At 54.6% G+C, this 56725-nt stretch carries 54 protein-coding genes and 1 CRISPR repeat array (1 of these 55 cut by a window edge); of the genes, 32 read left to right on the top strand and 22 right to left on the bottom strand.

Features of this window, described 5'->3' with window-relative positions; genetic code table 11:
- Together ODJ80_RS11755 and ODJ80_RS11750 are read left to right on the top strand one after the other, a co-directional pair.
- A protein-coding gene (locus tag ODJ80_RS11755) for an ABC transporter ATP-binding protein (RefSeq protein WP_263042249.1) crosses the window boundary here: on the top strand, positions 1-220 show its final stretch. It extends 509 nt beyond the left edge of the window; the window shows 220 of its 729 coding nt (coding positions 510-729); the start codon falls outside the window, past its left edge; its stop codon occupies positions 218-220.
- Positions 217-1134 (top strand): SufB/SufD family protein, encoded by a 918-nt coding sequence (locus ODJ80_RS11750; RefSeq protein WP_178863478.1) that lies wholly within the window; start codon positions 217-219, stop codon positions 1132-1134. Before ODJ80_RS11755 ends, ODJ80_RS11750 begins: the two co-directional genes overlap by 4 nt.
- 603 nt (positions 1135-1737) lie before the next feature.
- Here the strand turns inward: ODJ80_RS11750 and ODJ80_RS11745 are convergent.
- The 4 genes from ODJ80_RS11745 to ODJ80_RS11730 all read right to left on the bottom strand — a co-directional run bounded on the left by ODJ80_RS11745 (position 1738) and on the right by ODJ80_RS11730 (position 5828).
- Complete coding sequence (locus ODJ80_RS11745; protein WP_263042248.1) at positions 1738-2649, bottom strand: phosphotransferase family protein; 912 nt, start codon at positions 2647-2649, stop codon at positions 1738-1740.
- 851 nt (positions 2650-3500) lie between these two features.
- Positions 3501-4139 carry an ABC-2 transporter permease gene (locus tag ODJ80_RS11740; protein ID WP_263042247.1) on the bottom strand — a complete coding sequence of 213 codons (639 nt, stop codon included), beginning with the start codon at positions 4137-4139 and terminating at the stop codon, positions 3501-3503.
- A gap of 17 nt (positions 4140-4156) precedes the next feature.
- The gene (locus tag ODJ80_RS11735; RefSeq protein WP_263042246.1) at positions 4157-5002 is read right to left on the bottom strand and encodes an ABC transporter ATP-binding protein; all 846 of its coding nucleotides are present in this window, start codon (positions 5000-5002) and stop codon (positions 4157-4159) included.
- Between the two features lie 454 nt (positions 5003-5456).
- On the bottom strand, positions 5457-5828 hold the full coding sequence (locus ODJ80_RS11730; RefSeq protein ID WP_263042245.1) for a GntR family transcriptional regulator: 372 nt from the start codon (positions 5826-5828) through the stop codon (positions 5457-5459).
- Between the two features lie 357 nt (positions 5829-6185).
- Between ODJ80_RS11730 and ODJ80_RS11725 the strand changes: the two genes are divergently transcribed.
- Both ODJ80_RS11725 and ODJ80_RS11720 read left to right on the top strand, forming a co-directional pair.
- On the top strand, positions 6186-6791 hold the full coding sequence (locus tag ODJ80_RS11725) for a hypothetical protein (RefSeq protein WP_263042244.1): 606 nt from the start codon (positions 6186-6188) through the stop codon (positions 6789-6791).
- Between the two features lie 2 nt (positions 6792-6793).
- The gene (locus ODJ80_RS11720) at positions 6794-7405 is read left to right on the top strand and encodes a hypothetical protein (protein WP_263042243.1); all 612 of its coding nucleotides are present in this window, start codon (positions 6794-6796) and stop codon (positions 7403-7405) included.
- Positions 7406-7464: 59 nt separating this feature from the next.
- Here ODJ80_RS11720 and ODJ80_RS14115 read toward each other — a convergent pair whose 3' ends face one another.
- Positions 7465-7698 carry a CPBP family glutamic-type intramembrane protease gene (locus tag ODJ80_RS14115; RefSeq protein ID WP_330672315.1) on the bottom strand — a complete coding sequence of 78 codons (234 nt, stop codon included), beginning with the start codon at positions 7696-7698 and terminating at the stop codon, positions 7465-7467.
- 138 nt (positions 7699-7836) lie between these two features.
- Between ODJ80_RS14115 and ODJ80_RS11715 the strand changes: the two genes are divergently transcribed.
- Complete coding sequence (locus tag ODJ80_RS11715) at positions 7837-8733, top strand: AEC family transporter (protein ID WP_263042242.1); 897 nt, start codon at positions 7837-7839, stop codon at positions 8731-8733.
- A gap of 32 nt (positions 8734-8765) precedes the next feature.
- Entirely contained in the window at positions 8766-9551 is a 786-nt protein-coding gene (locus ODJ80_RS11710) for a GDSL-type esterase/lipase family protein (RefSeq protein ID WP_263042241.1), read from the top strand.
- A gap of 327 nt (positions 9552-9878) precedes the next feature.
- Here the strand turns inward: ODJ80_RS11710 and ODJ80_RS11705 are convergent, their stop codons facing one another.
- A complete protein-coding gene (locus ODJ80_RS11705) occupies positions 9879-10793 on the bottom strand; it encodes a helix-turn-helix domain-containing protein (RefSeq protein WP_263042240.1) in 915 nt (304 codons plus the stop codon).
- A gap of 87 nt (positions 10794-10880) precedes the next feature.
- On the opposite strand from ODJ80_RS11705, the gene ODJ80_RS11700 reads away from it, so the two are divergent.
- The 10 genes from ODJ80_RS11700 (at position 10881) to ODJ80_RS14205 (ending at position 23820) form a co-directional block, all read left to right on the top strand.
- Positions 10881-12038, top strand: a complete 1158-nt coding sequence (locus ODJ80_RS11700; RefSeq protein WP_263042239.1) for a Gfo/Idh/MocA family protein — start codon at positions 10881-10883, stop codon at positions 12036-12038.
- 275 nt (positions 12039-12313) lie between these two features.
- On the top strand, positions 12314-14407 hold the full coding sequence (locus tag ODJ80_RS11695; protein WP_263042238.1) for a helix-turn-helix domain-containing protein: 2094 nt from the start codon (positions 12314-12316) through the stop codon (positions 14405-14407).
- 883 nt (positions 14408-15290) lie between these two features.
- Complete coding sequence (gene cas3 / locus ODJ80_RS11690; protein ID WP_263042237.1) at positions 15291-17453, top strand: CRISPR-associated helicase Cas3'; 2163 nt, start codon at positions 15291-15293, stop codon at positions 17451-17453.
- A 23-nt stretch (positions 17454-17476) separates the two neighbouring features.
- Entirely contained in the window at positions 17477-18121 is a 645-nt protein-coding gene (gene cas5c, locus ODJ80_RS11685; RefSeq protein WP_263042236.1) for a type I-C CRISPR-associated protein Cas5c, read from the top strand.
- Positions 18118-19866: a type I-C CRISPR-associated protein Cas8c/Csd1 gene (gene cas8c / locus ODJ80_RS11680; RefSeq protein ID WP_263042235.1), complete on the top strand. Its 1749-nt coding sequence runs from the start codon at positions 18118-18120 to the stop codon at positions 19864-19866. Before cas5c ends, cas8c begins: the two co-directional genes overlap by 4 nt.
- Entirely contained in the window at positions 19859-20743 is an 885-nt protein-coding gene (cas7c, locus tag ODJ80_RS11675; protein WP_263042234.1) for a type I-C CRISPR-associated protein Cas7/Csd2, read from the top strand. Before cas8c ends, cas7c begins: the two co-directional genes overlap by 8 nt.
- A gap of 311 nt (positions 20744-21054) precedes the next feature.
- Entirely contained in the window at positions 21055-21345 is a 291-nt protein-coding gene (locus ODJ80_RS11665) for a CRISPR-associated endonuclease Cas1 (RefSeq protein ID WP_317619921.1), read from the top strand.
- Between the two features lie 10 nt (positions 21346-21355).
- Positions 21356-21646, top strand: coding sequence for a CRISPR-associated endonuclease Cas2 (gene cas2 / locus ODJ80_RS11660; RefSeq protein WP_263042232.1), 291 nt, complete (start codon positions 21356-21358; stop codon positions 21644-21646).
- Positions 21647-21829: 183 nt separating this feature from the next.
- Positions 21830-22532: direct repeats of the CRISPR family, unit length 33 nt; unit sequence GTCGCCCTCCTCGCGGAGGGCGTGGATAGAAAT.
- A 34-nt stretch (positions 22533-22566) separates the two neighbouring features.
- The gene (locus ODJ80_RS11655; RefSeq protein WP_263042231.1) at positions 22567-23145 is read left to right on the top strand and encodes an S-layer homology domain-containing protein; all 579 of its coding nucleotides are present in this window, start codon (positions 22567-22569) and stop codon (positions 23143-23145) included.
- Positions 23146-23457: 312 nt separating this feature from the next.
- A complete protein-coding gene (locus tag ODJ80_RS14205) occupies positions 23458-23820 on the top strand; it encodes a helix-turn-helix domain-containing protein (protein WP_442863922.1) in 363 nt (120 codons plus the stop codon).
- A 616-nt stretch (positions 23821-24436) separates the two neighbouring features.
- On the opposite strand, the gene ODJ80_RS11650 is transcribed toward ODJ80_RS14205, so the two are convergent.
- Positions 24437-24769, bottom strand: coding sequence for a winged helix-turn-helix transcriptional regulator (locus tag ODJ80_RS11650; protein WP_263042230.1), 333 nt, complete (start codon positions 24767-24769; stop codon positions 24437-24439).
- Between the two features lie 127 nt (positions 24770-24896).
- On the opposite strand from ODJ80_RS11650, the gene ODJ80_RS11645 reads away from it, so the two are divergent.
- Entirely contained in the window at positions 24897-25463 is a 567-nt protein-coding gene (locus tag ODJ80_RS11645) for a flavin reductase family protein (RefSeq protein WP_263042229.1), read from the top strand.
- 753 nt (positions 25464-26216) lie between these two features.
- Here ODJ80_RS11645 and ODJ80_RS11640 read toward each other — a convergent pair.
- Both ODJ80_RS11640 and ODJ80_RS11635 read right to left on the bottom strand, forming a co-directional pair.
- Positions 26217-27611 (bottom strand): MATE family efflux transporter, encoded by a 1395-nt coding sequence (locus tag ODJ80_RS11640; protein WP_442863921.1) that lies wholly within the window; start codon positions 27609-27611, stop codon positions 26217-26219.
- A complete protein-coding gene (locus ODJ80_RS11635; RefSeq protein WP_263042227.1) occupies positions 27604-28053 on the bottom strand; it encodes a MarR family winged helix-turn-helix transcriptional regulator in 450 nt (149 codons plus the stop codon). The genes ODJ80_RS11640 and ODJ80_RS11635 overlap by 8 nt, the downstream gene beginning before the upstream one ends.
- Positions 28054-28271: 218 nt before the next feature.
- Here ODJ80_RS11635 and ODJ80_RS11630 point away from each other — a divergent pair, with 218 nt between their 5' ends.
- Positions 28272-30209 carry an NAD(P)/FAD-dependent oxidoreductase gene (locus ODJ80_RS11630; RefSeq protein WP_263042226.1) on the top strand — a complete coding sequence of 646 codons (1938 nt, stop codon included), beginning with the start codon at positions 28272-28274 and terminating at the stop codon, positions 30207-30209.
- Positions 30210-30259: 50 nt separating this feature from the next.
- On the opposite strand, the gene ODJ80_RS11625 is transcribed toward ODJ80_RS11630, so the two are convergent.
- The 4 genes from ODJ80_RS11625 to ODJ80_RS11610 form a co-directional block, all read right to left on the bottom strand.
- Entirely contained in the window at positions 30260-30934 is a 675-nt protein-coding gene (locus ODJ80_RS11625) for a Crp/Fnr family transcriptional regulator (protein ID WP_263042225.1), read from the bottom strand.
- Between the two features lie 393 nt (positions 30935-31327).
- Complete coding sequence (locus ODJ80_RS11620; RefSeq protein ID WP_263042224.1) at positions 31328-32830, bottom strand: serine hydrolase domain-containing protein; 1503 nt, start codon at positions 32828-32830, stop codon at positions 31328-31330.
- Between the two features lies 1 nt (position 32831).
- On the bottom strand, positions 32832-34214 hold the full coding sequence (locus ODJ80_RS11615; RefSeq protein ID WP_263042223.1) for an MFS transporter: 1383 nt from the start codon (positions 34212-34214) through the stop codon (positions 32832-32834).
- Between the two features lie 131 nt (positions 34215-34345).
- Positions 34346-35209 carry a helix-turn-helix transcriptional regulator gene (locus tag ODJ80_RS11610; protein ID WP_263042222.1) on the bottom strand — a complete coding sequence of 288 codons (864 nt, stop codon included), beginning with the start codon at positions 35207-35209 and terminating at the stop codon, positions 34346-34348.
- Between the two features lie 260 nt (positions 35210-35469).
- Between ODJ80_RS11610 and ODJ80_RS11605 the strand changes: the two genes are divergently transcribed.
- The 5 genes from ODJ80_RS11605 (at position 35470) to ODJ80_RS11585 (ending at position 39204) form a co-directional block, all read left to right on the top strand.
- The gene (locus tag ODJ80_RS11605; RefSeq protein WP_263042221.1) at positions 35470-35676 is read left to right on the top strand and encodes a hypothetical protein; all 207 of its coding nucleotides are present in this window, start codon (positions 35470-35472) and stop codon (positions 35674-35676) included.
- Positions 35677-36434: 758 nt separating this feature from the next.
- Positions 36435-36746, top strand: a complete 312-nt coding sequence (locus tag ODJ80_RS11600) for a DUF1778 domain-containing protein (RefSeq protein WP_263042220.1) — start codon at positions 36435-36437, stop codon at positions 36744-36746.
- Positions 36747-36808: 62 nt separating this feature from the next.
- Positions 36809-37324 carry a relaxase/mobilization nuclease domain-containing protein gene (locus ODJ80_RS11595; protein WP_263042219.1) on the top strand — a complete coding sequence of 172 codons (516 nt, stop codon included), beginning with the start codon at positions 36809-36811 and terminating at the stop codon, positions 37322-37324.
- Positions 37297-37761 (top strand): hypothetical protein, encoded by a 465-nt coding sequence (locus ODJ80_RS11590; protein ID WP_263042218.1) that lies wholly within the window; start codon positions 37297-37299, stop codon positions 37759-37761. The genes ODJ80_RS11595 and ODJ80_RS11590 overlap by 28 nt, the downstream gene beginning before the upstream one ends.
- Positions 37762-37986: 225 nt before the next feature.
- Positions 37987-39204: a tyrosine-type recombinase/integrase gene (locus tag ODJ80_RS11585; protein WP_263042217.1), complete on the top strand. Its 1218-nt coding sequence runs from the start codon at positions 37987-37989 to the stop codon at positions 39202-39204.
- 639 nt (positions 39205-39843) lie between these two features.
- On the opposite strand, the gene ODJ80_RS11580 is transcribed toward ODJ80_RS11585, so the two are convergent.
- From ODJ80_RS11580 to ODJ80_RS11545, 8 genes are all read right to left on the bottom strand, one after another.
- Positions 39844-40932, bottom strand: coding sequence for a hypothetical protein (locus ODJ80_RS11580; protein ID WP_263042216.1), 1089 nt, complete (start codon positions 40930-40932; stop codon positions 39844-39846).
- A 102-nt stretch (positions 40933-41034) separates the two neighbouring features.
- Positions 41035-41427 carry a DUF4179 domain-containing protein gene (locus ODJ80_RS11575; RefSeq protein ID WP_263042215.1) on the bottom strand — a complete coding sequence of 131 codons (393 nt, stop codon included), beginning with the start codon at positions 41425-41427 and terminating at the stop codon, positions 41035-41037.
- Positions 41417-41956: an RNA polymerase sigma factor gene (locus ODJ80_RS11570; RefSeq protein WP_263042214.1), complete on the bottom strand. Its 540-nt coding sequence runs from the start codon at positions 41954-41956 to the stop codon at positions 41417-41419. The genes ODJ80_RS11575 and ODJ80_RS11570 overlap by 11 nt, the downstream gene beginning before the upstream one ends.
- 72 nt (positions 41957-42028) lie before the next feature.
- Positions 42029-42670 (bottom strand): hypothetical protein, encoded by a 642-nt coding sequence (locus ODJ80_RS11565; protein WP_263042213.1) that lies wholly within the window; start codon positions 42668-42670, stop codon positions 42029-42031.
- A complete protein-coding gene (locus tag ODJ80_RS11560; protein WP_263042212.1) occupies positions 42667-43299 on the bottom strand; it encodes an ATP-binding cassette domain-containing protein in 633 nt (210 codons plus the stop codon). Before ODJ80_RS11560 ends, ODJ80_RS11565 begins: the two co-directional genes overlap by 4 nt.
- Positions 43296-44153, bottom strand: coding sequence for a hypothetical protein (locus ODJ80_RS11555; RefSeq protein ID WP_263042211.1), 858 nt, complete (start codon positions 44151-44153; stop codon positions 43296-43298). The genes ODJ80_RS11560 and ODJ80_RS11555 overlap by 4 nt, the downstream gene beginning before the upstream one ends.
- Positions 44143-45024 carry a hypothetical protein gene (locus ODJ80_RS11550; RefSeq protein ID WP_263042210.1) on the bottom strand — a complete coding sequence of 294 codons (882 nt, stop codon included), beginning with the start codon at positions 45022-45024 and terminating at the stop codon, positions 44143-44145. The genes ODJ80_RS11555 and ODJ80_RS11550 overlap by 11 nt, the downstream gene beginning before the upstream one ends.
- Entirely contained in the window at positions 45021-45854 is an 834-nt protein-coding gene (locus tag ODJ80_RS11545; RefSeq protein ID WP_263042209.1) for a hypothetical protein, read from the bottom strand. Before ODJ80_RS11545 ends, ODJ80_RS11550 begins: the two co-directional genes overlap by 4 nt.
- A 334-nt stretch (positions 45855-46188) precedes the next feature.
- On the opposite strand from ODJ80_RS11545, the gene ODJ80_RS14200 reads away from it, so the two are divergent.
- From ODJ80_RS14200 to ODJ80_RS11515, 7 genes are all read left to right on the top strand, one after another.
- On the top strand, positions 46189-46602 hold the full coding sequence (locus tag ODJ80_RS14200) for a helix-turn-helix domain-containing protein (RefSeq protein ID WP_442863920.1): 414 nt from the start codon (positions 46189-46191) through the stop codon (positions 46600-46602).
- 898 nt (positions 46603-47500) lie between these two features.
- Entirely contained in the window at positions 47501-48718 is a 1218-nt protein-coding gene (locus tag ODJ80_RS11540) for a tyrosine-type recombinase/integrase (RefSeq protein ID WP_263042208.1), read from the top strand.
- 14 nt (positions 48719-48732) lie between these two features.
- Positions 48733-49146, top strand: coding sequence for a hypothetical protein (locus ODJ80_RS11535; protein ID WP_263042207.1), 414 nt, complete (start codon positions 48733-48735; stop codon positions 49144-49146).
- A 398-nt stretch (positions 49147-49544) separates the two neighbouring features.
- Positions 49545-50318 carry a nuclear transport factor 2 family protein gene (locus ODJ80_RS11530; RefSeq protein WP_263042206.1) on the top strand — a complete coding sequence of 258 codons (774 nt, stop codon included), beginning with the start codon at positions 49545-49547 and terminating at the stop codon, positions 50316-50318.
- A 192-nt stretch (positions 50319-50510) separates the two neighbouring features.
- Complete coding sequence (locus ODJ80_RS11525) at positions 50511-51101, top strand: nitroreductase family protein (RefSeq protein ID WP_263042205.1); 591 nt, start codon at positions 50511-50513, stop codon at positions 51099-51101.
- A 7-nt stretch (positions 51102-51108) separates the two neighbouring features.
- The gene (locus tag ODJ80_RS11520; protein WP_263042204.1) at positions 51109-51879 is read left to right on the top strand and encodes a protein-ADP-ribose hydrolase; all 771 of its coding nucleotides are present in this window, start codon (positions 51109-51111) and stop codon (positions 51877-51879) included.
- On the top strand, positions 51830-52747 hold the full coding sequence (locus ODJ80_RS11515) for an SIR2 family NAD-dependent protein deacylase (protein WP_263042203.1): 918 nt from the start codon (positions 51830-51832) through the stop codon (positions 52745-52747). Before ODJ80_RS11520 ends, ODJ80_RS11515 begins: the two co-directional genes overlap by 50 nt.
- Before the next feature lie 2 nt (positions 52748-52749).
- Here the strand turns inward: ODJ80_RS11515 and ODJ80_RS11510 are convergent, their stop codons facing one another.
- On the bottom strand, positions 52750-53091 hold the full coding sequence (locus tag ODJ80_RS11510) for a winged helix-turn-helix transcriptional regulator (RefSeq protein WP_263042202.1): 342 nt from the start codon (positions 53089-53091) through the stop codon (positions 52750-52752).
- A 379-nt stretch (positions 53092-53470) separates the two neighbouring features.
- Here ODJ80_RS11510 and ODJ80_RS11505 point away from each other — a divergent pair, with 379 nt between their 5' ends.
- Both ODJ80_RS11505 and ODJ80_RS11500 read left to right on the top strand, forming a co-directional pair.
- The gene (locus ODJ80_RS11505; protein WP_263042201.1) at positions 53471-53917 is read left to right on the top strand and encodes a helix-turn-helix domain-containing protein; all 447 of its coding nucleotides are present in this window, start codon (positions 53471-53473) and stop codon (positions 53915-53917) included.
- Between the two features lie 1131 nt (positions 53918-55048).
- Positions 55049-56266 carry a tyrosine-type recombinase/integrase gene (locus ODJ80_RS11500; RefSeq protein ID WP_263042200.1) on the top strand — a complete coding sequence of 406 codons (1218 nt, stop codon included), beginning with the start codon at positions 55049-55051 and terminating at the stop codon, positions 56264-56266.
- Positions 56267-56725: the final 459 nt, after the last annotated feature.

The raw sequence follows: 56725 nt of genomic DNA, 5'->3' as shown, positions 1-56725 counted from the left end.
CAATTTGATCGACGTGTTCCAAAGCCTGCGGGGCAAGGTGCAGGGCACCCTCATCATCATCTCCCACCAGGAGCGTATTCTGCAGATCGCCGATGAGTTGGTGGTCATCTCCGGCGGCCAGTTGAAGGAGAAGGGCCCGGCCCAGGAGCTTCTGCCCGGGCTGATGGCGGGCAGCGCCCACTGTGACGCCTGCGCCAAGAGGGAGGCGGTGTTCGCATGAAAAGCGTGACTGAAGAATTGCTGAAACTGGTTTCCAATTGGAAAGATGGTTTTAAAGGCGCGTTCAACATCCGGGAGGACGGGGGCTGCGCGGGCCGCCAGTCCACCGAGCACATCCAGATCGACTCCAAAAAGGACTTGCCCGGCCTGGACATCCACATCCAGCCCGGCACCAAGGGGGAGACCGTGTCCATTCCCGCCTGCGTCACCCACGGGGACGTGGACGACCTGGTGTACAACGACTTCTATGTGGGGGAGTACGCCGACGTGACCATCGTGGCGGGCTGCGGCGTCCACACGGAAAACGGGGAGCCCGCCCGGCACAACGGCATCCACCGGTTCTTCCTGGAGAAGGGGGCCCGTGTCAAGTACATCGAAAAGCATGTGGGCACGGGCAAGGGCGCGGGCATCCGCTCCATCGACCCGGTGACCGAGTGCTTCCTCAAGGAGGACGCGGTGCTGGAGATGGACACCTCCCAGATCGGCGGGGTGGACCGCACCACCCGCAAGACCCGCGCCACCCTGGAGAAGAGCGCCAAGCTGGTCATTCGGGAGCGGCTGCTCACCGAGGGCAAGCAGGAGGCTTACACGGACTTTGAGGTGACCATGAACGGGGAGGGGTCCTCCACGGACCTGGTGAGCCGTTCCGTGGCCCGGGGGGACTCCTACCAGGCGTACCGGAGCAAGATCACGGGGAACGCCCCCTGCGCGGGCCACTCGGAGTGCGACGCCATCATCGCGGACCACGGCCGGGTGGACGCGGCGCCGGAGCTCTCTGCCAACCACGGGGACGCGGCCCTCATCCACGAGGCGGCCATCGGCAAGATCGCCGGGGAGCAGATTATGAAGCTGCGCACCCTGGGCCTGACCGAAGAGGAAGCCGAGGAAAAAATCGTGGAAGGCTTCCTCAGCTAGGTCCGTGGTCGGACTGGACAATTCGCGCACGCCGCTTTAGGGCGGCGGAGTTTGCAGAGAGACGCTAGCCCATAGGCCCGCGCCCAGGCTGGGTGGAGACAAGTAAAGTTTTCGCTCAAGCCTTTTTCAAAAGGCTTGCAGAGCGCGAGACAGCGTCTCGTGACCCTAAGGGGGTTGCAAGGACCGTAGGTCCTGCCTTCCCATACTCCAAAAAAAGGGGGGACGTATGTCCCCCTATTGTTTTGCCCTAGAGAGCGGAGTTTTGCTTGTGGAAAGAGCAAGCAGGGTGCCACCGTGCCCGCTCCCGGGGCTATCGACTGCGGAAAGGACAAGCAGGGTGCCTCCGCACCCGGGCCGCGCCCTATGCGCTGCGCGCCATGCGGGCGTTGCCCTGCTTTTCTTTTTCGGCTGCGCCGGGTAAGGCCGTAAGGCTCCGCCTTACCAACCGCAGCCTTTGAAAAGGCTGGCGAAACTTTTCCTTGTCTCTGCCAAACCTGGGCGCGGGCATTTGGGCTAGCGGCCCTCAGCAGGCCCCGGCGCCTGAAAGCGCCGTTCGCGACTTGTCCCGCGCGGCCACGCGCTTGAAAAAGGCTGGCGAAACTTTTACTTGTCTCTCCCCAGCTTTTTCTCCAGCAGCTCCCGCACCTCTCTCAAAGACCGAAACTCCGCCGCGCCTTCCCGCTGCCAGAAGTTCCACAGAAAGTCCGCTCCAAAGTCGTGCAGGCAGCAGCAGTCCAGCAGGCGCTCTATAAACGCCTCCCGGTCCGCCCCGGCGAAGAGCCGCAGCAGCTCCCCCCGGCCCTGGAACAGCTCAAAGGCAATGGGCCCCAGCTCGTACCAGGCGGGGGCCAGGTGCGCGTCCGCCCAGTCGATCACCACCAGGCTGCCGTCTTCCTTCACCAGCAGGTTCTCCCCGGTCAGGTCCCCGTGGGTGAGGACGATCTCCCCCAGCTCTATCCCCTCCAGCCGGTGGAGCACCTCCTCCCGCAGGGAGGGCGTCAGCTTTTCCAGGCGCTTGTTTGTCCGGGCCTGGGCTTTCAAATCCTCCCAGGGGAAGATGCCCGGAGCAGGCCGATTGAGGGTTTCCAGCATTTGCCGCAGCCTTTTTACAAATTCAGCCCGCTGGGCGGGGGTGGCCGTCTCCAGCCAGGGCCCAGCCTCTTTTCCCGGGGAATACTGGGTGATGAGGTAGTAGAAGTCGTACTTGTCGCAGACCATCCCCTGCCCCAGCACCGCCGGGGTGGAGACCCCCGCCTTGGCCGCCCACTGGGACACCGCCAGTTCCCGGTGGAAGTCCAGGGCCGGGTCCAGGCCGGACTCCTTGGGGAAGAAGATCTTCAGCACCGCGTCCCCGCAGCGGAACACCCCGTTGGTGCCGGGGGTGAGGGGGGAGAGCCCCACCCAGGGCAGGCCCTCCCGGCGGCAGATCTCCTGGGCCAGGGGCGTGAACGCCGGAATGGACTGGAACACCCGGCCCCAGTCCTTCCAATTTTCCACGGTTTCGGTAAACAGCATGGTCCTCACCCCTCAAAGTCCTTGTACAGCAGGCTGGCGCGTGGCCGCGCGGGACAAGCCGGCTTCTTGCCTTTGGCAAGGCCGGATTTCTCTACCCGGCCTGGGCGCGGGGCGCGTGGCCGCGCAAGAAGGGGACATTCGTCCCCCTTTTTTGGAAGTAGGGGAAGGCGGTGGCTTCGCCCCGCACCCCTGTAAGGTCTTGGGGTTTCACCCCAAACCCCGCAGCCTTTGAAAAGGCTGGCGAAACTTTTCCTTGTCTCTGCCAAACCTGGGCGCGGGCTTGTGAGTTAGCCGCCCTCAGCCAGCTCCGCCGCCCTTAAGCGGCGTTCGCGACTTGTCCCGCGCGGCCACGCGCCAGGCGCTTGGGGTCAAAAGGCTGGATGACAATGTCTTTTCCCATGTGCCCCTGTATTTCTTTTCCCGATAAAATCATGGCAGGGCTCCTTCCTGGTTTTTCCCCATTATAGCGGATTCTGGCAAAGGCCGCAACCCCCCGCCGGGCGCGGAGACACCCAGCCCGCCCCATCCTCAAGCAAAAACCCCGGGCTCTGTGCCACCCCAAGAGGGGGACATTCGTCCCCCCTCTTTTTGGAGTATGGGAAGGCGGTGGCTTCGGGTCTCGGCTGCCGCCTCGGTCGGTCCTGAACGGTGCCCACCGGGCACCAGGACCCCCCGCACCCCTGTAAGGTCTTGGGGCGCCGCCCCAAACCCCACAAGCCTTTTGAAAAAGGCTTGAGCGAAAACTTTACTTGTCTCCACCTAACTTGAGCGCGGGCATTTAGGCCAGCCGCCCCCCGCAAACCCCGCCGCCCTAAAGCGGCGTTCGCGACATGTCCAGTCCGGCCACGGACCTAAAACTCCATTTTTTTGTAGAAATGCAGCGTCAGGAAAAAGGAGGCCACATACAGCGCTGCCACGGCCACGGCGGCGATGGGGCCCAGCAGGGCTGCGTTGCGCTCCACAAAGTCAAAGGCGCCCCGGATGGCCTCATCCGTCCACACGCCCAGGCGGTTCAGGCCGAACAGAACAGCCATTGGCACAAACACCATGCCCATGAACACCGCCACCACAAAGTTCTGGCCCAGCTTCAGGCACACGGGGATCATCACCGCTTGGGCAAACACCGTAAGGCACAGGAACACCGGGTAGCTCCACACCGGCATGGGCGAGCCGATGGCCACGTTGTCCAGCACGATCAGCAGGTTCATCACAACGATGCTGGCAATCCCGGCGATATATTTGGAGAGTACCACCTTCGTCCGGCTGATGGGCGAGGCGCACACAAATTTGTTCCAGTTGTTGGCCTTGTCATAGTGGATGGAATAGGTGGGCACCAGGCTCCCCACCGAGATCAGCACCCCGATGGAGGGCGCCAGCAGCTCTTGCTCCACTACCACCACGTTGAGCACATTAAAGATCAGCGCCATAAAGCCGGTCATCAGCAGCTCCTTTTTCGCAGTGTAAAAGTCCTTGTACAGTAAGCCTAGCATTGAAAAACTCCCCTTTCTCACAGGCGCTTGCCCTTGATGCTGTACAGCATGATGTCGTCTAAGCTGGCGTTCTCCACTTCGCAGTGGGCGGGCATGCGCTCCCGGAGCACCAGGGCCGTCACGCCAAAGCCGCTCTCTCGATAGCCCGCCACGGCCTGGGGCTCCAGCTCCAAAAGCAGATCTTTGGTGCAGTGGTACAGGCCATAGGTTTCCAGCAAGGTGTCCTTCTCGCCCACCATCAGCACCTTGCCCTGGTGGATGAAGGCCACATAGTCCGCGATCTTCTCCAAGTCCCCGGTGATGTGGGAGGAAAGGAACACGCTGTGCTCCTCATCCTGGATGAAGTCGTAGAGGATGTCTAGAATGTCGTCCCGGATGATGGGGTCCAGGCCGGAGGTGGCCTCGTCCAGCACCAGCAGCTTGGCCCCGTGGGACAGGGCCACGGCCAGGGAGAGCTTCATCACCATGCCCCGGGAGAGCTCCTTCACTTTCTTGCCGGGGTCGATGTCGAAGCGCTGGAGGTAGCGGGCAAAGGCGGAGGCGTCCCAGTGCTTGTAGATGCTGGAGAGGCTTTTGCTCAGCTGTTTGGGGTTCATCTCCGGGGGGAAGAACCCGGCGTCCAACACCATGCCCACCTGCTCCATAACGGCGCGGCTGGTGGTGGGGTCCTTGCCCAGCAGGCGGATGGAGCCGCCGTCGGGGCGGATGAGGCCTAGCATGGCCTTGATGGTGGTGCTTTTGCCCGCCCCGTTCTCGCCGATGAAGCCCATGATGGAGCCCATTGGCAGGGAAAGGGAGATGTTGTCCAGGGTGAACTGTTTGTATTCTTTGCGGAGATTCCGCAGTTCCATCGCGTATTCCATAGTGATCTCCTTAAAAGATGCAAAGTATAAAGGTACAGCGCCGTAGGCGAGTAAAAGTTTTTGATGAAACTTTTTTCAAAAAGTTTCGACCTGAAACCGGCGCAGCCGGTGGAAAAAAGCAGGGCAACGCCCGCACGCGCCCGCAGGGCGATAGGGCGAGGCCCGGGCTCTGTGCCACCCCAAGAGGGGGACATACGTCCCCCTTTTTTGGAGTATGGGAAGGCGGTGGCTGGTCTCGGCTGCCGCCTCGGTCGGTCCTGAACGGTGCCCACCGGGCACCAGGACCCCCCGCACCCCTGTAAGGTCTTGGGGTTTCACCCCAAACCCCACCACCTTTGAAAAGGTGGACGAAACTTTTACGCGCCTTCGGCGTGGACGTGCGCTGGCTGTCAGCACAGGCGCGGCCGTAGCCGCCGCCCCAAAGCGCGTCTTGAGAGCGCAGGCACTGCGCCGGTTAAGTCTCCCACAGCAGGCGCAGGGTCTCCACCAGCTCTTCCTTCTCCATGCCGCACAGCTGTGCGGCCTTCACAGCCTCCTGCAAGTGCTCCTCCACCTTGCGCAGCTGCTCTTCCTTTAAAAATTCTGTGTTCTTGCCCGCCACAAAGCTCCCCTTGCCAGGGATCGAGCTCACATACCCCTCTCGCTCCAGCTCTTCATAGGCCCGCTTTGTGGTGATGACGCTGATGCGCAGCTCCTTTGCCAGCAGCCGCATGCTGGGCAGCGCGTCCCCCTCGCCAAGCTCTCCGCTGATGATCAGCGCCTTGATCTGCTCGGTGATCTGTTCGTAAATCGGTTTCCCGCTTTGATTGCTGATGATGATGTGCAACCCGACACTTCCTTTCCTGGGGCCCGGGCCCCCTCGCCCCAGGGCGTCCCCCAGGGCGGCTCCAATATCCCCACGCGTTGAAATATTGTATATATACTATATACACACTAGATACACTTTGTCAAGCCCTGGGAGAAATATTTTTCCGCGGGCCCGTTTGTGTGTGCTGTTAGGTTCGGCTTGTTCATAAATTAGTTACAATTATGTCATAATGATTGACAAACTGTGAATTGCCTGGTATACTTAATCCACAATAAAATAAAAAGGAGGTAGATAAAACTATATCAAATTGCAGGGACAAAAGAAGCAAAACACCCGACGGACATTTTTTGAATGCAACCGAAAGGATGACATGAAATGCGTCGTTTTTTACAAGGACTCCTGCTCCTGTTGCTGCTCTCTTGCGTAACAGGCTGTTCCTCTTCCGCACCCCAGTCATCCCCTCATAAGGAACTGAAGCTGGATTCCTTCCAAAACGAGGAGGGGGTGTTCCAGTTCTCGGAGCTCCCCCTGGGCATTTCTTTGGAGGAGGCCAAGGAAAAGGTGTACATCCGCTATCCTTTTCCCGGATACTCGGAGGGCTCTTGGGAGTTCTACAACAGTACAGAGCCTCGTTATATCTATGGGGAAGGGAAAACTTTCTCTACCAGCTCGGCTCAGATGGAGTTTGACAACGGCAAGTTGATCCGGGTCCGCTTTAAGTTCACCACCGACCCGGACTATGAGGACCCTGTGATCGCCCAGTTGACCCAGACCCATTATGAGGACATGATGCCCAAGCTGGAAGACCTTTACGGCCCGCCCGATTCCACGGAAGAGGAAGGGAAAACGGTGGTCCACATCTGGCTGGGAGAGGAAGACACTATGCTGCGGCTCTCTCACGGCCCTGGCAAAGGGAGAGAAGCGGAGAGCATGATCCTTTCCCTGGCGGTGGGGCAGGCCGCGGATTGGAAGGAGATTTGAGTATGAAACGATTGTCAGTTGTGTTCCTGGCGTTCCTGTTGCTTCTCCTGGCGGTTGGCTGCGGCCAGCAGCCCCAAGAAGGGGGAGAGGCCCTTTTGGCGGGCGGAGAGCTGCGGCTGGAGGATCTGCAGGACGAAGACGGCGCGTTCCAGCTGGAGAGCCTGCCGGTGGGCACCTCCAAGGCGGATGTGCAGCAGCGCTTTGGGGATTCCCTGAATTTTGGCGGCGGCGTGGACACCTATGAAAACTGGGGCCTGCTGGAGAAAGCTTCCTACGAGGGGTACGATGTGCAGGTAACCTTTGAGCTCAACAACGAAGCGCTGGAGCTGGTCCACCTGTACTTCCGCCTCCCCGAGGACGCGGACCCGGAAGCGGGCGCTGAACTGTATGACGCGTTGAGCCAAGAGATGGAAGAGCTCTACGGCGCGCCGGATGATGTTCTGGGAAACGAGAACCAGCAGATCACATCCACCGTCTCCCGCTGGTATTCCACCGAGGGGGAGCAGCCCACCTTGGCCAATCTGGGCCACGCCCAGATGAACGGAAAAACATCCAGCCTGTACCTTATGTTTGGCTTAAATCAGTTCATCACGGACTCCTCTGCCACGGAGTGAGGTTCGATAGAATAAGAAAGCGCCCTTCCTTGTGGGGAAGGGCGCTTTTTGCGTGCTGTTTAACTGCCAAAGGCGTTCACCGCCAGATGGAGCAGGGCCGGGGCATAGGCGTTTTTGTATTTCCAGCGCAGCAGACCGAAGAGCACCCCCAGGCACAGGCCGGTGACCACCTTCCAAAACAGCAGGATAGTATGAATGTTTGTGTTGCGGGCAGGGCCTGAACCTGGTAAAATGAATTGAACCGTATGCTGCCCGGCAGCTGCAGGTGCCCATTCAATGCGCAGAAGGAGCAAGGCTGTGAATCCCAGCGGAATCTTCCGCCGGCTTTCAAGCTTTTGAAAAAATGAAACGGCTTAGAGAGGATCTCCTGGCCGGATCCGTTCTGCTCCAAATTCCGGAAACGACTCTTTTCCCAGGAAGGTGAAAACAAGATGGAAGAAGCCCTTATTTTGCTGCGGCAGTTGATCACCATGTTTTTGTATGTGGGTGTGGGCTGGTGCCTACGCCGGTTCCGGCTGGTCACCCAGGAGAACAGTTCCGCTTTAAGCAACTTGCTGCTGTACGCTATCCTGCCATGCGTCATCGTTCAATCTTTCCTCCGGGAGGCCACCCCCCAGGCCACCCAAAACCTGTTGTGGTCTTTGCTGCTTTCCGCGCTGGCCCTGGGTGTGTCCGTGGGGGTGTCCGCCCTGTTGTTTTGGAAAAAGCCCGCCTCGAATTTTGGCAGCGCCTTCTCCAACGCGGGGTTTATGGGGATTCCCTTGATCACTGCTGTGGTAGGGGAGGGGGCCGTGTTTTACATCGCCGGGTTTGTGGCGCTGCTGAACATCCTCCAGTGGACTTACGGCCAGGCCATTTTAGGGGATGCTCAGGCCGCCAAGCCGTTGGGCGTTTTGAAAAATCCCCTGGTGATCGCTTTCGCGGTGGGGCTGCTGCTGTACTTTTTACCCATCACCCTGCCGGTGATCTTCACCAATGCGGTGAGCTCCGTGGCGGCCTGCAACGCGCCGGTGGCCATGGTGATCTTAGGTGTGCTGCTGGGGAACATTTCCCCCAAGAGGATGTTTCTCTCCAAGGAGGCCTGGCTGGTCAGCGGGGTTCGGCTGCTGCTCATCCCCCTGCTGACAGTGCTGCTGCTCAAGGCGTTTCCCGGCGTTCCTGGGGAGATGCGGGCCGCGCTGATCATTGCCGCCGCTGCACCGGTGGGCTCCAACTTGGCGGTGTATGTCCAGCGCCAGGGCGGGGATTCCCAGGCTGCCGCAGGGATGGTGTGCCTTTCCACCATCTTGTCCATTATCACCATGCCCCTGGTCCTGCTGGTTTCCTGACCTGGGCCGAAAATAGGAGAGGAGCAATTGAAATGAGCGAAAAAATGGCCATTGAACAGCGGGTTGAGAGAGAAATCACCGCCCGCATGGAGGAGCTGGACCAAAAGCTGGTTGCTGAAAAGCTGGAGCGCTATCGCCGGTTGAACCAATTTGCCCAGCTGGGAAAGGTGCTGTTTGTGGGTTCCAGCCTGATGGAGCAGTTCCCCATCAATGAACTGCTGTTGGACATGGGCCGAACCTACACTGTGTACAACCGGGGTATTGGGGGATACACCACGCAGCAGCTTGCCAAGTCGCTGGACGTGTGTGTTTACCAGCTGCGGCCCAGCCAAGTGCTCATCAACATTGGCACCAACGATATGAATACCCCGGAGTACACTGTGGAGGGGTTGATGGAGCGGTACGAAGCCATCCTGCGGGACATTCAGGCCCATGTGCCGGGGGTTAAGCTGACCTTGTTGGCCTACTACCCCCTCTGCGAGCCGAAACTGGCGGAAGAACCCCACGGCCGGGAGATTTTAAAGTCCCGGAACAATCGAACCATTGCCCAGGCAAATCAAGCTGTGCAGGCACTGGCGAAGAAGGTTGGGGCCGGTTTCCTCAACTGCAACAGCGCCATCACCGATGAAAGCGGCAACATGCGTCCCGAATACACCATCGAAGGAATGCACATGTACGGCGACGGCTACGCCCAGGTGCTGAAGGCCCTGCTGCCATGGCTGGACGAAGCGGCCGCCTCGTCCGGTTCGCGGCAGAGCGCCACTGGCGCCCGTTTTCCCCACGGCACGGAGGGGGGCGCGCCCATGCCTCTAAATTGATCATGCGTGTGGAAGAATGACAGCGCCGGTGATTGCGGCGTCGCAGCGTGCCGGCCTGCGGTCAGAATTTGGCGCGGGGAATATGGGAATATCTATGGGAAGGCCGGGAGCGATTCCGGCCTTCTTCAATACCCAACAGCAAGGGCAGAACTGCCTTGGAATTGAGGAGCGCCCCCGCGGCACGAAAAAGCATACCGCCCCACTGGGGGACAGCGTGCCTTAGCTATTTTATATCAGGGTAGCCATTGAGCGGTAGGTGCCGCAACCGGTTTTCCCCATTACCGAATAGGAAGGGCTCCGCCATTTTATGAATATGCTTTCTGCCGGTCAATGGGTATCGGAATAGGTCTCCCGGTACTGGGAGGGCGTCATGCCGGTTTTGCTTTTAAACACTTTCAAGAAATAAAAATAATCCTCAAACCCGCAAGCCGCACTGGTTTCTAAAATGGTGTAGCCAGAACTGAGCATACGCTTGGCCTGCTCCACCCGCAGGATCCCCTGCATCTGCTTGATCGTCACGCCGTACACAGCCTGGAAGATGGCGTTCAGGCGGCGGTAAGTCATGCCAAAGGCAGCGGCGTAGTCCTGGTTTTGTAGCTGCCGGCCTTTGTTGTTGTCAATATATTGCAGGATCTGGAGGGCCGTCCTGTTTTCCCGCTTGGGCCACAGCCGCTTTTTTTGCATAGCCAAACTGAGCTGGTACAGGATTGCCTGGATCTGGGAGGAGAGGAAATTTTCGTTGAAAAAGGGCGGGGCCCTGTGGCAGGCCGCGTACTCCATCAGGTCAAAGCAGGGGAGCTCCAGAGGAACCTGTCCCCATAATGGCAGCAGGATATGGCCGTTGTCCAGCTCCGTGGGCGGCGGGGTCTCTGCCCCCTCTGCCTGGAAATGGGCAAAATAGGCCTCGTGCTCGTCATGCTGCAGCCCGTAATGCCGCACATAGGGCGGCAGCAGAAAAAATTCGCCGCCGTGAACTGCATAATCCCCCCCATAGATGCGGAAGGTACGCGTCCCACTGATCATCAGCACCAGAACCCACTGGGCCATCACCCGGTCTGGGTGTACGTTCCCGCCGCTGAATTTATCCACAATTTCCACGTGGATCTCCCCCGCCAGCCGGAACCACCGGGGAAGCCCTTGTCCGGTATTCATAGATGCCGCACCTGCCTTTTCCAATATGTCCATTTCATAATAGGCCGCGCTGAAGAGAAAAGTCAAGCAGGGGATAAATAAAATGTCCATTTATTCCATATACCTTTCGTTCCCTCCATAGACTTTTCCCCAGGGGAGCGGTATGATGCTGCCAAAGCATCCAAGGAGGGATACGAAATGAAAAACGGTAAGCTCAGAGTGGCGCTGGTGGGGGTCTCCTTCGGCGCGGAGTTTGTGCCCATCTACTTGAAACACCCAGATGTGGATTCCCTGGTACTGGTGGATACCGACCGGACGCAGTTGAATAAGATCGGCGATAAGTTCCTGCTGAAGGAACGTCTGACAGACTTCGACGCCATGCTGGCGGACGAGACCATCGACGCGGTCCATCTGGTGACACCCCCGGCCACGCACGCTCCCCTGTCTGTAAAGGCACTGAACGCAGGCAAGCACTGCGCTTGCACCATTCCCATGGGCATGACCATCGACGAGCTGTACCAGGTCATCGAGGCCCGGAAAAAGAGCGGAAAGCACTATATGTTCATGGAAACCTCCGTCTATGGGCGGGAATTCCTGTATGTGAAGGACCTGTACGAAAAGGGGGAGCTGGGCAGGATCCAGTTCATGCGCTGCGCCCATTACCAGGACATGGAGGGATGGCCGGACTACTGGCTGGGCTTCCCTCCCCTGATGCATCCCACCCACGCGGTGGCCCCCTGCCTGATGCTGCTGGGAAAGCGCCCAGAGAGCGTGTACTGCAAGGGTTCCGGCAAGGTGCGCAAAGAGGTGGAAGAGCCCTATGGCTGCCCCTTCGCCTTTGAGTCCGCCCTTATCTCTCTGAAGGACAGCGATGTGGGCATCGAAATGGCCCGTTTTCTCTACCATGTGGCCCGGGGCTATACCGAATGCTTCAACATCTACGGCGAGCGGAAGAGCTTTGAGTGGCAGCAGTTGGAATCCGAGAAACCGGTGCTGTTCTCCATGGCCTTCGATCCCCATGCGGAGCATGTGATGAACGACTACGGCCGAGGCGGGCTGGTGACGGAAGAGCGCATCCAGATCCCTGACTATGCGGACCGGCTGCCTGCGGAGATTGGGCGATTTACCCGGCAAACGGTATACGATGAAAGCAATCCCCACCTGGCGTTCCTTCAAGGTGGAGGCCATGGGGGCTCCCATCCCCACTTGGTCCATGAATTCGTCCGAAGCATTATTGAGGACCGGGACCCTGTCCCCAGCGACATTGACGGCGCTTACTGGACCGGCGTGGGCATCTGCGCCCATCAGTCCGCCATGGAGGGCGGCGTGGTGAAGCCTGTTCCTGTTTTCGAGTAAAAAGCCCAGCAAACAATTTATAGAATTGCAATCTACCATTGGTTGAGGGGGCTCCAGGGGAGGAGAGCGTCCGGGACAGGCGCAGGAGCCCTCTCTGTGTAAAAGAAAGGTCGGGGATGCTCCCGGCCTTTTCCTTTTATCAAAGCAGCAGAAGGGCCGTTGCAATGAAAAAGTGCAGGGAATGTTTCCCAAGCTAGGGCACTCTACCACCAGTCGGTTGCCGGTGCGGGTGGACTGTGTTATGCTGAAGAAAACATCGAAGGGGAGGAAAATCTATGAACGTATCACAAATCGGGCGTTTTATCAGCTGGCGCAGGGCGGATCTGGGGCTTACCCAAGCCCAGTTAGCCCAGCGGCTGGATGTGACCGACAAAGCGGTTTCCAAGTGGGAACGGGGCAAAAGCCTGCCTGACGTGGCGCTTCTCAGCCGTGTGGCCGCGGAGCTGCGGGTCAGCGTGGTGGAGCTTCTCAGCGGTGAGCCCATGAATGTGGCCCGCAGCAGCAACCTGGACGAGGCCGACGGCTGGGAGAGGGAAGCTGCCCAGGCTACGCCCCTCACTTTGCAGCGGAAAGCCCCGGAGGACCTGTTGGTATCGCCTTACCTGTTTGGCAGCAACCTGGAGCACACCCGCTCCTGCCTCTATACCGGCTTATCCGCCCAAATGGTCCGCAATCGGAAGTTCGCCGGGAAGCCCACTGCCTGCGAGGGCTGCGCGATGGAATGGTTCCCCTTGGGGAAACGGGCTGTGTTTGCCTTGGACGAGCCCTACACCCGCCACGGGGAGGGCTACCACATGAAACGGAACACGGAATGCAATTCCGTCAGCATCTTCAATCCCTTCCAGGGGGAAACCGCCGGCCTGGGCCAGCATGGCATCGCCATCTCCCAGGGGCAGCCGTATCTGTTCGGAATGGTGGTAAAAACCCAGAACCCGGTAGAGTTTGCCGTTTCTTTAACGGACCGGGCGGGGAAGAAAGTCTATTGCCGCACCACATTCACAGGGGAGGGGGCTGATTGGACCCGTTTTGAAGTTGAACTTACCCCCCAGGCCGCGGATCCCGACGCCGATCTGCGCATCTGTTGGGAAGAGGCGGGCCATGTCTGTGTGGGGGCCATCTCCCTGCTGCCCAAGGACCACTTCCACGGGATGCGCCGCGATGTGGTGGAAGCCATGAAGGAATTGGGCATCAAAGTGCTGCGCTGGCCGGGCGGAAATTTTGCCGGAGAATTTAACTGGATGGACGGCCTTCTGCCTGTGGATATGCGCGCCCCCTTCCAGTCCTATCTGGGCCTGGAGACCCAGCCCCACACCATGGGTTACGATTACAGCGAGATCAATACGGACGACTTTATTGCCCTGTGCCGGGAGATCGGCGCCGAGCCGTTCATCACCATCAACCCCTGTTGGAATACTCCCGAGGAGAACGCCGCCTGGGTGGAGTACTGCAACGGTGACGCCTCCACCCCCTATGGGAAGCTCCGGGCCCAACGAGGTCACCAAGAACCTTACAATGTGCAGCTTTGGTCCTTGGGCAACGAATTCGGCTACGGCCACATGGAGGGCGACAACACCCCCAGTGGATACTGCCAGATTGCCCTGGAAAACGGCAAGAAAATGCTGGAGGCCTCTCCCAATCTCAGCCTGTGTTCCTCTGGCCCCTATCCCAACAAGGAATGGGCGGAGCTTTCCGCCAAGCCCCTTGCGGGAATCTCTCAGATGATCTCCCAGCACTATTACGGCTACGCCCCCCATTACACCAGCCTTGCCACCGTAGAGGAAGAGTATAACCGGTGCCTGGCCTCCGTTTCCCGGATGCGGGATCTGCTCCACCAGTCCCGGCAGTGGCTGGAGCCTTCTACGCGCATCTCCATGGACGAGTGGAACGTTTGGTACGCCTGGTACCGCCCCTCCAGCGTCACCGACGGCATTTATGCGGCCCTTGCCCTGCACATGTTGATGGAAGAAGCCGAGAAAAGCGGGATCGCCCTTGCGTGCCACTTCCAGGCGGTCAATGAGGGGATGTTGTGCGTGAAACCGGATCATGTGAGCCTGACGGCTCAGGGCCAGGTGTTCTCCCGGATGAACCGCTGGCACATGGGGAATCGTCTGTGCTCCGCGTCTCAAGAGGCTGTTGTCAGCGTGGACAGAGAGGGACGGATGGCCGTTACGGTGGTGAACGCCGCGTTCCGCAGCGAAAAGCCGGTGGACTTCTCCTCCTTTGGACCTTGCAGCGAGGCGGTGCTCTTCTCCAGTGACACCGTGCTGCCGCCCTCTGAATTCACAGTGACAGATGTATTGGAGCAGGCCGCAGGCGGAACTTTCCAGATGCCGCCCCACAGTGTGCTGTTCATGCATTTTAATAATTGAGTTTAGAAAAGGTTATTTTATATATTTTATTTCTAAAATTAAATAGTGAAATATAAATCAAAAATTCATGCTCATGACTTAGGCGCACATTCACATCCAACCTGGTGAACGGGATTAAGCAGGAGGACGGCTCGATTAAATCGTTGACACCGAGACAGGTGGCAGACCTGGTAGGCCACAGCACCAGCCAAATCACAGAGCTATACTATGTCAAAAAGGACACCTCTCGTCTACATGGCATCACCGATGGCTTCAACTTGTAACCGCTATGCGGCAGGATGCACAAAAGAGCAGGCAAAAATTTTGCGCCCCAAAAACAGCGAAAAAGAGAAAAACGCACCCGAAAAAGCCCGAAAAAGGCGAAACCGGGTGCTTTTTGGGTGCTGGAGGGGGTGGCAGCGGTTGGAAACGGATGAGAGCAGATGGGAAAACCCGCAGTCTGAAGCGGAATGCACCAAATAACCATGCAACACAGGCAAAAAGAAAACCGGCGAAAACCCAGTGTTTTCGCCGGTTTTGTGGCAGGGGCAGAAGGACTTGGTCTCGCCTGCCGGCTCGGGTGCTGCTCCCTGGTGGGGAGCGCCCAGCACCGACCGAGGCGGGAGCCGAGACCGGCGCGGCAGAGCGCTACAGGTGGCCAGCGCCCCTCGGCACGCGGTTTTGGAGTGGATGTGGAAACAGCGCACAGAGAGCGGGGGAGGGACAAGGTTGCGCCGTTCTACCAGCCAAGTCACAAAACGGGCGGTGCTGGTTTGGTGCTGTCAGAAAAAACGAGTGGATCGAGCGTGCTTTCTGCCATTTGTCACAGAATGATTGCTTCTATTTGCGATTTGTATTATAATATAACAAAACAGGATCGACTTGCATATGTGGAGAGAATTTCATGCGAATTACTTTTGAGGATACTCCGCGCCTTGCCCATGTTTCAGAGGATGGAATGAGAAACCAATCCATCCTTTCCCACCTAGAGGGTACGGCTGTGATAGCGGAGCGTTTTGCGAAATCTTTTGGAGGACAGGAACAGGCACGAACAGCGGGACTGTTACACGATATTGGCAAATATAGCGATGGATTTCAAAAACGATTAAAAGGTGGAAAAAAAGTGGATCACTCCACTGCGGGGGCAAAGGTGGCTATGGCCCAAAAACAACCAGAAGTGGCGTTTGCGATAGCGGGGCATCATAGTGGTTTGCCTGACGGAGGATCTAAGACAGATACCATGGATTCTCCCACGCTCTGTGGACGCCTAAAGAAACCGGTGGAAGACTGCGATTTGTGGAAATCGGAGGTGAATCTTCCCTCTTCAGTCACAAGACCTCCCATTGCGCAAGATGGCTTCTCCGTGTCTTTTTATACACGGATGCTGTACTCTTGCCTGGTGGATGCGGATTTTCTGGATACAGAAGCCTTTATGCAGGGGAAGGCCCGCAAGGGAAACTATGCTTCTATGGGGCAGATGTTGGAACGATTAAAGGAGTACATTTCCCCGTGGTGGCCGGCTGAGACGGCGCTTAACCAAAAGAGGTGTGAAATTTTACGGCAATGCTTTGAACGAGGCAAGAAGGAATCAGAAGGACTGTTTACGTTGACGGTTCCCACAGGCGGCGGAAAAACCGTATCTTCCCTGGCATTTGCTTTGTCCCACGCCGTTGCTGCCGGAAAAGAGAGGGTCATCTATGTTATCCCGTATACCTCCATTATAGACCAGACAGCAGAAGTGTTCCGCAAAGTTGTAGGGGAGGAAAATGTGATAGAGCATCACTTTGGGGCGGATTTCTCGGTACCGGAGGGAGAAGCTGATCCAACGCTTTACCGAAAAGCCCTTGCCACGGAAAACTGGGATGCACCGCTTATTGTAACCACTTCTGTTCAGTTCTTTGAATCTCTGTACGCCAATCGTCCTTCCCGTTGCCGCAAGCTTCACAACTTGGCGAACAGCATAATTATTTTTGATGAAGCGCAGACGTTGCCTGTTCCTTATCTGCGGCCCTGTGTGGCTGCCATTGCTCAGTTGGTACAGTTTTACCATTCTACCGCTGTGCTGTGTACAGCAACACAGCCTGTTTTGCAGCCGTTGTTCGATGAACTGGCTTCCGGTTTAGTTTCTCGTGAGATCTGCCCGGATACGGAAAATCTCTACCAGTTTTTCCGAAGAACCACGTTGATATCAGCTGGAATCAAAACGGAAAAAGAGCTGCTTTCTCAACTGGGTTCTGTTCCGCAGGGGTTGTGCGTTGTAAACCGCCGCGCCACTGCGCAGGAGCTCTACCAAGGCCTGGAGGAAGAAGGGCGGTTTTGTTTGACCACTCTGCTTTGCCCCGCTGACAGGAAGCGCCTGCTGGAAGAAATCCGGCAGAGGCTAACGGATGGGATGCCTTGCCGGGTGGTTTCCACATCTCTGATTGAGGCGGGAGTCGATGTGGACTTCCCCGCTGTTTGGCGGGAAGAAGCGGGTCTGGATTCCATTTTACAAACCGCTGGGCGCTGTAACCGGGAAGGAAAGCGCGCAACAGAGGACAGTAAGGTCACCATTTTTTCCCTGGAAAGCCAAACAGTTCCCGCTATGATCCAACAAAATGTAGATGCTACCCGTAGCGTGTTTTCGCGATTTGATGATCCAGCCGAGCCGGCTGCCATTGAAAGCTATTTTCAGTTTTTCCTGACGCTCAAGGGGAACGCCGCTCTAGACAGCCAGAACGTTTTGGAGGCGTTTCACCACGGAATGCAGGGTGTCCTGTTTCCTTTTTCCTCTGTGGCAGAGAAATTTCATCTCATTGAGAATCAAACGGTGACGATTTATTTGCCAGTGGGGGAAGGGGCTGAGCTTGTAAACCAATTAAAGCTGGGGTATGCCACCCGCAGTTTATATCATCGGTTAGGTCAATATAGTGTAAATGTTTACCCGGATCATCTGAAAAATTTGCTGGATGCCGGTGCAGCAGAGCCGGTGGGAGATGGCAACTATATTTTGACAGATACAACGCTTTATGATAACCTTACAGGTCTTTCCCTGGACGTGGAGACTGGAAAAGGCATGTTTGTGTAAAACGCTGAAAGGAGGGATTATGTGTGATTCAATTGGAAGTGTGGGGGAAGTATGCGCTTTTTACCAGGCCGGAACTAAAGGTGGAAAGGGTCAGTTACGATGTGCCCACGCCTTCGGCGGCGAGAGGGATTGTGGAGTCAATCTATTACCATCCTGGGCTGCAGTGGCACATAAAACGGATCTATGTAATGAATCCTATCCGTTTTCTTAACGTCCGGCGCAACGAAGTAAAAAATAAAATCCTATCCACCGCTGCGCGCAAAGCGGCGCAAGGAAGTGAAAAGCCGCTGTACCAGGTTACTTCCCAGGAAATCGTCCAAAGGGCCTCTTTGCTGCTTCGGGATGTTCATTACGTCATAGAAGCACATTTTACCATGACCGAAAAAGCGGCCCCTACAGATAACCCCGGAAAATTCCAGGACATTGTCACTCGTCGTATGGAACGCGGTCAATGCTTTCAAACTCCCTATTTTGGCTGCCGGGAATTCCCCGTTAACTTTCGCCGCTGGCCAGGTGGCCCGGTTCCCACCATTCCTGAAACGAGGGACTTGGGGTTGATGCTGTACGATTTTGATTATAGTAATCCGCTGAACATCACTCCCACCTATTTTCGGGCTCGGTTGGAAAATGGCGTGTTGGACACTGAAAATTGCGAGGTGTATCGATGATTCTGCAAGCGTTAACCAACTATTATGAGACGCTTCTGACCCAAGGCAAGATTACCCCGCCTGGCTGGGCTACGATAAGGGTTTCCTATGGGATAGAGCTAGATACAGAGGGCCAAGTAGTGCAGCTTTACCATTTGCAACAAGAAATTTCCAGGGGAAAAAAGCAGGTCCTTGTGCCCCGGGCTTTTCAGATGCCCGCGAAGGTGAAAAAGTCGTCTAATGTTGCGGCCAATTTCTTGTGCGACAACAGCAGCTATATGTTGGGAGTGGACAACAAGGAAAACCCTAGTCGTACGGTGCAGTGCTTTGCCGCAGCAAAAGATCTACATCTGCGCCTGCTCTCCCAAGTATCCTCTCCCGCCGCCCAGGCAATTGTCCGCTATTTTGAAACGTGGGATCCTACACAGGCCGCTTTCCATCCTGTGTTGCAGGCAGATTTGCCTGACTTGCTGAAGGGCGGAGACTTGACCTTTTGGTACAACGGAGCGCTTGCGGCAGACGATGCGGAGATCAAAATGGCTTGGCAGCGCTTCCAAGAAAACGTGGAACAAGAATCTGGGAAGGGAATATGCTTGGTGACCGGGCACTGTGGACCGCTAGCTCGGCTTCATGCAAACATTAAAGGCGTGGCAGGTGCGCAAAGCAGTGGGGCTTCCCTTGTGTCCTTTAACGAGCCTGCGTTCTGCTCTTACGGCCATGAGCAAGGAGCCAATGCGCCCACGGGCCAGTATGCTGCATTTGCTTATACCACTGCGCTGAATAAACTGCTTGAGGATAAGAAACATGTCTGTCACGTAGGGGATACCACCATTGTCTTTTGGGCGGATGGTGGGGGAGCAGCCTACCAAGGTTTTGCAATGGACGCCTTATTTGACACAACTTATTCGGAACAGGATCTCTTGGCGGCTTTGCATCATTTGGCAAAAGGTGATTCTATCCACTGGGAGGAAAGTCTTCTAAATCCGGATATGCCCTTTTCTGTACTGGGGTTAGCGCCCAATGCAGCCCGGCTCTCTATCCGATTTTTTTGGCAGAACAGCTTTGGGGCGCTGGCGAGAAACTTAGCGCTTCATTACGAGAGATTGAAGATCGTCCGGAGGAAGGATGACAATTTTGACGCACTCCCCATTTGGCGGTTGGTTCAGGAAACCGTTCGGAAAACTCTTCCAGGCGCCCGCCCGGTGGAGGCTAACCCACGGTTGGTGGGAGATCTTCTTCTGGCTGTGTTAAACGATGGCCCGTATCCCGCCACTCTGCTCAACGGGGTTGTTCTGCGCATTCGGGCAGAACGAACGGTCACTCGAGGAAAAGCTGCCATTTTGAAGGCCTATTACCTGAATAATTCTAAAGATGAGCAACTGAAGGAGGTCTTAACTGTGGAACTAAATGAAACAACCAACTATCTGCCCTATGTGTTAGGAAGGTTATTTTCTGTGCTGGAAAACGTACAGCTTCAGGTTAACCCGAGGATTAATACCACGATTACGGACAGATATTTCAATTCCGCTTCTGCCACGCCGGCCGTAGTGTTCCCCACGTTGATCAACCTGACGCAAAAGCATCTGGCAAAGATGAACAAAGGGCAAGAGATCTATTTTCAGAAACAGATTTCCGAATTGTGCAGCCGGATCACGCAGACTTTGCCGGCACGCATGAGCCTTTCGGAACAAAGCGCGTTCCAGTTGGGATATTATCACGAAACGCAAAACCGCTATAAGCCAAAGGAGGAAAAAAACAATGTCTGAGCCTATCAGTAACCGCTATGATTTTGTCATTCTTTTCGATGTAGAAAATGGCAACCCCAATGGGGATCCGGATGCAGGCAATATGCCTCGCGTTGATCCGGAAACAGGTTTTGGATTGGTGACTGATGTCTGCCTGAAACGGAAAATCCGCAACTATGTGGAAACCGTTAAGGAGGACAGTGAAGGTTACCGCATCTATATCAAAGACCAGGTCCCCCTGCAACGCAGCGACGCAGAGGCGTTGACTTATCTGGGAGTGGATAAAGATTTGAAATCTGCCAAAAAAGACGATCCCCTTCTGGACGGGAAAATCCGGGATTTTATGTGCCGGAATTTCTATGATATCCGCACCTTTGGGGCGGTGATGACCACCTTTGTCAAAGGCGCCCTCAACTGTGGTCAAGTGCGGGGGCCCGTCCAAATCGGTTTTGCCCGCAGCGTGGATCCCATCCTCCCCCAAGAAATCACGATTACCCGTGTGGCCATTGCCAGAGAGTCGGACGCGGAGGACAAAGACACGGAAATGGGACGCAAATACATTGTCCCTTATGGTCTTTATCGGGCCGAGGGTTTTGTGTCTGCCAATTTGGCCCGGAAAGTCACCGGCTTTTCCCAGGAAGATCTGCAGCTGCTTTGGGATGCTATTTTGAATATGTTCGAAAACGACCGCAGTGCTGCCAGGGGGAAAATGGCCGTCCGGGAGCTCATTGTTTTTAGGCATGAGAGCGAATTGGGAAATGCCCCTTCTTATAAGCTGTTTGATGCTGTCCATGTGGATAGGGTTGAGGGGGCGACCGTTCCGAGAAAATACAGCGATTATACGGTTACGGTGGACGAAGATTTGCCCGCAGGGGTTATCTGCCAGAGGATGTCATAAGTGGATACGGAGGAATATCTTTCCATATCAGGGATCCAGCATTTTTGTTTTTGTCCGCGGCAGTGGGCGTTGATTCATTTGGAACAACAGTGGTCAGAGAATATACGAACCACCGAGGGACATTTGGAGCACCGGAGGGCCCACGAAAGTGAACTGAAGGAAAAGCGGGACAACCTGTTGACGGTGCGCGGTTTGAGGGTGGTCAGTTATCGGCTGCGGCTTTCTGGCGTCTGTGATGTGGTGGAGTTCTCTACTGACCCTCACGGAATCACGCTTCAAAACCAACCGGGGTTAGCCTAGCGCAGGATCTCATGGAAGAATTGCGCTCCTGTTATGCCGATAGGTTTGTGATATCCTGTGTCAACCAGAAAATCCTCACCGCAAAACACTGTCAAAAACAGGAGAGTAGGGCGGTACTTCTGTCTGATGAAGGACGGCGTGCATTCCTTACTGCCTGGCAACATCGAAAACAGCAAACGATTACGCATCCATTTTTGTCAGAAAAAATACCATGGGGACTAGTGCCTTATATACAAGCTTTGCTTTTAGCACGAACCCTTCGCGGTGATTTAGAGCGATACCCGCCCTTTTTCTGGAAATGAGGAACAGGAAATGTTGGTCTTAATTACCTATGACGTGAACACAGAGACGGCTGCCGGGAAACGCCGTCTAAGAAAAGTCGCAAAAATGTGTGTGAACTATGGGCAGCGGGTTCAAAATTCTGTCTTTGAGTGCCTTTTGGATGCTTCTCAGTACGCTGTATTTAAAGCAAAACTGTTAGAGTTGATTGATCCAAAAACGGACAGTCTGCGTTTCTATCAGTTAGGAAACAACTATCGAAGAAAAGTGGAACACTTTGGGTGTGCTCCGCTTCTTTCACAGGATGATGTGTTGCTGATATAAAAGTGCGAGGTTCAAGTGCACAGCGTTTTCCAGAGACCTTCGCACCGAGACCGAAAACAGTAGCCCTCTTTTTTGTACGGTAAATGCCGCTTTTCCCGGAGTGGTTCCTTGTAAAATTCAGGAATCACAATGGCTTTTGTCAAATTAGCTGATAATTATACCGATCTTATCGGCAAGTTTGCTGTCGCCCTCCTCGCGGAGGGCGTGGATAGAAATCATTACACAAAAGAAGATTTCTCCACGCCGGGGGTCGCCCTCCTCGCGGAGGGCGTGGATAGAAATCCAGCTCTTCTCCCAACAGACCTTTGGTGGCTGGTCGCCCTCCTCGCGGAGGGCGTGGATAGAAATACCCAAAGCATGGGTTGTAGCTCTTACGGGGGCTGTCGCCCTCCTCGCGGAGGGTGTGGATAGAAATCCTGGCTTCCGTCCCCTGGCACAGCTTTCCCTCCGTCGCCCTCCTCGCGGAGGGCGTGGATAGAAATTTCCAGCTCGCCCATCATGTGGTCTTTTGCATCAGTCGCCCTCCTCGCGGAGGGCGTGGATAGAAATCTTTCCCCTGCCCGCTTGGGAAAGCCCCCGATGATGTCGCCCTCCGCGAGGAGGGCGTGGATAGAAATATCGAGCCGGAAGACCTGGGGAACCACTCCATGTGTCGCCCTCCGCGAGGAGGGCGTGGATAGAAATTAGAGCGGCGCGGACTGCTTCCAAAGCAGTTTTGGTCGCCCTCCGCGAGGAGGGCGTGGATAGAAATACCACTCTCCCAGGACGAGATGGAAGAGACCCTGGTCGCCCTCCTCGTGGAGGGCGTGGATAGAAATCAAGAGCTGGAGAGGCGGTACGAATGATTTTCTTGGTCGCCCTCCTCGCGGAGGGCGTGGATAGAAATGCGTAGTAGGCCTCAGCATCGGCGGCAATCGTATATGGATGTATCGCAACGAGGACTACCTCACCGCTATCGATCTGGTGAACTATATGCCGGCGTGTACACCTCCCTCAACTGGTGGAATAATTACCTGACGGCCCCGGTTTTCAGCAGGTATGACAGCTGGGTGGCCCAGTATTATTCGGAGTGCCAATATAAAGGATCCTATGGTATTTGGCAGTATACCAGCACCTGGAGCATCGGCGGGAAGGATTTTGACGGCAACTGGGCCTACAAGGATTATCCAAGTATCGTCAAGGCAATGACCGGCGAAAAAACGCCCGAAAAGGAGGAAGACGGCATGACCGCAGAAGAAGTAAAAAAGATCGCCCTGGAGGCCATCCAGGAGTATGTGGCCGCACAGGCCAAAAAGGATACCCCTGAGTGGGCCAAGAGCGCCGTAGAGGAGGTCAAGGCCGCAAAGGTGATGAATGGTGATGATACCGGCGCGTTCCGGCCAGAATCCACCGTCAAGCGGGACGAGCTGGCCCAGACCATCGTCAACTACACCAATTCCGAACTGCTGGCAGACAGGGTGGAGGAGATCGTGGAGGACGTGCTGGAGAATAGGGAGTAATACAGAGAGCCCCTGGGCACCTTATTGGTACTCAGGGGCTTTTTTTAGTTTTCGCGGATCACTGGTGAGTGATCCCGGCCTTTTACTTACCCAAAAAAGGGGCAGAGCACCTCAAAATTTACAGAGCAGTAAACAAAGAAAAGGACTTCGCCGAGTAAGCTTTGAGAAACGCATGCAAAATTATACTGTGAACAAACTGTAAACTTCGATTTCTCTATGGACAAAGCCTCGAACTTAGGTGTAGAATCTTGAAAAATCAACAGGGGGGGTAACGCCACGGAAATCCAAAACACTTACACCAAGCACAGCCCTTTGGGTCACTATTTTCTTTTGCCGAATGAAATTTTCACCCTGGGATTAAGTCCCAGCGAACCGTCGGTCTACGCCTACCTGCTGTTTTGCGAGGACAGGAAAACGCACCAGTGCTGGCCCAGCATCGGACGCATTAGCCAGCACACTGGGATGAGTACCAGCACGGTTGCTAAGTACATCTGGCGGCTAGAGGAAAAGCGGCTCATCGATGTTGAACCTACAAAAGTACAGACTCGAGATGGGAAAGTTCGAAACGGCACTCTGCGATTTACCATCTGGCCCATCCAGGAGGCGATAGATTACAAGTTGGAGCGGGAGTTGGCAACCCTACCAGACCCAAAGCACTCCAAGAAAAGGCGGTGAATCCAAACTCGGCTCTGTGAGCGCCCGTGTGCGATTTTTAAACCGAGATAGGGAAACGATACCAGCAAAACAGGTTACCCGCCCCGTTGGAGGCGTGTGGGGCAGTTGTGGACGAATCGAAGGGCAGCGACGAATCCAGATGAGAGAAAACCAGTTTCAGTTTCACTCGATGAGGAGTCGGTGAGAAAGATCAGAGGCAAGCAGAAAAGAAAGAAGCAGGCCCAGCCGGGCCTGCAAAGGCAATATGGAATACGAGACAGTCCCGATCGAGAATGAATTTTTCCTCTACTCAGAGGACGGGTTTGGAGAGGGCTGTGGGCGGTTCACAATGCCCCAACATTGAACAGGGATCACAGGGTGTGATTTTACAGCAGGTGAAAGAGTAGGCGCCTAAGAGCGGCGCCTACTCGGGCTCACAGTGGCAGGCAGAGCCGGCCACTCCGGGAATTTTGCAAGGCGTCAATTTTCCGATTTTTAGGGGTCGGTTTTGGGGCCTTGGCGTCAAACTGGGTGTCGTGAATGCCAGGTTTTCCCAGTGCAGAGGCATTCCCTACGGTGTCACGATAGGGGCTGCGGCCTGTTATAGAAGATTTTAGTCACGTTCCCGGATAAGGGCTCAAAGCCTGTTTTCCTCTCCCCATACACAGAGTTGGTCAAGAATATTCATCAAAGACTTGCCTCGCTCGCTGAGAGAATACTCTACCTTGGGTGGGATTTGAGGATACTCCCTGCGGACGATCAACTGATCCCGTTCCAGTTCTTTTAAATTCGCGCTCAAGGTTTTGTCCGCTACTGTTTTCAGGTATCGCTTCAGTTCATTGAACCGCACTACACCGAATTCCATCAGACAGTAGAGAATCACCATTTTATGTTTTCCGCTAATGAGGGATAGAGTGTAGGCAAAACCAGTATCCTCGAAATTAGCCTTTTCGATATAGTCAGAGATCATATAACTTACCTCCAAGCTAGTACCTTACAATAAATTCAGTACTTGTTTTTAGTTTGTTACTAGCTATAATGATAGAGGAAGGCACTCTGTGTGTCAATTCTAAAATAAAAAAGAGAGGCGCATTGCTGTGAGAAAAGAGCTCAATATCACCGAGGGAATCTTCCCCATGCCCGTGCTGATGGTGGCTACCTATAACGAGAATGGCACCGTAAACGTGATGAACGCTGCCTGGGGTACTATGCAGGAGCGTGATACTGTGGCCTTAAATTTAACAGAAAGCCACAAAACCGTAAAGAACATCAAGGCGAGAGGCGGTTTTACCGTGAGCATCGCTGATGCCGCCCATGTGGTGGAGGCTGATTATTTCGGCGTGGCCTCCGGCAATACAGTAGCAGATAAGCTGAGCGCAGCCGGGCTCACCGCCACCAAGGCCGACATGGTGGACGCTCCCATCATCAACGAGTTCCCCCTGTGTTTGGAATGTAAATTCATTGAGTACCAGACCAATGAATATGGCTGCGGTGTCATCGGCAAGGTGGTCAAAGTCACAGCCGACGAGAGTGTTATGCGGGACGGCAAGCTGGACATGTCCCTGGTGAATGCCATCGCGTTTGACCCCTACACTCACGGATATTACAAAGTCACCGAGCGTGTGGGCGAGGCTTTCAAGGATGGATTGCAACTGAAAAAGTAAGCATGGGCGGGCCTTGCCGGGCCCGCTTTTTCATGAATTTGTAACCACTATGCGGCAAGATGCACAAAAAGCAGCCCGAAAATTTTGCGGCCAAAAAACAGTGAAAAATGTGAAACGCACCCGATTCAGCCCGAAAAAGGCGAAACCGGGTGCGTTTTGGGTGCTGGAGGAGATGGGGACGATTGAGGACGGGTCAAACCAGATGAGAAAACCCAGTGTCCGAACCAGAATGAACCCCATTCCCATGCAACACAGGCAAAAAGAAAACCGGCGAAAACCCAGTGTTTTCGCCGGTTTTCTGGCAGGGGCAGAAGGACTTAGTCTCGCCTGCCGCCTCGGGTGCTGCTCCCCAGTGGGGAGCGCCCAGCACCGACCGAAGCGGCAGCTGAGACCGGTTCGCGGCAGAGCGCCACTGGCGCTCGCTCACCCCACGACACGCACTGCGCAGGGCGCAGCCGTGCCTCGTTGCCAAATCCTACCGCACACTAACGAAAAAGTCAGGTACCGCACAAGCGATACCTGACTTTTTTGGCAGGGGCAGAAGGACTTGAACCCTCGGCACGCGGTTTTGGAGTGGATGTGGGAATTCGGCAGCGAGAGCCGTGGAGAACCGGGTTTAAGCTGTCCTTCTCACAAAATCACAAAAGAACGGTGCTGGTTTGGTGCTCCCAGGACGGGGCACGCAGGGTACCCAAACCCAGATTGATATGACGGATGATGGAATAAATGAATGAAGCAGATTTCGGAGTGTTGTTATTCGATTTGCGAGACAGTCTGGCTTTCTCCTTGGCTGGACATTTTGCGGAATTCCTGACGCACGCAAAAGAGAGAGACTAAGAACGCAATAAAGTCGGCAATGGGTCCGGCAAGCAAGACACCGAAAATTCCTAACCAAAGGGGGAGAAGCAGTATCAGTGGGATGAGGAAAAACACCTGCCGCGTCAGGGAAAGAAGGAGCCCTCGCAGCGCTTTTCCAATGGCGGTAAAAAAGTTGGAGGATAAAAGCTGCACTCCATTGACGATAACCATAAATAGAAAAGTGCGCATGAATAAAACCGCAAATTCAAAGTACAGAGAATTCCCGTTGCCAAATAGGGAAATGATGGGGCGCGGGAAAAACTGAAAGAGTAAAAACCCCACTGCAGAAACCGCAAAGTTCCATTTCAGTGCCAGCAGATAAGCACTTTTTACCCGCTTCGTTTTCCCCGCACCATAATTGTATCCAATAATTGGCTGCATCCCCTGGGAGATGCCCACAATAATAGAAAGCAAAATAGCGTTTGTTTTCATGACAATACCGCAGGCTGCCAACGGAATTTCCTCTCCAAAGGAGGAGAGAGCCCCATAATGGGTGAGGGAATTGTTTAGCACAATCTGTACCACTGTAATGGCTACTTGGTTTATGCAACTGCTGATTCCCATGTAAAGGGTTTTCAAGGTGTCTGGAATAGAAATGGCAAAACAGGGCCTTGTCAGCCTCACTGTGCGAAACTGCCACAAATACCGTAGCGCCAAAAGAAAAGAGAGAACTTGTCCCAACACTGTGGCCCAAGCAGCACCAGCCACACCCCAGTGAAACTGAAAAATGAAAAGCGGGTCCAGAATGGTGTTGACAATTGCACCGGATACCATGCAAATCATAGAGTATTTAGGACTTCCATCGGCGCGGATTAAATTGCTGATCCCGTTGGTCAGAATAAGGAGCGGCATTCCGAGCAGTGTGATCCCAGCATATTGCTGAGCATAGGGAAGAACCTCCTGGGTGGCGCCAAAGACCTTCAACAGTGGTGTGAGAAAAAGCTCTCCCAGCACCAGATAAAGCAGCCCGGCGCCCGCCATCAGGCAAACGCCGCTTCCAGCAATCCGGGCGGCTCGTTCCGGAGTTTTTTGTCCTAGATAGAGAGAGAAACGAGAAGCGCTCCCTATTCCAATCAAAAGGGAAATGGCCAGGCAGATGGTGGAGAGGGGATAAGATACATTGGTAGCGGCATTGCCAACATATCCCACACCTTGCCCAATAAAAACCTGGTCTACAATGTTATAAAGAGAACCGACCAATGTAGCGGCAATACTGGGAATGGCATAACTGCGCAGCAGCTTGGATATTTTGTCCGAGCCCAATGGGTTTTCGAAAATTTCTTTACTCATCAAATTCATCCTTCTTTCTCGTAATCCCCAATTCTAGTGAGGCGCGTTCTCCAAGCTGAGTCAGCCTCTGCAAAAAAACGTCCTGTTTCCCTTTGTCCATACCCTCCATGAAAAAGCGCTCCGCCTCGTCACAGGTTTCCCGGACCTGCTTGGCAATGCTCAGCGCCTTTTCCGTAGGATAGAGTTTCCAGGTCCGCCTGTCCTTGTCACTGGGCTTCCTAGTCAGAAACCCTTTTCGTTCCAGTGCAGCAACGGTGCGGACTATATTGCTGGGATGGACGTAAAAGGTTTCCAGCAGGGAATCCTGGGAAATCCCGGGATTTCCGCATATTTTAAGCAGGTACATGTGTTGGCTGCTGTTAATGCCCAAGGGCTCCAGCCTTTGATCCAAGTAAGCCTTGGTGAACCGGTCAGCCACAGAGAGCCATTTTAAAAGTTTCATAGTTTTCCTCCTCTTGTATGGAAGCGGTCACAGTATATCATAAAATGCGTGCGCACGCAATATTATAGAAAAGCACAAATCCGACCCTCTCGGGAAGAGGTGTAACATTTGACGCAATTATTTTAAAGGAAATAGGAAAATCAGCTATCGGGAATTTTGCAGAAAAGAAGCTATACTTACGTTGTGTGGAAAACTTTTATGGAGGAGGCACGTTTTTTATGAATCCGTATTATCCTACTCTGTTCAGCCCCTGCAAAATTGGAAATGTTACCATCAAAAACCGCATCTGCAAGGCGCCCCAGACCACAGGATTGAGTCATATGGATGGCTCAGTTTCCTCTCGGCTAGTGCGCACTTATGAGGATCTTGCCCGGGGCGAGGTGGGCATGGTTATTGTGGAGTACGCTTATGTGGATCGGGATTGCAGCAAATCTGCCTCTAACCAATTGGGCATTTGCGATGACGAATACATCGTTGGACTGGGTTGGTTGGCGGATACTCTGAAAAACCTGGATTGTGTTCCCTGCATTCAAATTGAGCACTGCGGACGCCAGCGGTTTTTAGGGCCTCCCATGAAGTCAGCCTCCCCCAATCCCTGGCCCTTGATGTACCAACGATATGGTAGGGCGGCTATTCCCCAGGAACTCACCCTAGATGAAATTGACCAGCTGGTGGAGGATTTCGGCCAAGCTGCCCGCCGCGCCAAGACCGCTGGCTTCCAGGTGGTGGAGATTCATGGTGCGCATGGGTATCTCATCACCAATTTCCTGTCGCCTTTTACAAACCAGCGCACCGATTGGTACGGCGGCAGCCGTGAAAACCGGTTCCGGTTCTTAGAGCAGGTCTTTACGCGCTGCAAGGAATATGTGGGGGAGGATTTCCCCATTATTGTCCGGCTGAGCGGCACGGATTATGAGCCTGGCGGCATGTCCATTGAAGATACCATCTACTACGCGCAGCGCCTAGAGGAGTTGGGCTGTGCCGCTATCGATGTCAGCGGCGGCGACCATCATCAAATGATCCATCAGGTTACCCCCATGCAGCTGAATCGCGGCCACAATGTCTGGGCGGCAGAGGCCATTAAGAAAGCGGTACATATTCCCGTTTTCGCCACCGGCTCTATCACCCAACCCGACTATGCCGAGGAAATTTTGGCCAGTGGCAAGGCGGATTTCATCAGTATGGGACGTCCTCTGTTGGCAGACCCCTATTGGGCCAAGAAGGCTATGGAAGGCCGTGCCGAGGATATTTCACCCTGTATCCGCTGCAACGAGGGTTGTCTGGACCGGGGCAATCACCTGGGCAAGTCCATCAACTGCACCATGAACCCTTTGCTGGGTTTTGAGGATGCTTTGGCCATCCATCCAGCAGAGGAAAAGAAAAAAGTAGCGGTGGTAGGCGGGGGACCCGCAGGGTTGAAAGCGGCGGACACAGCCGCCCTCCGGGGCCATGATGTAACGCTGTTCGAAAAGCGTGCTCTGGGCGGCTATCTGTTCGAGGCATCTTATCCTGACTTCAAAGCGGACATTCGCGACGCCCACAAATATCTGGTGACCCAAGTGAACAAGCACGGCGTCCATGTTGTGGAAAAGGAAGCCGCTTTGCAGGACTTGGAGGATTTCGATGCGGTGATTGTAGCGGCTGGCGCTTCTCCCGCTGGGCTGCCTGTTCCCGGCGCGGACCGGGAGAACGTCACCTTGGCCGTGGAGGCATTGAAGGACGGCGGACCTCGTCCCACTGGGGAAGTGGTAGTTGTGGGCGGCGGGCTCATCGGCGTGGAGACAGCTTTGTTCTTCAGCGCCCGGCCGAATACCCATGTCACTATTTTGGAAATGCTGCCACAGATTATGAATGGCTGCAGTGACAGTGACCGCACGGTTTACAGCCAGTGGATTCAGGAACGCAATGTGGCAGTGTACACTTCCTCCCGGGTTGCTGCCATTTCGGAGGCCGGTGTGGTGATTGAACAAAAGGGCAGGGGAAAAACTGTCCCAGCGGACCATGTTTTCCTTGCCACCGGCATGAAGCCCAACAGCGGCCTCTATGACCAGCTTCTGGAGAAGGGAATACGGGTCTTTTCTGTGGGGGACAGCCAGGCCATTGGCAAAATCTACGACGCCATCCACGACGGCTATAAGGCCGGATTGAAGGTTTGAGATAATTGAGTATACAGGAAAGGGACCCGTGTGGGTCCCTTTTTTGCGCCTCAGGCATGTTGGCTGCACAGTGCTCTCAGTTTGTCTAAATGCACAATGCGGAATCCAACGCCTTCCATGGAAATGATGCCCTCTTTTTTCAAGACCCTGCATGCTCGGGAAATGCTGGCCCGCGAGCAGTTTACCGCATAGGCCAGCTCCTGCTGGCTCAGCCGGACCTGGGCCTCACCTGTCCCGTCCCAGTTGACCAGGAGAAAATTGGCTAGACGGAGAAAGACGCTGTGAATGCTTTGGTTGGCGGCATCATAACAGAGCTGCCGCAGCACCTTGCAGTAATACTGCGTCAGCGTTACTGCGAATTCTGGGTCGTTTCGCGTCAGTTCCTCCAAAAAGCTGTTTTGAAAGGGAATCAGCCAGCAATCCGTCATACAGGCGATTGTCATGAGGGACGGGGCTTCCGGCAGAAAGCAATCCAGCCCAGCAATGCTGTCCGGCCCCAGCAGGGCCACAGTGCGCTCGTTCCCCTGGGAATTACCCGTGTAGACCCGCAGTTTTCCCTTGCACAAATAGTACATCCAGTTTTTACTCTCCCCGCTGGCACATAGTTGCATACCCTTATCTAGACGCATGGCAGGAGGGCAGCGCATCTGAAAGGCTTTTCGGTGGGGAAGGAAATCACCTTCAAAAAAATAGCGGATGGCGTGGGAGGCATCTTTGGGTTCCATAGCGCTTGACTCCTTTCCTGCGTATAGCTTGAATGGGTACGGTTTTAGTGGCCATCTGGCGATGGTGTTGCAGAGAGCCTGCTCCCATTAGAGGCTGCGGAAACTCTTATAACACTATTATAAAAGCCTAGCTTGCTGGATGCAAGGAAAGGAGCGGAAATGTTCAACTCGAACCCTGTTATGGCGCTTATGCTTCCTCTGCTGCTGGAACGAGGCCGCTGAGGATCTGCCGCTTTCCCTGGCTCTAAACAGGGATGGCTTTCTGCGGTAGGCAGTAAAAGAGGGAGGACAGTGCTTAAAAAATTCGGACGGTGTGTTGCCATACCGTCCGAATTTTTAAGGCTTAGAAGAAGCCGTTCCCCAAAGGTGTTGTAAACATCGCAGGAACAATCACTATTGCAAGCTGCCTTCAAAAATCATATCACAAAACCGCACATTCTGGTCGCTGACAGCGCCGAACAGCTCGAACATCCCTTTTACCCCATCGGTAATCCAAAGAGTCAGATGGTTTCCGCCGAAGAGGAATTTCCAGGTTTGGAAGTGTCCGGTTTCTCGCCAGCATACGGTGAGAAGCAAGGTATCCTGATCCACCCAGGCGTGATGCGCCGAGTAGGCCCATGGCCGGGACCTTTGTTCCTCTCCCCGTAGTGGGCTGTTGCTGGGGATTTCGATAGCGAACTCTGTTTCTCCATGTACGTCGGCCACACAAGAGCTCTCCACCTTCTGTTTTTCGTCTACGATGATGCATAGCCGGCTGTTGAATGTTTGTATCCGCAGGGTGTGCTGTTCCTGTGAGGATATGCCCTTTAGCTGGTAGGTCCGGTTTTGCAGGGCAATTTGCAGATAAGAGGAGCTTGGTTCATACACAGCGGGGGCTTCCCACTGGCACAGCACCTTTTGCAGGTGCTCGTAAGCCCAGGCGTCCCGGCCCTTTTGGGGGTCTGTCAGGTTTGAAAGCAGGTGCTGTTCCACCAGAGGGAAGACTCGAGTGCCGTCAATTTCTTCCGCTGTGGTGACAATGACCATGTCCTCTTTCGGAAACACCATGACAAACTGGCCAAAAGCGCCGTCCGCCCGATAGCTGCCAGGGCTGTTCTCCCAGATCTGATAGCCGTACCGCTGTCCCCAGCCGGCACAGCCTTGGCTCAGGGTGGAAACATGGGGTGTGGAGGCCTCTTCAATCCACTCCTCGGAAAGGAGCCTCTGGCCGTTCCACAGACCCTTGTTCAGGTAGAGCATGCCCACCTTGCAAAGGTCCCTGGGGGCGATGAGTAGACCCCAAGCGCCGGTGTTCACCTTGCCGTTTGTGTCCCAGCTCACGTCGGTGATGCCCAGGGGCCCAAAGAGCTTTTCCTGAAGCCACTGAAACAGGCTCTTGCCCGTTACCCGGCTGATGACCTCCGAAAGCATGTAGGTGCCGCCGGAATTGTACACAAAGTGCTCCCCGGGCTCGTATGCCATTTCCCGAGTAAAGAAGATCTCCGGCCAGGGGGTGGTTTCGCTGTTACACATGTCCCCCACGGTGTCTCGTTCATGGCCGGTGCTCATAGTCAACACGTCCCGCAGGGTGATCTCCCTTGCCCGGGGGTCCATGTCCAGGCCCTCGCACTCGGGAAAGTACTTCAGCAGTTTGTCAGCCGCGTTCACCAGGCCTTCGTCTACGGCAAATCCAATGGCCGTGGAAGTGAAGGTCTTGCTCACCGAGTACACTAGCCTTTTGTCACTGGCACGGAAGGGATAGCGGGCAGTTTCCACCACAGCTTTCCCGTGACGGATGATGTGGAGTGTCCGCAGCTTGTAGTGGATTTTATCGCAATCCTGAAGGAAGTTGGCGATGGCGATGGAGGAGATGCCAGCGTCCTCTGGAAGGTAGAAACGGTCAAATACGTCTGCCATATTACTGTGCGCCTTCCTTTCTCATGTTAGCCACCTCTTTGTCGGCGTCCATCCGACTGCTGAACAGCACCAGCAGGATGCTGCACACCAAGGGAATCACGGCGTAGCCCACAGTTTCCATCACCAGAGTGAAGGAGGACTGGGTCAGACCAGCGTTGGCCGCTTCGCCGCTGTATCCGCCAATAGCCAGCACAGCCGCTACGCCTACACTGCCCAGGAGCATTCCAAACCGCATGCCGAATTGGGCGATACTGGTGGAAAGACCGGAGAGGTCGGTTTTGTTTTTTAGGTTGATGTAGTCAGCCACATCGGCGGTAGCAGTGCCCAACAGCACGCCAAAGAAAGCGCTGCCAATGCCGTAGATCGCATTGCCGATCATGACGAAGGCCAGGTTGGGGACAATCATCAAGGCATAGCCCACCACCTGGAACATGGAACCCAACACCAGCACCTTTCGCTTGCCCAGCTTGGCGTTGGCAATGGGCACAATGCCCAAAAGGCAGCAGAGAATACCGGGTACCAGTTTGGCATAGCTGATCTGAGTCATGTAGCCGGCATTACCCAGCACGTCACGCAGGAAGTAGATGGCCATTGAGCCGAAAATCATCCCGGCAAAGTTATAAGTGAGGAACATGCCAAACAGAGGAAGGGCGTATTTGCAGCCAAAAACGTACTTTAGCTGGGTTTTAACGGGCAGGGTGGGGCGCTTCCGAGCCGCGCTGAGCTGCTGGGCAGCCTCAGCCCACACCTCCGGCGTTTCCCGGCAGATAACACCAGTGAGGAAGGGCAGGATAAAGCCAATGGAGCAGAAAATCAGGCTCAAACCGAAGTAGCCCGTTTCGTAGCCGCCAAAGTACATGAGCACCGGTACGCCGTAGGCACTGACAATCAGGTTGGAGATCTGTCCCAAGAGACTGCCCAAGTTGGTAACCTTTGCCCGTTCCACCGAGTTGGAGGTCATCTTGATGAGTAGGGTGGCGGTGGCGATGCTGATGACGGCGCCGAACACGGCCACGTGGAGCAGGTAGTTCACAAACACCCAGATCATACGACCGGTGGGGCCGAAGCTGGTAGGGGTGTTGAAGATTAGGAACACAGGCAGGGCCACGAAGAAAGCGGTGCCCAAGATCCAAGGCCGGGCCTTGCCCATTTTGGTGTGGGTCATATCAATGAGGAAGCCGCTCAGGCCCTCGGTGACTGCGTTGATGATGCGGGCGGCGGTCATCATGGCTGTGATGAAGCCCATGGAAAGCAGCAGGTTGTCCGTCAAGTAGACGGTGAGGAAGCTGCCCAAAATGCCGGCAATGCAGCTGGAGCCGCAGCCGTTAAGGGCAAAGCCGATCATTTGGGACACAGGGAGCTTGTCTTGTTTCTTCTCTGTCATGTTTTCAACCCTCCAGGTCAAAGGAATGTAGCAGGCGGTGCGCGCATTCCGCTTACAGATATACTGTTAGAATACCATGAAGGTAGTTGAGAAAATATGGCAAGATTGACCACTGTTTTGGGGAAAACTGACTATTCTTGGCGGAAAAATGGGTTTTGAATGATATCGTTTCGATAATTTCTGGGGGTTAAGCCATAGTATTTTCGAAAATGTTGAATAAAGCTGCCTTCGTCGGCAAACCCGGTTTCCTGGGCAATCTCGGAAATCTTTTTGGATGTGTGGGAAAGCAGCTGTTCTGCCTGGAGGACCCGGTATTTCGCCAAGTACTGGGAAAAGGTGACCCCTGTGTACTTTTTGAAAAAGCGGCAGAAGTATTCCTTGGAGAAGAAAAACTGCTGTGCCACCTGGGCGGAGTGGAGAGGCTCGCTATAATGCTCGTGAATGTAAGATAGAATCCTCTCCAGCTTTTGGAAAGGTTCTTGCGAGGTGTCCTCCCTAGTCTGGTCCCGCTTTTGGCAGCACTGGGAGAGCAGAATATAGACAATTTCACAGATCTGGCGGATAACAAGCACCTGCAGGAAAGGGGTGTTCTCCTGTTCGTACCATTCGTTGAGTGCTAGGATCAGGGAATGAATCTTCGCGTTAGCCTCCTGTGTTAGGACGAAGTAGTAGTCATCATAGTTGGGAACCAAGCTTTTCAGGAAAGGGTAGCTGATTTGAAGAGTGATACCGGTGACAGCAAACCCGTCTGTGGGAAAATAAGGGATAGAGGAATGCACTTCCCGGCTGTTCACCAGAACCACATGTTGAGGAGTCACGTCCTCCACCCGACCGTTGATAAAGAACCGAGAGGAACCCTCGAAGGCCGTGTTGATCTCCAGCTCCTGATGCCAATGGCTTTTGACGATCTCGCTTCCTGGCCTGGTGTGACGAATGATAAATCCCGGGACAGCCCCGTGAATGTCCACTTTTTCATAAATGCCATGGTCGGGCATGAAGATCAGCTCCCTTCTGTGTTTTTTTATTATACCGGGATATACCGAATGATGCAAGAAAGCGTAGAAGAATTTTGGCAACTATGGTGAATGATTCCGGCCTTTTGCTTATCCAAAACAGGGGAGGGACCCCTCAAAATTTGCGGTGGAGTAAACAAAGAAAAGGGCTGCGTAAAAGGTTTTCGAAAAACACTTGCAATAAAATACCTGTGAACGGAATGTAAAACCCGATTTCTCTATGGACATAGCCGGGAACTTAGATGCAACACGGTTCAAAGTACATCAGGCAACTAGAGGACAAACGGCTCATTAACGTAGAAGCCACTAAGGTGCGTACCAAGTCCGGCGAGGTGCGGAATGGCACCCTGCGATTTACCATCCGTCCCATCCAGGAAGCGATAGATTACAAGCTGGAACGAGATTTGGCAGCGCTACCAGACCCAAAGCACCCCAAGAAAAAACAGTGAAATCCAAACTCGGTCCTGTGTGGCCCTGTGTGCGGTTTTGGAGGCCGGGTAGGGGAACGACACCAGCGAAGCCCCGAACAGGCCCTGTTGGGCCAGCGTGCCCCAGTTTTGAACGAGCAGGGCAAACCCGACCAACCCAAGAAAGGTGATACCCCGCCCCTCCCCCCTTTAGGGGGAGGGGTAATCTCGTTTTGGACGCAAAAACGAAACTCAGCCTGTGAAGCGCTGTGTGCGGTTTTGAGATCCGGGTAGGGAAACAAAACACCAGCGAAGCCCCAGACCGGCCCTGTTGGAGCCGTGTGAAGCAGTTGCCAAAGGCAACTGCCTAGAGAAGCCCTCGGATACGAAGCATCCGTCTTTTCCTGCGGAAAAGCACCGGGCTTCTCTGCATTAAAAGCCCAACGAATCAAGTTGGGTGGGGGTCAACCCTGGTAAAGAGCCACCGGAGGAAAGTTTGGAAAAGAGGAACGGCTGAAAAATGAAGTCCCAAACAGCGAAAAACATATACACAAAAAGTTAAAAATAAAAAGCTGGACATTAAGAGGTCGGTAGCGGTAGTGTAAAAAGCAGAAAAAACCTGCCTTTAGGCAGGGCAAGCATAGCGTCCGGCTATACGGCGCTGGTCGCCAGTGGCGACCGTTTAGCGCTGACCGAGCCGGCAGGCGAGAACGGCCGCACCCCCCGGCCCCCTAAAGGGGGAGTTTTCAAGGGCAAGGTCGAGGGCGTTTTGCAGAAAAAAGGACAGAAAGGAGAACCGCATGAAAAAGAAAACTGCCATCCTTACCGCCAGGCTGACCCCAGCTGAAAAAGCTGCCATTGAGCGCAAAGCGCAGCAGGCCAACATGACCGTCACCGACTACATCGTCAAGTCTGCCCTGGGCAAAAATGTCCGACAGGCGGACGATCTGGCTCCCGTTTTATCCGAACTGAAAGCCCAGGGGCGCAACCTTAACCAGCTGACGAAGCTGGCGAACATGGGCCGCATCGACCTGGTGGACGCCGAAAATTTCACCGAGGCTTACACAAACCTCTATGGACTCATCGAGGAAATTTACTGGGAGGGGGAGTGACTGTGGCAACATTCATTGCGATCCGTAACGTGAAGCAGACCCGTGGAGCAATGGCGGGAGCCATGGGGTATGTCGCCAAAGATGAGAAAACCTTGTGGCGTGGCATCTCGCTGGTGGCGGGGCATAACTGTGTCCCCCAGTCCTCCTATATCGAATTCCTCACCACGAAAAAGAGATTTCACAAGATGGAGGGCCGCCAGTTTTACCACTTCGTCCAATCCTTTGCCGAGGGTGATAGACTAACCCCACAGCTGGCAAACGCCATAGGAGTGGAGCTGGCCGAGAAAGAGTTCCCCGACTTCGAGGTTTTAGTGGCAACACATATCGATACGGGCCACCTTCACAACCACCTGATCGTGAATTCGGTGAGCTGCGTAGATGGTAAGAAGCTCCACCAAAACACAGCTGACTTGCAGCACCACCGGGACGTGAACGACCAAATTTGCATGAAGTACCACCTGAGTGTCCTTACCAAACCGCAGAAGTATAGCCGGAAGAAGCGCATGGAGCCTGGAGAATATCAGGCCGGGCTTCGTGGGGAGAGCTGGAAATGGTTTTCGTCCTTAACCAGGCCTTAGAAGAGGCAGAAGATAAGGAAAGTTTCGTTGAATTTCTGGAGCGGGAAGGCTACCAGGTGAAGTGGTCGGCCAGCCGAAAGCACATCACGTTCATCACGCCGGAGGGCTATCGCTGCCGGGACAGCAGCTTGCATGACGAAACATTTTTGAAAGACAACCTGGAATATTTATTCCTCTACCGCCAGCTGACAAACTTTGAACCCGGTGGGGAAGAACCCTCCTATGGTTGGCTTTACGGAGTAACTTACAACGCCGAGGCCCTGACTCGCTACCTGGAGCAGGCCATGGACGTGCCGGACCCACCGCCTATTCCTGTGTGGACGGAGAGCAAACAGCGCCAGCGGGAGGCCCTCAAGAAGCTGGCCCATGGCCAACGGCTGGAGAATATCGAGAGCTTTGAAGAGGATGAGGGGTACAGTTTCGGGATGTCTATGTGAGAACAGCCCACCATTTTTTCCTCTGCATTAAGGAGAACCCCCCACTCAAAAACTGCGCCGCTAAACAAAGAAAAGGGAAACTCCCCGCCCCAGGCAGGTGTAAATCCGCCAAAAGGCGGGGAGATTTTTCTCCGTCTGGTTTGAAAACTAGGGGTAGACATTGCGCAGCCCTCTAGAGTACTGTTGGTGGTTGAAGAAAACACCCGAAGGGAGGAACCGCCAACTATGCCCAAGAAACGACTCACCACCAACGGCAATGTTTTTCGCCGCACCGATGGCCGCTGGCAAAGCGTGATCTGGTACTTTGACGAGCAAGGCATTAAGAGACGCAAGGTATTTTCCAGCAAAACCAAGACGGAGGCCCAGCAGAAAATCACTACCTACATCGCTCAATTCAACGCAGAGGTGCGTAACTCGGACGAATCGCAGAAAACCATACAGGACAGCCTGACCCATTGGCTGCAAGTTTTCAAATTCCCATCGGTGGAACGGACAACATACGACCGCCTGGAATGTACCGCCCAGCATCAGGTGTTCCCGCTGATCGGGGACAAAATCGTGGGTGACATCACCGCCGCCGACCTGAAGTCCGTGCTGAACCACTGGATAGAGCAAGGCTACGCTTACACCACGGTGAAGAAAGTCCATATCCTGTTGAATGAGTATTTCCGCTACCTTACAGAAGAGAGCTTTATCCAAAAGAACCCCATGCAAAGCGTCCCAATGATGAAGAAATCAAATTTCCTAGCCGCTCAGGACAAGGAATGTGTCTCGGAGCAGGAGAGTGTCACGGTGTTCACTCCCACGGAAATTGCGAAGTTCAAACGGGAAGCATTTGCTACATTCTCCAACGGCAAACGCAAATACCAGCAAGCGGCTGCATACATTCTCATGCTCAACACAGGACTAAGGACAGGCGAATTACTTGGGCTACTTAACAGTGATATAGACTTAGAGCACCGAGTTCTCCACCTGGAACGTGGCGTAAAAGAAATCTGGCGCAGGGATGGCCTCAAAGCAGAACCAGGCCGAGATGTGAAAGTTGGCAAGCTGAAGTCGGCAACCAGCAAACGTTCGGTACCACTGAACGACACAGCCATCGCCATGATAAAAGATTTACGGCAGGAAGCCTACTTCGGCGAGGACACACCGCTGGTGCCGGATGAGCATGGCAATTACACCCGGCCCGTGAATTTCAGAAAGCGTTATTACCGCATCCTAGCAGCGGCAGGAATCGAGAAGAAAGGTTTGCACTCACTTCGCCACACATTCGCCTCCAACCTGGTGAACGGCATTAAGCAGGAGGATGGCAGCATCAAATCGCTCACACCTAGGCAGGTGGCAGACCTGCTGGGCCACTCAACCTCGCAGATCACAGAGTTGTACTACGTCAAAAAGGACACCTCTCGTTTACATGGCATCACCGATGGCTTCAACTTGTAACCACTATGCGGCAAGATGCACAAAAGCCAGCCCGAAAATTTTGCAGGTCAAAAGAGGGTAAAAACAGCGAAACGCACCCGAAATCGTCCGAAAAAGGCGAAACCGGGTGCGTTTTGGGTGCTGGAGAGGGGTGCAGTCGGTGCGGACAGGTGGGGAACCCCAAAATCTGAACCCAAATGCACCACATAACCATACAACACATGAAAAAAAGGAAACCGGCGAAAACCCAGTGTTTTCGCCGGTTTTGTGGCAGGGGCAGAAGGACTTGTCTCGGCTGCCGCCTCGGTCGGCTCGTAGCTTGCGTGCCACCGGCACGCACTCGCCCCACGACACGCACCGCAGGCGGGCCTGCGGGCGTACCTTGTTGCCAAATCCTACCGCACACTAACGAAAAAGTCAGGTACCGCAGAAGCGATACCTGACTTTTTTGGCAGGGGCAGAAGGACTTGTCTCGGCTGCCGCCTCGGTCGGCTCGTAGCTTGCATGCCACTGGCACGCACTCGCCCCTCGGCACGCGGTTTTGGAGTGGATGTGGGGAAGCACACCAGAGAGCGGGGGAAGGGTAGTGTTGCCCGGTTCTCCCAGATAAGTCCCAGAAGAGCGGTGCTGGTTTGGTGCTGCGAAGGAATGCTCCAAAACTCAGCGAGCCCAAACGAGGCGGACAGAGCGCTGGTAGAGTGTATTTCCTGTAGTCGGGTCTGTCAAGGAAACGGTAAGGGTGTCCAGCAGGCTGGGGGCGTATCCGCTTTGGGGTTGGAGATTGGCTTTCCAGGAGTAATAGAGATCCCCGCCGCTATGGGTTTCTCGAGCAAAGTTATGGCGGAGCGTGCCTTGGGCGGCGGTCTGCCCATCTTCTGTCGAAATCGTTACCGTGAGATCTTTGGCAGGGGCGGGGCCGTCTGTGACAAACTCCACCGTGAACGCGTCTTGATACCGCAGGGCCCAAAGGCTGTTACCTTGTTCAAACAAGCCGGGAATGGAGGTAACGCTGTCCCAATCAGCCTGCCCCAGGGCGATCATATCCGGATCGTCAAAGGGCATCATCCAGCTCAAAGAGGGATAGGTTTCCAGGTAGTTCCCTGCAAAGGTCATTCCGGCGTCCTGGTAGGTAGTGCTGGGAGTAGATTTTCCCGTGCGCAGGTCAATGGTGATCTCCGCCAGCACCCGCACCTCTATGCCGTGAGCGAGCATATCTTCTGCTGTGTAGGGGTCAAGATCCTCTTCCAAAAACCGAAGAATCACCTGTTGGGTGCCGCTGGGAAGCCCATCGAAGCAGGCGCAACCAGAAATCTCTGTGGCGTCACGGGGAATATCATCGGGGCTGGGCACCTGACTTTGGCTGAGATTGTAGGGAACCGGCGTCCCGTCCGGCAAGAAGAGCCGCGGAAAATCCACAGTGTACGAGCGGAAGCCCCAAAAGGGAATGGTGTATTCAATCTTGGTGTAGGAAGGCGTCGCCTCTACAGTGTGAACCTCCACCCCGGCACTGTCCCCGGTAATCGCCACTTGCTGGTTGTATTCGGTAACTGCGGTGAGGGAAATACTACCCGTGAAAGAGCCAGGGACGGCTTCCCATGCGCTCCCACCATCATAGACACGGGTGAGATCGGTGAGTTGATAGGTCACCTCCACTGTATCCCCATTGCCAACGGCAGAGGGGAGGGGGAGGGAGAGCACTCCTATAAGATTCTCCTGCTCGGGGTACAGAGAGACACCCGCTTCTTCCAAGGGGATCCCGTTTGCGGCAGCCGTCACGCAAGCGTCTAGAGAAGTGAGCCCGTCCAGCAAAGTCTCATTGGTTTCTGTAATGGCAAAGGTCAGATGAACGTATTATCCATCGCAAAAGCCCTCCTCCACCGTGAGGGACAGATTTGTGTTGAAAGCCTGGGCTGTATAGTGGAGTTTCTCCACACCGTCATACGTCCCCATGTAACTGCCCAGGGATGTTTTTCCCGTGTTGTACAGGCGAAACGCCCGTCCAATCAGTGGGATACTCTCTGCGAAGGCGGGATTGACAGCATTTAACCCGCACAGAAGTCCGAAGACTGTCAACACAGCCCCAACGGCGGCAGTTACCCGCCGCCATACCGCCTTGACCGGTGGACGGGGATGGGATGGTAACTGGCGGCAAGTCTGTACGATCCTGCTGTGGATTTCCGGGGGCACGGCATCCTGGGAAAAGTAAGTGCGGAGACCTTTTTTCCAATTCCGGTTATTTGCCATGAATGAGCCCCTCCTTTTCAGAGAATATGACGCGAAACCGTTTCCGGCTGCGGCTGAGCCTTTGTTTGACGCAGCTTTCGCTGACATCCAAGGCTTTCGCAATCTCCCGAACGGAAAGCCTGTCCCGGTAAAACAGGCCCAATAGCATTTTGTCCTCCGGCTTCATGGTGTCCAACGCTGCCTGTACGTCCAAAGCTTCGTCCCAATCTGGTGTTTCCACAGCCGCTGTCAGAGTTTCCTCCAGCTGGAAGTGAACATGCCTGCCTTGGGAAGCACCCACCTGAGAGCAGCACCGAATGAGAATGCGCACCAACCAGGTGCGGAAATATCTTGGCTCCCGTAGGGAGGGAAGGGCCTGCCATGCTGCCAAGATCGCATCTTGCACGGCATCGGCGGCGTCCTCCATGTTGTGGAGCAGGGACAGGGCCACTCGGGAGAGCATTTCTTCGTTCCTCAGGATGAGCTGGGTAAATGCCTCCGTGTCCCCGTTTCGTGCGCGCCGAACCAGCCGTTCCGCTCTTTGCTCCATGCCGCGCTCCCCTCCTTTCTGTGCTTTCCACCTTATTGGTGGCCTCTCCCCGTCAAAAGGTAACAGGGGTGTCTAACTTTTTTTCGCGTGTAGCACCGTTAAGGGAACCTCCATCTCGACCATTTTGTGTACGGGATAAAGGCTTACGTTGAGGAACATGGTCAGGGACTCTTTCCCTGCTTGCTGCTCCAGATAGGTGACTTTGTCCGCCCGGGACACCGTGTCGTACACAAAGAAAAGGGAGGCCTCCGTGCCCGGCTGGATCTTGATCCCCTCCGTATAGGGATCGAAGTCCGGATTGGCAATGGCCATGTAGTTGACGCTGGGGTTGAAAGACTGGGACCGGGCGCTGTTTACAAGATTCAAATCCCGAATCAGCACCCCGCCCTGGGTGTTGTCTTGGTTTTTAAAATCCACCTTTAGGACGATCACATCATGGCGGCTTTCTTCTCCCAGGTAGTCCAGCGGCTTTTCAAAGCGCTCCAGGAATTCCTCGTAGGTCATGGCTTCAGCTGAGGAGACGCGGACAAAATATCCATCTGTATTTTCCAGGCTGGTGTAGAAAAAATCCCCCTCCAAAGGAACCCACTGTCCCGGGGAAAAGACCTTTTGGGGGAAAGCGGCGGCATGCAGGTTGACCCACAGAATCCTCCCCACGAGAACCACCAGCAACACCGCCGCTGTCCACAGGATCCTTCTCCTTTTTTTCCTCATAGGGGCGACACCCGCCCTTCTTTGACAGAGTATAGCACATCGGAGAGACCCTGCAAAATGGAGAAATCATGGCAGGCCAACACGATCAGCGCGCCCCGTTTTTTCTCCTCCAAAAGCAACTCCTGCACCATTTCCACACCGTCCGTGTCCAGGGCGTTGGTGGGCTCGTCAATGAGCAACAGTTGTGGGTGTTCCAGAACGGCCCCGGCAATCCCCAGCCGCTGTTTCATGCCCAAAGAGAATTGCCGGTATTTCCGCTTGTCCTCCCAGCCCAATCCCACTTGCTCTAATATCTCCCGGATGCGCTCTTCTCCCACTTTCTTTCGGATGCCTGCCAAGAGCCGCAAGTTTTGGGCAGCGGTATAGCCGTCTAAAAACGCGGGGTTTTCAATGAGCATCCCCATGTCCGAGGGAAAAGAAAGCTCTTTACCCAGCCGCCTCCCGTCCAACAGGACTTTCCCTTTGGTGGGACGGATTAGCCCCGCCATCAGGCGCATCAGCATGGTCTTGCCAGATCCGTTTATCCCCCGCAGGCCGTAGATCGTCCCGCTCTCCAGGGTAAGGTTTACATCGTTCAGCACCGTGATGCGCCGGATCACTTTGGTCACATGTTGAAGCTCCAACTTCACAGCTCGTTCCCTCCCAAGATATCTTTTCGCTCAAACACAATCCGTCCCCCAACCATGCTGCCTACAATGACCCACAGGCAGAGGAGGGCACCCCCTAGGGGGTCCAGCCCGGAAACCGCCAGCAAAGCGCTGCGGGCAGGCATGGCAAAATTCCCAAGAAGGGCGGGGCTTTGCAGGTAGGTGCCCGCCAGCAGATAGGATGTCAAAAGCAGGTAGCTGAAAAGGGGCTTTACCGCTGCGGACAAGGCCAGCTGTAAAAGGCTAAGGGCCACCAGCGCCAAGGCAGTGAGAAAAAACAGCGGCCAGATGTCCCAGGTGGATGGGGAGGTAAGGGTTCCAGCGTTCATTTCCAGCTCCTGGTACAGGTACACATGGGCTGTCATACTGGGCACGGCGCCAAAGCAGATCCCAGCCAGGGCGCTGGCAGCAAAGGCCAAAAGATAATTTGCCACTGTGTTGCAAACTGTCCACAGGCACTTGGATGCCCACCAAACGCCCCGTGTCCCAGAGAGGCACAAAAGCTGTTTCCCCATGCCCTGCAAATCCAGGAAAGGATAGTACAGAGAGGCGAACAGGATCCACAAAACGAATGTGATCCACAGAACCGGCATGGTGAAGGTGGTCCCGCCGCCGGGGACGGGCTCCACCTTTCCGCAGCCCCCGGTGAGGGCCAGAAAGTAGTCCCCGGTGGTGACGGGCGTTTCAAAAAATTCCGGGTTGGTCAGCTCATAGATGCGCAGGGTGAGAAAGTGGTAGGAGGATAGGCAAAAGAACAGGAGAAACCCCACCCCCAGGCGGCACGGATGGTCCCCAAGGCCGTGGCGCAGGTCGTGGGCGAAGAATTTACAAAACATCGGCCAAACTCCCCTTTCCCCAGGTGGCGGCAAGTGGCAGGATCAGCAGGGCCCCCATTTGCCCCAGGAGCATCCAGGGCGATTGGGTCAGGGATGTGCCCGTAAGCTGCAAATAATTGAAAATCGAGGTTTCCAGGAAAGACCGGTACACCAGTGCCCGCCCGGCGGAGGCCACCAAGAACAGAAGAACCAGGTAAGGGGCGAACAGGGCGATAAAGCGGTTTTTCACGAAGTAGGAGACTGCCAAAGGCACGGTGGCCCACAGCCCCGCAAAAAGAGTGATCTCCCCCACATTGCACAAGGTGGCGGCCAGGGGATGGGAAAAATACAGGTCGCGCAGCAAGCTTGCGGAGCCCACCTGGTAATAGAGCGCCATTTCCACACTTGGCCGGTACGCGGGAATAAGGCAGGCAACCAGCAGCAGGCTGACCAGCATGGGAAGCAGCGCGGAGAGAGCCCCGGCAAAAAACACCGCAAAATGCTTGCAAAAATAATAGGGGCGTTTCCCGACTTTGGCCACCAGGATTCTGGCGTAGCCGTTTTGCTCCTCAGACAGATACGTCCAGCTGTAAGCAAGAGAAGCGTACACCGGACAGGCGTAAATGAAGATCAAGCCCGCCACGCTGTTGGGATGCCCGCCGATCCAGGAGTTGTACAGGGTGGTCGTTTGGAGGAAGGGCAGCTCCTGAAAGGCTCCGTTTTCCCCCATGGGAATGGTTGTCAGGGCGTTTTCCAGGTTTTGCCGGTATTCCCTGTAGGCGAGAATCCCATCCACCAGCGCCAGGGCGGATAGGAGCAAGAGTACCAGCAAGAACGTGGGGGTATGGAAGACCCGGTAAAGTTCTCCCCGAAGGCAGCGGCAAAACCTCATGACATTGCCTCCTCTCCAATGGAATCCAGCAGCACGCCGGCTTTGATGTCCCAATTTTGAGACACCGCCAGGAAGGGTGACTGCTGCTCCAGATAGGCGCGGTCAATAAGAAATTCCAAAACAAAATCCATGGTTTCCCCAGGCCGGAGCTGGAAACTCCAGTAGTCCTTGGTGCCGGTGTTTTTGTCAAAGTACGACTCCATGGCCGTGAAACGCTGGGTGACGGTGGTGTAGGTTGGGTCCTGCCGGTTTTGGGGGATCAGATCCTCATAGGCGGACAGATAGAACATCGAGGCGTTAAATTGATACTGTACCCCGGTTCGGTTGTGGGCGTCCACATTTTCCAGGTGGAGCTCCAAATGTAAAACACAGGGATCTGAAAAGCCGTCCGCGTACATCCCCCACACAGAATGGGCGGCGTCCTCACCGTTAACATCCTCTTCGTAGGGAAGCAGGGTGGCGGATTGTACCACAAGGGTCATGTCGCCATCCCATCCCAGGGAAGCAGTCTCTTCCTCCCGCGCTTCCCCCTGTTGATACTGCCGGGCGTGCAGGGTGTATGCTTCCCCTATCGTGCCCAAAGCGGCGAGAGTGGCGTCGGCGTCTGGATCCGAGAGGACTTCCGGGGTGGGGCTCTGGCTGGAGGCTGGCGCAGAAGAATCTGCCTGTTCCGGGGGAGCGGAAGCACTCGCAACCAGTTGGCTGGGTGCTTCCGGCACTGAATCCGTTTCTTGGTCGGGCTGATGGTTTGTAGTGACGATAAAAAAGATGGTGACGGCGGCCAGCAGGACGATCACCGGCGCGAGAATTCCAATATTTCTGTTTTTCACGGCAAACCCTCCTTATGAGTTCCTGCCCATTAGAGAGCCATGGCAGAAAAAAGGTGACAATTCCCATCACCGGTTTCCCACAGCGCTGATGACTGCTCCCTTTCTTTGCGATGGCTGTTAACGGGTACGGTGCGCCCGGTGTAAGTTTGAAATGTTTGGGAACTGCTGTGAAGGACTTGAGCACCTCAAAATTTGCGGAGCAGTAAACAAAGAAAAGGCCTTCACAAAAAGGTGATTGAAAAGCCCTTGCAAGAACATACTGTGAACAAGTTGTAAAATCCGATCTCTCTATGGACGTAGCCTCGAACTTAGGGGTAGATTTTTTGAAAAACACTTGGGAGGTAACGCCACGGAAATCAAAAACACTTACACCAACCGAAGCCCATTGGGCCATTATTTTCTTCTGCCGAATGAGATTTTCACCCAGGGATTAATCCCTGGCAAACTGTCGGTTTATGCCTACTTGATTTTCTGCGAGGACAGGAAAACGCATCAATGTTGGCCCAGCATCGGGCGCATTAGCCAGTCCACTGGAATGAGCGCCAACACGGTTGCAAAGTATATTCGGCAGTTGGAGGACAAACGGCTCATTGATGTGGAACCAACCAAGGTGCGCACTAAATCTGGCGAGGTGAGGAACGGGACACTGCGATTTACTATTTGCCCCATCCAAGAGGCAGTTAATTGCAAGCTGGAGCAGGACTTGGCAGCTTTGCCCCAGCAAAAGCACACCAGAAAAAGGAAGTGAATCCCAAACCCGCCCCTGTGTGGCCCTGTGTGCGATTTTTGGGTCAGGGTGGGGGAACGACACGATCGAAACGGGTTCTCCACCCCGTTGGGGCCGTGTGAGCCAGTTGTGGGCACATCTAGGGGCAGCGCAAAACTGGATGGGAGAAAACACCCACCCTTCCCGCAGGGGGAGAGATAAAGCAGGCGGGCAAAAGGAAAGACAGAAAAAGCAGGCCCGGGCGGGCCTGCAAAGGCAATGCTTAGAGAGCCGAGATGCTCTCGATGGGAAACGGAATTATCCTCCACTCATAGAACGGGTTTGGAGTGAGCTGTATGCGGCACACATTGTCAAAACATTAAGCAGTGAAAAGAGGGTGTGAAAAAAGAGCAGGAGAAAGGGTAGGTGCCTAAGGACGGCACCTACCCGGGTTCACAGCGCCCGGCAGAGCCGGTCGCTACGGGCTTTTCGCGAGGGGTCAAAATATCAAAAAATAGGGGTCGGTTTGAGGGGCTTGGGGTCAAGCTGTGGGTCGTAGATGACGGATTATCCCAGTGTAGAGCCATTCCCTACGGTGTCAGGATAGGGGTTACAACAATTTCCTGCTATCAGCAGGGCAAGCAGAGCGCCCGGCTGTCCGCCGAGCACAATTGGCGGGGCTAAGCCCCGAACCCCCTTTTTGAAATCCCCTTCTTTTCCTCTGCATTAAGGAGGGGAGGGCTGCCCCCACCTCGAAAATTGCGTTACAATAAACAAAGAAAAGGCCTGTGAAAACGCCCCGCCCCAGGTAGGTGTAAAACCACCAAAAGGCGGGGGAATTTTTCTCCACATGGCGAACCACATAGGTCTGGACATTGCCGCACCCTCTAGGGTAGTGTTGGTGGTTGATAAAACAACCCGGAAGGAGGAACCACCAACTATGCCAAAGAAACGACTCACAACAAACGGCAATGTATTTAAGCGGACAGACGGTAGATGGCAAAGCGTGATCTGGTATTTTGACGAGCAGGGAATCAAACGCCGCAAGGTGTTCTCGAGCAAAACGAAAACAGAGGCCCAGCAGAAGATCACTGCCTACATCGCACAATTCAACGCAGAAGTGCGTAACTCAGACGAGTCGCAGAAAACCATAAAGGAAAGCTTAACCCACTGGCTTCAGGTTTTCAAGTTTCCATCGGTGGAGCGCACCACCTACGATCGGCTGGAATGTACCGCCCAGCACCAGGTGTTCCCGTTGATAGGAGACAAAATTGTTGGGGACATTACAGCAGCAGATCTGAAATCCGTCCTTAACCATTGGATGGAGCAGGGCTACGCCTACACCACGGTGAAGAAAGTACACATCCTCCTCAACGAATACTTCCGCTACCTAACCGAGGAAAGTTTCATTCGGAAGAATCCCATGCAATCCGTGCCGATGATGAAGAAAGCCAACTTTCTTGCCGCTCAAGATAAGGAGTGTGTCCCAGAGCAAGAAACTGTCACGGTGTTTACGCCAACGGAGATTGCCAAGTTCAAGCGAGAGGCGTTTGCTACTTTCACCAACGGCAAACGTAAATATCAGCAAGCAGCTGCCTACATCCTCATGCTTAACACAGGACTAAGAACGGGAGAATTGCTGGGCTTGCTCAACAGCGATATCGACCTAGAGCGGCGGGTTTTGCATCTCGAAAGAGGTGTGAAAGAAGTTTGGCGCAGAGATGGTCTACAAGCAGAGTCGGGCCGGGATGTGAAAGTTGGAAAGCTGAAATCGGCAACGAGTAAGCGAACTGTGCCGCTAAACGACACGGCCATTGCTATGATCCAAGACTTGCGAAAAGAAGCCTGCTTCGGGGAGGATACACCTCTGGTGCCGGATGAACATGGAAATTACACCAGGCCGGTAAATTTCCGCAAGCGTTATTACAGAATCCTGGCAGCGGCAGGTATCGAGAAAAAGGGTCTGCACTCGCTCAGACATACATTCGCATCCAACTTGGTTAATGGCATTAAGCAGGAGGATGGCTCCATAAAATCTCTCACACCCCGTCAGGTGGCAGACCTGCTAGGCCACTCCACCTCGCAAATCACCGAGCTGTACTATGTCAAAAAGGACACATCCCGGCTGAGTGGAATCACCAATGACTTCAATTTGTGAGGCCTATCGGCAGAGTGAACAAAAAAGATGCGGAAAATTTTGCGGGTCAAAAGAGGACAAAAACAGCTAAACGCACCCGATTCAGCCAGAAAAAGGCGAACCCGGGTGCGTTTTGGGTGCTGGAGGGGATGGGAACGGTTGAGAACGGGTCAAACCAGATGAGAAAACCCAGTGTCCGAACCAAAACGAACCCCATTCCCATGCAACACATGAAAAAAGAAAACCGGCGAAAACCCAGTGTTTTCGCCGGTTTTGTGGCAGGGGCAGAAGGACTTGGTCTCGGCTGCCGCCTCGGTCGGGCCTGGACGCAGCCCACCGGGCTGCAGGCCCCCACGACACGCACCGCAGGCAGGCCTGCGGGCGCACCTCGTTGCCAAATCCTACCGCACACTAACGAAAAAGTCAGGTACCGCACAAGCGATACCTGACTTTTTTGGCAGGGGCAGAAGGACTTGAACCCTCGGCACGCGGTTTTGGAGTGGATGTGGGAGAACGCAGCCAGGAGCGGGGGAGGGGCAGTGTTGCCCGGTTCTCCCAGACAAGTCCCGAAACAGCGGTGCTGATTTGGTGCTGTGAGGAAATTTTGAGGGACAAAGATGGAAAAAACAAATTTTTTCTCAGGACAGTAGTGCTTTCAAACCCGCAATAATCTCAAAAGGTATCCTTTTGGTGCCTATCCAATTGTTACCCACAGGTGCCTACGCCACAAAAAAGTGCGTACTTTACGGGTTGAAAAAGCAGGCTTATAATACAGACAAGAGCTGAGGGAACCGGCCGGTTCAAGGCTTAGACAACACAGAGTAAAAGTTTACAGGAGGAACATACCATGACCAACATCGAGAAAGCCTTGAACTTGATCAACACCTTCGCCACCGGTGACACGGAAACCGCCAAAGGTCTACTGGCAGAGGGCTATATCCAGCACAACCTGGCATACGGCACCGGGCGGGAAGCCTTTGTAGCCTCGGTGGAGTACCTGTCCTCTGCCCCTGTCAAAACCACAGTGGAGAACATCCGGGCCTTTGAGGACGGAGATAAGGTGTTCCTGCACACCATTTACAACTTCGCTGGCGCTGGCGAGCAGGTGGCTTTCGACATCTTCCGCTTTGATGAAAACGGTTTGATTGCCGAGCACTGGGACAACTTGACTGCCAAAGCCGGCCCCAATCCCTCCGGCCGCACCCAGATCGATGGCACCAAGGAAATCAAAGATTTGGACAGGACCGAGGAAAACCGCAAGCTGGTTGAAAACTTCCTCGTGGATGTGATGCAGAATCAGCATCCGGAAAAGACTGTCAGCTATTTTGATGGCGACACATACCTGCAACACAACACCGGCATCGCCGATGGCCTTTCCGGCCTGGGTACGGCCCTGGCGGCCCTGGCAGAGCAGGGAGTGCAGATGATTTACAACACCACCCACCAGGTGCTGGCCCGGGGTAACTTCGTCCTGGCTGTCAGTGAGGGTACCTTTGGCGGAGCACCTACCAGCTACTACGACCTGTGGCGTGTGGAAAACGGCAAAATCACCGAGCACTGGGATGTGATGGAGACCATCGCGGACCAGTCCACCTGGCAGAACCAAAACGGCAAGTTCTGAGAATGTTTGCGCAAGAACCGGGGCAGCGTTGTCTGCCCTTTTTTTGCGCAGAAAGGCAGGCTTGTTCCCAGAAAACTGATCGTTACTTCTAGGTAACTAAGGCACGTTTTTGTGCGTACTTTACAGGCAATGTTTCCTCCCTTATGATAGAGTCAACAGAAGAAACGAATAAAATACCAGGAGGAAAGTGTAATGAACCCTATGATTGAAAAAATGACCACTCGCCACGCTATCCGTCGTTTCCAGAACCGCCAGGTGGAGGAGGAAGCCCTGCAGGATATTTTGACTGCCGGGCTTTACGCGCCCTCTGCGGGGAACAACCAGTATTCCCGTATCGTGGTGTGCCAGGATCCGGATGTGAACCTGAAGCTGGGAAAACTCAGCCGTTATATGCAGTTTAAGGGGCAGAACCCGGCCAAGACCGCCCGCTCTATCTCGGCAGACCAGCCCAGTATCCAGGACGATTTCACCATTCTGGATGGCTTTTACGGTGCGCCCACAGTGTTGACCATTTTCACCCGCCCCGGCCAGTATGCCCACGATGATGCGGCCATGATCGCAGAGAACATCATGCTGGCTGCCCATTTTCTGGGGGTAGCCTCCTGCTACATTGGCCGGACAGGGGAAGTGTTCGCCACGGAGTACGGTATGGAAAAGCGCCGGGCGTGGGGCGTTCCAGAGGATATGGTGCCGGTGTGCAACGTGCTGTTGGGCTACCGGGAAGGCCCGGAACCCCACGCCAAACCCCGCAAAGAGGGGCGTATTCTTCGAGTAGGGAAGTGAGCAAAGTATGACCCAGTCCCAGCGGAGAAGCTATCTGATAGAGAAGCTGCTGCAAGAGCGGCGAGAGTACATGGGAGTTTCCCTCCCAACAGAGGAGGAGCAGCGCCGTCTGCTGCGCGGTTTGATGAATCTCCGCCCGCCGGCCCCCGTCAGTGGGGAATTTCTGCAGGTGCAGGACGCATATTTTCAGGAGCGGTTAAAAGAGCGGGGCGTCACCAAGTTGGAAGCGCTGACGCCGGTGCAGCCGGGGCTGTACCTCTGGCAGGGGGACATCACCACCCTGGAGGTGGACGCCATCGTCAACGCCGCCAACAGCGGCATGACCGGCTGCTATGTCCCCTGCCACGGCTGCATCGACAATGCCATCCACACCTATGCCGGGATGCAGCTTCGTTTGGAATGCGCCGAAATCATGCGCAAGCAGGGACACGAGGAAGAAACCGGCCATGCCAAAATCACCGGGGGCTACAACCTGCCCTGCCGGTACGTACTCCACACCGTGGGGCCTATCGTTTCAGGAACCTTGACAAAGGAGCACGAACAGCAGCTGGCGTCCTGCTACCGCTCCTGCCTGGACTTGGCGGCAGAAAACAACTGCGAAAGCCTGGCTTTCTGCTGCATCTCCACAGGTGAGTTCCACTTTCCCAATGAAAAGGCGGCGGAAATCGCCGTGGAGACAGTGAAACAGTGGCAGGCACGGCATCCTCAACAACTGGAGGTAATCTTCAATGTATTCAAAAACAGCGACCGGGAAATCTACGAACAACTCCTTGGATGAGTTGTGCAAGGCCCTGGACCAGGCGGAAGCTGTATGTATCGGGGCAGGGGCAGGGCTGTCCGCCTCGGCGGGATTTGTTTATGATGGGCCCTGGTTCCGCCGGTATTTCTCCGACTTCGAGGAAAAGTACGGCTTCCACGATATGTACACCGGGGGCTTCACCCAGTTTACTTCCCTTGAGGAACAGTGGGCCTACTGGAGCCGGATGATCTTCTTAAACCGCTACTGCGACCCGCCCAAGCCGGTGTACCAAAATCTATTAGAATTAGTAAAGGATAAAGACTATTTCGTACTGACGACCAATGTGGATCACTGTTTCCAAAAGGCAGGATTTAACAAGAGCCGCTTGTTCTACACCCAAGGGGACTATGGCCTGTGGCAGTGCTCCAGGCCCTGCCACCAAAAGACCTATGACAATGAGGCGAATGTCCGCCAAATGCTGGAGGCCCAGGGGTTTGCCATTCGGGAGGACAGAGCTTTGACACCGCCCCTGGGTACATCGCCAAAGATGGCTGTTCCCACGGAGTTGGTTCCTCGCTGCCCAAAGTGCGGCGCTCCTATGAGCATGAATCTCCGGGCGGACGCAACCTTTGTGGAGGACGATGGCTGGCATATAGCTGCTGCCCGGTATCAGAACTTCATGGAAGAGCATCGGGACAGCGTCATCCTGTATCTGGAGCTGGGGGTAGGGCTGAATACCCCTGGCATCATCAAGTACAACTTCTGGCAGCAGGCCTATGAGAACCCCAACGCCGTGTACGCCTGCGTGAACCGGGGCCAGGCTTTCGCCTCCCGGGAGCTGGTGGGCCGCTCCATCTGCTTAGACGGGGACATCGCCGCCGCAGTGGAGGGCCTGGGCAAGGGGTAAGTTTATCCGGCAATGTGGCCGGCCTTGAAATCCTCGCCCCAATGCTGCATGGCGTCTAAAATGGGCTTCAGGCTCTTCCCCAGGTCTGTCAAAGAGTACTCCACCCGGGGAGGAACCTCGGCGTAGACTTCCCGGTGAACCAAGCCGTCGGTTTCCATCTGGCGCAGCTGCGCGGTGAGCACTTTTTGAGAGACATTGCCAATGGATTTTTTCAATTCCCCAAAGCGCTTGGTTCCGGGAAGCAAGTCCCGGAGAATAAGGACTTTCCACTTGTCCCCAATGAGCATCAAAGTAGTTTCCACCGGGCAGGCCGGTAGTTCTTTGCTTGGCTTTTCAGAAGCCATACCGCACCATCCTTTCCTAATCAGGCGGTAAGAGAGTATTTCGGTGATTTCATTATAGAGAGAACAAGAAATGAAATCAAGGCTTACCCAAATGCAGTTGGGAGGAATCGGGTGTGCCGGAGAAAAGCCGGATTTCCAGAGAACAACCGCCTGTACTCATGCTGCCAGCTTCCTGATGCGGTTCGATTATAACCTGGCAGAAAATTGAATATCCATGCAGAGACTGGGAGCAATCCCGGCCATTTGTTTACCCTCAAGAGTAGCCTGGGCCACCTCAAAAATTACAGAGCAGTAAACAAAGAAAGGGGATCCCCCGAGTGAGTTTTGAGAAACGCTTGCAAGAATATACCGTGAACAAAGTGTAAACATCGATTTCTCTATGGACATAGGTGTAGAATTTTGGAAAAATCACTGGGGAGGTAAAACCACGGAAATCAAAAACACTTACACCAAGCACAGCCCTTTGGGTCACTATTTCCTTCTGCCGAATGAGATCTTCACCCTGGGGTTAAGCCCCGGCGAACTGTCGGTCTACACCTACCTGATTTTCTGCGAGGACAGAAAAACGCACCAGTGCTGGCCGAGCATTGGACGCATAAGTCAGAACACGGGGATGAGCGCTAACACCATCGCTAAATACATTCGGCAGCTTGAAGAAAAGTTACTCATCCAGGTGGAGCCAACCAAGGTGCACACGAAATCCGGCGAGGTGCGTAATGGCACCCTGCAGTTTACTATCCGTCCTATCCAGGAGGCAGTAGATTACAAGCTGGAGAAGGAGTTGGCAGCGCTGCCAGAGAAAAAGCGTGCCAGAAAAAGACGGTGAAACCGAAACTCGGCCCTGTGTGGGCTTGTGTGCGATTTTGGGGGCAGGGTAGAGAAAACGGACACCAGTGAAACGGGTTCCCACCCTGTTGAAGCCGTGTGGGGCCGTTGTGAGCGAATCCGGAAGACTGGGACGGCGCATTTTCGGGAACAAGCCGGCCTTTCCCCGTAGGGGAAAGTGAGGAATAACGTGTCCGGGACAGGAAAAAGCCCGTGTACGGCCCTGTTTGCAATTTTGGGGGATGAGTAGGGAAACGGATACCAGCAAAGCCCCAGACCGGCCCTGTTGGAGCTGTGAGAGCCAGTTGTGGGCGAATCCGAGGGCGGCGGAAGATCCAGGTGAGGGAAAAGCCAGCCCCGCAGGGGGAGGTAAGGCAGACGGGCAAAAGGAAAGGCAGAAAAAGAAAAAGCAGGCCCAGGCGGGCCTGCAAGGGAAATGCATTGGAGCACGAGGTAGGTCATAATGGAGAGCAGAATTTTCCTCCACTCAAAGGTCAGTTTGGAGAAGGCCAAAAGCAGCGGCCATAACCCAAACATTAAGCAGTGGAGAGAGGGTGTGAAAAAAGAGCAGGTTAAAGGGTGTGGGTCGGTGAACCGCCCCACACCCGGCTCACAGCGCCCGGCAGAGCCGGTCGCTACGGGCCTTTTGCAAGGGGTCAAAACCTCAAAAAATAGGGGTCAATTTTCGGGCCTTGGGGTCAAGCTGTGGGTCGTAGATGACGGATTATCCCAGTGTAGAGCCATTCCCTACGGTGTCAGGATAGGGGTTACAACAATTTCCTGCTATCAGCAGGGCAAGCAGAGCGCTCGGCTGGGCACATTTCGCGGGGCTGTCTCGCCTGCCGGCTCGGTCGGCTCAGAACGGTCCCCACTGGGGACCTTCGCCCCCGAACCCCCTTTTTGAAATCCTCTTCTTTTCCTCTGCATTAAGGAGGGTGCCCCACCTCAAAAACTGCGTTGCTAAACAAAGAATAGGCCTGTGAAGATTTCCCCGCCCCAGACGGGTGTAAATCCACCAAAAGGCGGGGCGATTTTTCTCCGCCCAGTTTGAAACATAGGGCTGGACATTGCCGCCCCCTCTAGGGTACTGTTGGTGGTTGATAAAACAACCCGAAAGGAGGGACCACCAACCATGCCAAAGAAACGACTTACCACCAACGGCAATGTTTTTCGGAGAACAGATGGTCGCTGGCAAAGTGTTATCTGGTACTTTGACGAGCAGGGAGTGAAACGCCGCAAAGTGTTCTCCAGCAAAACCAAGACAGAGGCCCAGCAGAAAATCACAACTTACATCGCCCAGTTCAACGAAGAGGTGCGTAACTCAGACGAATCCCAGAAAGCACTTCAAGAGAGCCTGACCCATTGGTTGCAAGTGTTCAAGTTCCCATCTGTAGAGCGGACAACTTACGACCGGTTGGAATGTACCGCCCAGCACCAGGTGTTCCCGCTGATCGGGAACAAAATCGTGGGAGACATTACCGCCGCCGACCTAAAATCCGTGCTGAACCATTGGATGGAGCAGGGCTACACCTATACGACTGTGAAGAAAGTGCATATCCTGCTGAACGAGTATTTCCGCTACCTCACGGAAGAGGACTTCATCCAGAAGAACCCCATGCAGAGCGTACCCATGATGAAGCGTGCCAACTTCCTCGCCGCCCAAGACAAAGAGTATGTGCCTGAACAGGAGCAGGTGACGGTATTCACGCCCACGGAGATTGCCAAGTTCAAACAAGAAGCATTCTCTACCTTTGCCAACGGCAAGCGCAAATACCAGCAAGCCGCTGCATACATTCTCATGTTGAATACGGGGCTAAGGACAGGAGAATTGCTGGGGCTGCTCAACAGCGATATCGACCTACAACGCCGAGTTCTCCACCTGGAACGTGGCGTGAAAGAAGTCTGGCGTAGGGATGGCCTGCAAGCTGAGCCGGGCCGGGACGTGAAAGTTGGCAAGCTGAAATCGGCAACGAGTAAGCGAACTGTGCCGCTAAACGACACGGCCATTGCTATGATCCAAGACTTGAGGAAAGAAGCATACTTCGGAGAGGACACACCTCTGGTGCCAGACGAGCATGGCAACTACACTAGGCCCGTGAATTTCCGCAAGCGATATTACAGAATCCTTGCAGCGGCTGGCATCGAGAAAAAGGGCCTGCACTCGCTCAGACACACCTTTGCCTCCAGCTTGGTGAACGGCATTAAGCAGGAGGATGGCACCATCAAATCTCTTACTCCCAGGCAGGTAGCTGACTTGCTGGGCCACTCCACCTCGCAAATCACCGAGCTGTACTATGTCAAAAAGAACACATCCCGGCTGAGTGGAATTACCAATGACTTCAATCTTTAAGAGCCAGATGGCAAAGTGAACAAAAAAGATACGGAAAATTTTGCAGGTCAAAAGAGGTCAAAAAGAGCGAAACGCACCCGATTCAGCCAGAAAAAGGCAAAACCGGGTGCGTTTTGGGTGCTGGAGGGGATGGGAACGGTTGAGAACAGGTGCGAACGGATGGGAAAACCTAGGAATAGGGCAGAAGGACTTGTCTCGGCTGCCGCCTCGGTCGGGCCTGGACGCAGCCCACCGGGCTGCAGGCCCCCACGACACGCACCGCAGGCGGGCCTGCGGCCGCACCTCGTTGCCAAATCCTGCCGCACACTAACGAAAAAAATCAGGTACCGCAGAAGCGATACCTCAGCCTGTCGAAAAAGGTCACCTTTTGGTGGCCTTTTTTCTCGTATTGAGAGAGAAAATGCGGTATAATGGTGTAGGGTGATAAAAATGCTGGTAAAGAACGCAGAAAATCGAGAG

This window comes from Acutalibacter sp. LFL-21 (genome assembly GCF_025630755.1).
In the GTDB taxonomy this organism is placed as follows: domain Bacteria; phylum Bacillota; class Clostridia; order Oscillospirales; family Acutalibacteraceae; genus Acutalibacter; species Acutalibacter stercoravium.
The sequence above is the reverse complement of the archived record's forward strand: the minus strand, read 5'-3'. Positions and strand labels throughout refer to the sequence as shown.

Excerpts from the sequence above, each read along its gene's own strand:
- ODJ80_RS11750 (WP_178863478.1), top strand. The coding sequence starts at position 217 with ATGAAAAGCGTGACTGAAGAATTGCTGAAACTGGTTTCCAATTGGAAA.
- ODJ80_RS11745 (WP_263042248.1), bottom strand. The coding sequence starts at position 2,649 with ATGCTGTTTACCGAAACCGTGGAAAATTGGAAGGACTGGGGCCGGGTG.
- ODJ80_RS11740 (WP_263042247.1), bottom strand. The coding sequence starts at position 4,139 with ATGCTAGGCTTACTGTACAAGGACTTTTACACTGCGAAAAAGGAGCTG.
- ODJ80_RS11735 (WP_263042246.1), bottom strand. The coding sequence starts at position 5,002 with ATGGAATACGCGATGGAACTGCGGAATCTCCGCAAAGAATACAAACAG.
- ODJ80_RS11725 (WP_263042244.1), top strand. The coding sequence starts at position 6,186 with ATGCGTCGTTTTTTACAAGGACTCCTGCTCCTGTTGCTGCTCTCTTGC.
- ODJ80_RS11720 (WP_263042243.1), top strand. The coding sequence starts at position 6,794 with ATGAAACGATTGTCAGTTGTGTTCCTGGCGTTCCTGTTGCTTCTCCTG.
- ODJ80_RS11715 (WP_263042242.1), top strand. The coding sequence starts at position 7,837 with ATGGAAGAAGCCCTTATTTTGCTGCGGCAGTTGATCACCATGTTTTTG.
- ODJ80_RS11710 (WP_263042241.1), top strand. The coding sequence starts at position 8,766 with ATGAGCGAAAAAATGGCCATTGAACAGCGGGTTGAGAGAGAAATCACC.
- ODJ80_RS11705 (WP_263042240.1), bottom strand. The coding sequence starts at position 10,793 with ATGGACATTTTATTTATCCCCTGCTTGACTTTTCTCTTCAGCGCGGCC.
- ODJ80_RS11700 (WP_263042239.1), top strand. The coding sequence starts at position 10,881 with ATGAAAAACGGTAAGCTCAGAGTGGCGCTGGTGGGGGTCTCCTTCGGC.
- ODJ80_RS11695 (WP_263042238.1), top strand. The coding sequence starts at position 12,314 with ATGAACGTATCACAAATCGGGCGTTTTATCAGCTGGCGCAGGGCGGAT.
- cas3 (WP_263042237.1), top strand. The coding sequence starts at position 15,291 with ATGCGAATTACTTTTGAGGATACTCCGCGCCTTGCCCATGTTTCAGAG.
- cas8c (WP_263042235.1), top strand. The coding sequence starts at position 18,118 with ATGATTCTGCAAGCGTTAACCAACTATTATGAGACGCTTCTGACCCAA.
- cas7c (WP_263042234.1), top strand. The coding sequence starts at position 19,859 with ATGTCTGAGCCTATCAGTAACCGCTATGATTTTGTCATTCTTTTCGAT.
- ODJ80_RS11665 (WP_317619921.1), top strand. The coding sequence starts at position 21,055 with ATGGAAGAATTGCGCTCCTGTTATGCCGATAGGTTTGTGATATCCTGT.
- cas2 (WP_263042232.1), top strand. The coding sequence starts at position 21,356 with ATGTTGGTCTTAATTACCTATGACGTGAACACAGAGACGGCTGCCGGG.
- ODJ80_RS11655 (WP_263042231.1), top strand. The coding sequence starts at position 22,567 with ATGGATGTATCGCAACGAGGACTACCTCACCGCTATCGATCTGGTGAA.
- ODJ80_RS11650 (WP_263042230.1), bottom strand. The coding sequence starts at position 24,769 with ATGATCTCTGACTATATCGAAAAGGCTAATTTCGAGGATACTGGTTTT.
- ODJ80_RS11640 (WP_442863921.1), bottom strand. The coding sequence starts at position 27,611 with ATGAGTAAAGAAATTTTCGAAAACCCATTGGGCTCGGACAAAATATCC.
- ODJ80_RS11635 (WP_263042227.1), bottom strand. The coding sequence starts at position 28,053 with ATGAAACTTTTAAAATGGCTCTCTGTGGCTGACCGGTTCACCAAGGCT.
- ODJ80_RS11630 (WP_263042226.1), top strand. The coding sequence starts at position 28,272 with ATGAATCCGTATTATCCTACTCTGTTCAGCCCCTGCAAAATTGGAAAT.
- ODJ80_RS11625 (WP_263042225.1), bottom strand. The coding sequence starts at position 30,934 with ATGGAACCCAAAGATGCCTCCCACGCCATCCGCTATTTTTTTGAAGGT.
- ODJ80_RS11620 (WP_263042224.1), bottom strand. The coding sequence starts at position 32,830 with ATGGCAGACGTATTTGACCGTTTCTACCTTCCAGAGGACGCTGGCATC.
- ODJ80_RS11615 (WP_263042223.1), bottom strand. The coding sequence starts at position 34,214 with ATGACAGAGAAGAAACAAGACAAGCTCCCTGTGTCCCAAATGATCGGC.
- ODJ80_RS11610 (WP_263042222.1), bottom strand. The coding sequence starts at position 35,209 with ATGCCCGACCATGGCATTTATGAAAAAGTGGACATTCACGGGGCTGTC.
- ODJ80_RS11605 (WP_263042221.1), top strand. The coding sequence starts at position 35,470 with ATGCAACACGGTTCAAAGTACATCAGGCAACTAGAGGACAAACGGCTC.
- ODJ80_RS11600 (WP_263042220.1), top strand. The coding sequence starts at position 36,435 with ATGAAAAAGAAAACTGCCATCCTTACCGCCAGGCTGACCCCAGCTGAA.
- ODJ80_RS11595 (WP_263042219.1), top strand. The coding sequence starts at position 36,809 with ATGGGGTATGTCGCCAAAGATGAGAAAACCTTGTGGCGTGGCATCTCG.
- ODJ80_RS11590 (WP_263042218.1), top strand. The coding sequence starts at position 37,297 with ATGGTTTTCGTCCTTAACCAGGCCTTAGAAGAGGCAGAAGATAAGGAA.
- ODJ80_RS11585 (WP_263042217.1), top strand. The coding sequence starts at position 37,987 with ATGCCCAAGAAACGACTCACCACCAACGGCAATGTTTTTCGCCGCACC.
- ODJ80_RS11575 (WP_263042215.1), bottom strand. The coding sequence starts at position 41,427 with ATGGCAAATAACCGGAATTGGAAAAAAGGTCTCCGCACTTACTTTTCC.
- ODJ80_RS11570 (WP_263042214.1), bottom strand. The coding sequence starts at position 41,956 with ATGGAGCAAAGAGCGGAACGGCTGGTTCGGCGCGCACGAAACGGGGAC.
- ODJ80_RS11565 (WP_263042213.1), bottom strand. The coding sequence starts at position 42,670 with ATGAGGAAAAAAAGGAGAAGGATCCTGTGGACAGCGGCGGTGTTGCTG.
- ODJ80_RS11555 (WP_263042211.1), bottom strand. The coding sequence starts at position 44,153 with ATGTTTTGTAAATTCTTCGCCCACGACCTGCGCCACGGCCTTGGGGAC.
- ODJ80_RS11550 (WP_263042210.1), bottom strand. The coding sequence starts at position 45,024 with ATGAGGTTTTGCCGCTGCCTTCGGGGAGAACTTTACCGGGTCTTCCAT.
- ODJ80_RS11540 (WP_263042208.1), top strand. The coding sequence starts at position 47,501 with ATGCCAAAGAAACGACTCACAACAAACGGCAATGTATTTAAGCGGACA.
- ODJ80_RS11530 (WP_263042206.1), top strand. The coding sequence starts at position 49,545 with ATGACCAACATCGAGAAAGCCTTGAACTTGATCAACACCTTCGCCACC.
- ODJ80_RS11525 (WP_263042205.1), top strand. The coding sequence starts at position 50,511 with ATGAACCCTATGATTGAAAAAATGACCACTCGCCACGCTATCCGTCGT.
- ODJ80_RS11520 (WP_263042204.1), top strand. The coding sequence starts at position 51,109 with ATGACCCAGTCCCAGCGGAGAAGCTATCTGATAGAGAAGCTGCTGCAA.
- ODJ80_RS11515 (WP_263042203.1), top strand. The coding sequence starts at position 51,830 with ATGTATTCAAAAACAGCGACCGGGAAATCTACGAACAACTCCTTGGAT.
- ODJ80_RS11510 (WP_263042202.1), bottom strand. The coding sequence starts at position 53,091 with ATGGCTTCTGAAAAGCCAAGCAAAGAACTACCGGCCTGCCCGGTGGAA.
- ODJ80_RS11505 (WP_263042201.1), top strand. The coding sequence starts at position 53,471 with ATGGACATAGGTGTAGAATTTTGGAAAAATCACTGGGGAGGTAAAACC.
- ODJ80_RS11500 (WP_263042200.1), top strand. The coding sequence starts at position 55,049 with ATGCCAAAGAAACGACTTACCACCAACGGCAATGTTTTTCGGAGAACA.